The following is a 57671-nucleotide window of genomic DNA, read 5'->3' as shown; positions in this document are numbered from 1 at the left end:
CTCCCCGTCGCGGCAGGCATGGCCATCACCGGCCTCCAGCGCCTGGCCCAGCGCCCGGTCATGCACGACCCCGCCACCCTCGAACGAGTCTCCGACATCTCCCTCACGCAGGGCCTGTGGCTGGACCTCCTTCCCCTGGTCCGCCACCTCGACCTCGACCAACAGCGCTGCATCGCGAAACGCGTACTCGCCGAGGACGACAACTCACTCCGCGAGCTGATCATCCTGGCCAGCCCCGAAGCCCCCACCATGCTCCCGCTCGCCCTCGCGGTCGACGGCGAACCCCGAGCCCGCGTCCTGACCCTCCTCGACGGTATGACCGAACTCGGCTCCCTCGTCGACCTCCTCGGCAGCGGCGACCACACCGCCTGGGAAACCCTGGTCGCCATCACCGACGAACTCCCCGACCGCGTCCGCAAACTCCTCGTCGTCCAGGCCCGCACCTGCGGCCTCGACGAGGTCGCGTCGGCGTTGTCGAGCGAGACCTAGACGTTCTCCTGTAGTCGAGCCGCTGCTGCCGGAATTCAGCCGGCGGCAGCACGCTCGGGTCGTTGTCCGAGCCCGAGACAGGCCCGTTTCAACCAAACCGCTACTCCGGGTCAGCGTTCAACGCCGCCAACGTGACGAAGATCGGCACGTCCGGCGCGGCCTCCACACCACGCCCCCGCAAAAACGCGTCGATCATCCCCCACACCAACTCTCCGACCCTCCGGACGAATTCACTCGATTCCGGTTCGGGGTCAGTCAGCCATAGATCGGTGAGCGCGATCATCACCCCGACGATCGCCCGCGCCAGATATTCGATCCCCTCGGCGTCGAGCGAAATCGAATCCGCCACCGCCCGCGCCCTTTTCGTGAACCGATCCGCGACCGCGCTACTGAGGTCGTACTGCCCGGTCACACCGTCCCCGATCGTCCCGGCATGCGCCTGCGCCAGGAACCGGAACACATTCGGGTGGTCGAGAATACCCACGGCGTAGTCGCCGAGCGCCCGCGCGATCGCCTCACGCGGCGGCTGGAGCAGCAACGTCAGATCGGTGCCGGTCGCGGCGAAGGCCGCATCGGCGAAGCGGTTGCCGATGGCCGTATAGAGGTCACTCTTGCCGGTGAACTGGCGATACAGGCGCGGCTTGGTGATGCCCGCCTCGGCGGCGAAGGCGTCCATGCTGACCCGCGGCCCATCCCGGTCGAGCACCCGGATCGCGGCGTCGACGATGGCATCCCGGGTCACCGGCGGGGGACGGCGGCTCGGTCTCTTCACCCCTGACACCGTACACGTACCACAAGTACGAATCCTCACACCAACCAATCAGCGTTCTTTACATTCCCGCGCTGGACCGGCAGTATCGCAAAACGTACCGGCAGTACGTTCTGCCGAACGCCGCATCGAAGGAGACGGTCCGTGCCGGATGCCCTGGCCCAACTCACCGCGACGCTCGGCGCCCCGCCGCCGCCGGAGTTCGCCGAGCTCACTCCCGACGAGCTGACCCGCCTCGACGCCTACGTCCGCGCCGCGCTCGACAACCGCCGCGCCGCCCTCGACGAGGCCGTCAACTCCGGCATGCGCCTGATCCCCCGCCTCGCCCGCCCCGCCGTGAAGAAGGTGCTCGGACTGTGACCACGCCCCACCACAGCACCGCCGAGATCGCCAAACTCGCCCGCGTCCTCGACCGCCGAGACCCCGCCGATCTCGTCTTCCTGGCCGACCTCCCACCCACGGCCCTCCGCCAGTTCCGCGACCAGATCACCGACACCATCGCCGACCGCGAATCCCGCCGCATGCACCGCATCGGCGCCGCCGCCAAACTCATCCCCGCCCCGATCGCCGCCAAAATCACCGAAGCCGCCTTCGGCCCCATCCTGGCCGCCGCGATCGCCGGCTCGGTAGACCCCTCTCGCGCCGTCGCCATCGCCAGCGCTCTCTCCCCTACCTTCCTCGCCGACGCCACCGTCACCCTCGACCCGCGCCGCGCCACCGAACTCATCGCCGAGGTCCCCGACCGCATGGCCGCAGCCACCGCCCGCGAATTGATCGCTCGTGGCGACTATCTGACAATGGGCCGCCTCGCCGGCTCGGTCCCCGACCGAGTCCTGCGCGCCGCCCTCCCCCACGCCGCCGACATCGACCTCCTCCACGTCGGCTACTACCTCGAGGAAACCGACGCCGCCGACCGCCTCCTGTCCATCGTCACCGACCGCGTCCCCGGCATGCTCCGCGCGACCGCCGCCGAAAACAAGTGGTCCGAAGCGATCACCCTCCTCGACCTCCTCGGCCCCACCGAACGCTCCCGCCTGGGCAACGTCGTCGCCGCCCAAGACCCCGAAATCCTCGACGCCCTCCTCACCGCCGTCACCGACCTCGACGCCTGGGACACCCTCCTCCCCGTAGCCGCAGGCATGGAACCCACAGCCCTGCAACGCCTCGTCGAACGCCCGATCATGCAGGACCCCGCCGTCCTCACCACCATCGCCGACCTCGCCCTCACCCAAAACCTCTGGCTCGACCTGCTCCCCCTAGCCGAGCACCTGACCCCCACCCAGCTCCACACCGTCGCCGCCCGCATCTCCGCGGAGCCCGACGACGCACTCACCGCCCTCATCGAACAGGCCCACACCGCCAACCACTGGGACATCCTCATCCCCGTAGCCCTGGCCCTCGACGCCCCCGCCCGCCGCCGCTTCGCCGCCCTCCCCGTCATGCACCGCCCAGACACCCTGTCCGCCGCCGTCACAACGGCCGCCGCCCACAACCTCTGGCCCGCGGCCCTCCCCCTCGTCGACGTCCTCCCACCCCACACCCACGACCTCCTCGCCACCACCATCACCACCCTCTCCACCCCCAACTTCCACGCCGCCCTCACCGCGGCCCCCGCCACCGGCTCCACCACCACCCTGATCCGCATAGTCCTCCGCCAAGCCCCCACCGCCCGAGCCCACTCCCTGACCCTCCTCGCCGAATCCGACGCCCTCGAGTCCCTGGTCACCTCCTTCACCACCACCGACCCAGAAATCTGGAAGTCCGTGGCGGCCATCAACTCCGACCTCCCACCCCGCCTCCGCCCCCTCCTCGCCGCCCAGGCAGCCCGCTGCGGACACAGCGACATCGCCGAGGTCCTGTCGACCTGACCCACCGACGAACCGCTCCCGGCGGCCGGGAAGCCAAAACGAGGCCGTGCTCGCGCATCAGTCCACCCACCTCGTCCGCACGTTCACACCTACCTTCGATCGAACGCGCACCATTCGTCTCCCGTCGTCGCATTCTTTCAACTATGTTGGGAGACAACGGTTTAGCGTCGGCAACGAACGCGCCGACCAGGGTTCGAGGGGGAAACCATGGCCAATATCCGACGTGAGCGCCGCCTGCGAGCGGCCGAAAAGGCACTCGCCGAACAGGCACACCTGAGTTCGCCGGAACGTCGCGTCCTCACGGGCATTCTCGCCACCGAGGGCTGGCACCTGCTGACCCGCCTGGGAACTCGTCGGCCCGGCCACCCGACCGCCTTCGCTATCGGTCCCACCGGCGTGTTCGCGGTCGTGTTCGCCGCCACCACGCCCCATGCCGCCGAATTCGGCGATCTGCGCAAGCACGCCGAAGAACCACTCGTGCGACTCGCCGCCGCCGACTTCCGATTCGTCCCGCACATGGTCGAGATCGTCGTCGTGCTCCCCGGTCGAATTCGTGCCGAATCCGATGGCCGCGTCCACGTCGTCGACGAAGCCGACTTGCTCGACACGCTGACCCGGCGCGAACGTCGGTTCAAGCCGGTCCGCGCGGCCCAACTCGCGGCCTCGAGCGTCGACAAATTCATCCGCCTGCACCTTGACCTGCCCACCCCCGACGAGCCCACCGATCTCGCAGGCCTTTTCACCGAAACCGACCTCAATGAAGCTGAACGCGCTGCCGCCCTCGCCCGCCCGTTCAGCGATTGGATGACTTTCCTCGACCCAGCCCAGCTCACGCTGGTGCAGACCACTTTCACCGGTCCCGCCCGCATCAGTGGGCCGGCCGGCACCGGCAAGTCCGTGGTGGCGTTGCACCGCATGGCACACTGGGCCAAACGCCACCCGGGCCGCCTGCTGTTCACCACCTTCGTCAAGACCCTTCCCACGTTCCATGAACGCGGCTTCGCCCGCTTGGCACCGCGGGCGGTGGATCGCGCGGTCTTCACTGGTTTGCACGCCTGGACCGTCAAGTTCCTCGGCGAGCGGGGCGTGTTGTTCAATCTCGACGAGAAGGCTGTCGACGCTGCGCTCGCCGATGCCTGGCGCGGCGTTCGCGACACCTTGGAAAAAGTCAAGGACACCGACTTCGGCTATTGGCACGACGAGATCGACCGTGTCATCAAGGGTCGCGGCCTGCCGAGCGTCGAAGCGTACAAGCAGGTGCGGCGCCGAGGCCGGGAGGGAATCAGCCTCCACGGCAAACGCCGGGAATTCGTCTGGGAACGCTGGTACGAGCCATACCAGCGCGGCCTCGTGACCCGCGGCGCCCACGACTACAACGACCTCATCTCGCTCGCCATCGAAGAACTCCGTGCGCGCCCACTCACCGAGCGTGAGAGTTTCGACCTGGTGGTCGTCGACGAAGTCCAGGACTTCACCCTCTGCCAACTCCAGCTCGTCTACGAAATCGCAGGCGCCAAAACGGATTCCCTACTCCTACTGGTAGGTGACGGCCAGCAGGAGGTCTACGCCGGCGGCTGCACACTCTCCGAGGCAGGCATTCCACTGGTCGGCGGCCGCGGCCGCGTCCTGCGCACCAACTACCGCAACCGAGCCGCGATCCTCGACTACGCCCGACGCATCGAAGCCTCCGACACCGTCGACGACCTCGACGGCGGCACCGGCGTCGTGCTGCGCGACAGCGACTCCACCCTCCCCGACGGCGAAGTCGTCGAGGAGCACCTCACCCGTTACCAAGCAGAGTCAGCCCTGCCCAAGGCAATCCAGGCAGCGAACCAGACCGACGCCGACATCGCCGTGATTGTCCCGTACCGCAGCTACATCAGCCGCTACCTGACCATCCTCCGCCGAGCAGGCTTCCCCGCCATCCCCTTGGAGCACTACGACGGCACCCAAACCACCGACATCAAAGTCGGCACCATCCACCGCGCCAAAGGCATGGACTTCACCGCCGTCTTCCTCCTCACCAAACAACCCCCTACCAACCTCACCGACCTCACCCCCGCTGCCCGCGACCAGGCCGAACTCCAAGCTCGCCAGCACCTGGTAGCCGCCAGCCGAGCCCGCGACTACCTGTGGGTGGGTTTACTCACCGATTGATGCACCCCGAATACGGACTCCATCAGCGCCCCCGAGAACGATCCGACTCAACTTTCGGAAACCCTGGCGAACGGGCCGTCTCACTGACCGCCGGGAGCAGCGGAACCACTCGCCGTGACCAGCGGCCCGATCAGAGCCATCAGATTCTCGGTCGGTCGATGATCCGAGACCCGATGCGCGGGTGCTGCGCCCGGAAACTGCCCATGCGCTCACGAATCGGTCGCCGCCGCAGCCCATCACGAGTCAGAGCGAACCGATCACGCAACACCGGATCCGCCTCGATACGGGCGACCGTGTCCGCGTCCGGCGCATACGGCCGAGCGCGCACAACCCACTCCCGATGCAACTCCGGAATACACACCTGGATCTCGTCGAACTCCCAGGTCTTCCGACCAGACCAATCCATCTGCTCGGGCTGATCCTGAAAACCGGTCGCATAGCCGAGATAGTCGTTCCACACCGCATACGAGGTCGCCAACGCCACCTCAGCAGGCACATCCAGCTTCAGCAACCACCGACCGTGCGCCCATTCATGATCACCGAGCAGCATGCTCGCCGACATCCGAACGGCCCCGCGCCGCCACGCCCGACCAGGCCAGCACCACACCGGCGGCGCCCCACCACCATCGATGCCACGCCGCCGCATCTCCGCCACCATCTCGGCATACGCACCACGCCAGTTACCGACAACCAGATCCCACTCGGCGCGATAGACACCGACCTGCCGCAACGCCGTCACCACTTCCGGCGCCTGCAGCGTCCAAAGCCTCATCCGCCTGGCCCTCACCCACAACCTCTGGCTAGACCTCCTCCCCCTGGCCGACCACCTAACCCCCACTCAGCTCCACAGCATCGCCGCCCGCGTCGCCGCCGAACCCGACGACTCCCTCACAGATCTCATCGAAACCGCCCACGCCGAATTCCACTGGCCCGCCCTCATCCCGATCGCCCTGGCCATGGACGCCGCCACCCGCGAACGCCTTACCACCCTCCTGGTCATGCACGATCCCGACACCTTCGGCGCGGTCATCACCACCGCCGCCACCCACAACCTCTGGCCCGAAGCACTGCCTTTGGTATCTCTCCTACCGGGCTCGACCCACCCCACCCTCGCCGCCAACCTGGCAGCCCTCTCCGACAGCGACTTCCACGCTGCGACCCAGGCCGCGCCTGCAGCCGGAGCCACCGCCACCCTGGTCCAGGTCATCCTCCATCAAGACACAGCCGGCCGCGCTCGCTCCCTATCGCTACTCGACCAGGCTCCCGACCTCGAGGCCCTGGTCGACTCCCTCACCACTACCAACCCGACCGTCTGGGAGAGGTTGTCCGAAATCCGCGCGGAGATACCCGAGCGCCTCCGAACCGTACTGGCCGCCCAAGCAATCCGCTGCGGGCACACGCTAGGGTCAAGCGGATCCTGTTGAGCTGAACCGAGCGCCACCGCCTGTGCTGTTACTACCATTCACCAATCCCTCAATAAACTCCTGGACAGCAGGGTCAACAGCATGGATGACAACGCCACGCATCGCGCGAGTCAACAGCACACGATAGGTGTTGCGGATCAGACGGTCGACATCATCGTCGAATACCGGTGAGTTCGTCTTCCCAGCGAGGTCGCCGTCCTTGTTGTTTTCTCGAACGACCACCAGATAATCGTCTTTCAGACCGATGTCCGGGCCCAATATGACGCCACCCCAGTCATATTCAAAACCTTGTGCGGTATATATACAGCCGATCTGACCGAAGCCGCGCGGATCGGAGGCCCAGAGACTAGACGGTGGCGACTCACCGGTTATCTTATCGCCCGACCGGTTCCAAGGCCTGGCCCAATCGTCGATGGTGACGTCTGCAACCAGTGATCCGTCCTTCCGCGGCTTGCTCCAGGGCCAGCAGATTCCCGCAGCCATCCGGGCAGTGTCGCCGGCAGCGATCCGATCAGCCAACATCGATTCCATTTGATGGGGAGACGATGCCACTGTGATCGAGAAGTCTTTACCCTTCCATGGATAGGGGTAACCGCCTGGTCGAAGACCGACCAGGTTCAGCACCCATTCGTCGTAGGCAGCGCTTCCTCCGCACCGGAACTGCCCGTCGAGCCGGACGTGGAAGACTGGAAATCCCGCTCTCGCTGCATGATCTCTTATGAGGTCGACAGTGCCGACCTCATCGGGACGCACGACCTGGTTCTCATCGAGGAAGAATACGGGGACACGTGCCACCGCCATCAGTTCATCAATCTGCGGTCGTCGGTTCCTCTGCTCCCTGGGCGTGTACTGAAAGGTCGATGTTCGACGAATCCGATGCGCCTCGTCACAAATCAGCACGTCGAGGCTATTCTGCGGTTGACCCGACAGATTCCTATAGTAGGTGAAAAGCTGATTCGCTGGTGCACCTCGCAATCCAGAGAGCCTGCGCAGTGTCTTCGTCAGCGCAGCAGATCCAGTGGCGTACGCAGCCGAATGACCACGCCGCCGAAGTTCCGCCAACGCAGCCATAGCCACGATACTTTTACCGCTACCCGGCCCGCCGGTGACGAGCACCACACACTTGCCATTCGCACGCCTTGAACGTTCGATCCGGTTCCATACGGCCTCGTAGGCGAGTTGCTGATTATCGAGGAGCGCGTAGTCGGTTTGCTCTCGAAGCTCGGCAGCACTGAAGTCCAGAAAGGAACTCCGCCTGTCAACCGAACTCGCGAGCAGTCGATCGGCGGCACCTGGGTCGGGCGCCAGTCTGTCACGTAGGTAACTGATGAGTTGCTCACGGTCGTCGTCCGTAAACAGGCGCCCTAGCCGGTCCGGTGTCCGCTCGAACAGTTCACTGACCGATTCGCGAGTCGCGTTGTGTAGATATGCGATGCCATGGACCGCGTCCGGATTGTCGTGCAGTATCGAGACATAGTTCTGCAAATACTTGCAGTATCCTCGCACCTGGTCGATTGGGTGAAGCTTGTCACCCGGGGAATTGATAGACCAAACAATTTGGTCACTCCCCCATCCCAGTGCTGCCTGACTCCATTGCTTCAGCTCGACAACAACATAGACGTCAGCCCCGGTCTGGGGATCTACGCCCGCCAACACAACATCGGCCCGTCGGCTCGATGCAGGCATCGGGTACTCGATCAGCATGTCGACTTTTCCGAGGTCCGCCTCTTCGAGCAGGCGCGCCAGCAGAGGCAAGCTCACATCCCACGATCGATGTTCCGCCCGCCTAGAGGTTCGTAACCCGTGATCGATCAGGATGTCCGACAAGAGCTTCTGCACCGGGGAATCAGCCCGCCGACTCTTAGGCACGTACTTGGCGATTTCTGATGCAATCGCCCTATACGGTTGGGTCACATACCGAAGCTATCGCATCTCGAAATATACTGCAGCACAAGCCTTTTTAGTCGCCATGCGGACCTCGGGCGCCGAGGCGTGGCGGTGCGGCATGACACCGTGGGCGCGCGATCAGGTGGACTACGTCGAAGACGAAAGCCCGGGGACAGAGCCGAGCCGTTGCCGCAATGGCCGCAGCCGGGCTTACACCCGGCCAATGAAACCCGCCACCGCACGACCAGCGACCCGAAGTCCAGCATAGCTGCGGCCAATACCCCGCCAGGATCAGCCGATTCCTGCCAAAATCGAGTCCCGAAGTTCTCTCTCGACGGAGCAGTGCGTGACGAAGATTCGATCCGACCGGAAGCAGCAGGCAATTCGCGCGGTTCTCGGTGCCGGCCCCCGAACAACCGGGGAGCTCGTCGCGCAGCTCTCCGATCGAGGGATTCGGATCGATTCCACCGAACTGTTTCTGCTGTGCAGCGAATTCGGATTGGCAACCTTCGACGAGGTGACCAACACGTGGGCCGCGCCGGGTACGGCCCAACCGGTGGCGACTACACGGCCAGAACGCCGGGAGGCCGACCGGCAGGTCGGTATCCGCAGGCAGCCCGGTATCGAGATCACCCGGCGCGTCGAACTACAGAAGATGCGAGAGTCCCTCCTCGACGACGAAAACCCGGACACGCCTGTCGAATACCCGATCCATCCGAGCTGGCCCGCCATCGCCGCGCAGGTATCGGCGGCGCTGCGCGATGAATTGTCGACAGTCACACGGCAGCGGATCCAGCAAGAAATACCGCTGGTTGCAGGCGAACTCGTCGAGCGTGCACCCACCCGGATGATCGTCCGCTATGAGATCCAGAGCAGTGACAATGTCCGCGAGGGCCTCACCGCCACTCTCGTACCCGCCGAGAACGCCGGCGCTGCCGAGCCTGTAGAAGCCGAAGTCCTCACTCAGTTCGGCGCCGAGATCACGCTGAAACTTCCTGCCGACAGTGTCTTTCGGGAGACCGCGCGGCTGCGATGCGACCTGTCGTGGCTGGTGCATCGCCAGATTCAGACCTACGCTGAGTTCCGTGCCGATGGGGCACCCGGCTTCTGCTCGGAGGCCGCGCTGGCCACGATCAGCCCCGCCGGTCTCCTCGACACCGTTCCGCCGCTCGACCCGTGCACAGTCATCGGTCTGAACGATCGGCAGGCCGACGCCGTCGCTCATGGAATGCAACCACGAGTCACCTGGTTGTGGGGCCCACCGGGTACGGGCAAAACCACCACCCTTGCTGCGCTGCTCGCCGAGCTCCTCGATTCGGGAACGACCGTGCTACTCGCAGCTCCCACGAATGCTGCGGTAGACGTCGCGCTCAGTGCTCTGCTTGCCCGGCGGCCGACATTCCGCAACGGCGAGGTTGCCCGGATCGGGGTCACCGACAGCACGGCGCTCGTCGGCTTGTCGAGGCCGGTCGTGCTCGACGAGATCGCCGCCGCCGGGGAAAGGCCCGCCCGCCGGTTGGTGGAGATCCAGGCCGAGCTAGGCGAACTCCGCGACCGACTACAGGCAGCGACCGAGGCGAAATCTCCCGACCGCATCGCGCTGACCCGCAAGATCGCCGACCTCACCGAATTCCAGCGCGAGCTCGGCACGCTGCTGCGGGACGTCCGCGACCAGGTCATCCGGAAGGCGAAGCTGGTCGCCTGCACGACGCACCAGGTGATGCTGAAGAGCCTGTACGCCAAGCACTTCGATACCGTCGTCATCGATGAGGCAAGCATGGTCTCGTCGGCGATGGCGATGCTCGTCGCCGGTGCCGGTAAAGGCCACACCATCATCGCCGGCGACTTCCGTCAGCTTTCACCGATCGTCCAGGCCGAGTCACCCGGCTCTCAGGAGTGGCTCGGCCGCAGCGCTTTCGAGAAGTCGGGTGTCGCCGATGCGGTCCGCCGCGGCCGTCCACCTGCCAATCTGATCGCACTGAACCAGCAGCACCGCATGCGCCGGCAGATCGGCGACGCGATCGGCACGGCCTTCTATCCCGAGGTGAACCTGCGCACCGCGCCGTCGGTCCACACTCGACCCACCCGGACTGTCCACACAGACCAAGCTCAACTGGTCATTGTCGATACCGGCGACCTCGCCGCGCTTGTCGCCCGCCGTGGTGGCACCAGCTCCCGCTATAACCTGGCCAACGCCCAGCTCGCGGCGAATGTCGTGCACGTCCCGCTCACCACGGCAACCAATCCGGGTTCGGTCGGCCTGATCAGCCCGTTTGTACCGCAAGCCCGCCTGTTGCAAGCCCTCACAACCGGCAGGCAACCCGCGGCAGTGGCGTCTACCGTCCACCGATTCCAAGGCGGCGAAACCGATATCGTGCTCTACGACGCCGTCGAGTCGACCGGCAGTCGATTCGACCCGCATGCCTGGTTCACCAAGACCCACATGGGTAGCGAGGGCGCCCGGCTATTGAATGTCGCCATGAGCCGCGCCCGCGAACAAGCAATCCTGCTGGCCGACATGAGCTATCTCCGCACCATCTGCCCAGCAGGCACCCCGGTACGCCGATTCCTCTCACACATGAGCGAATACGCCGAGCTCCGCTCCTGGTCGGCGGTCGCCAACAGCCCAGGCCCGACACGGCGCGAGCAAACCCTCACCCAGGTGCTCGACGACATCGCCGCCGCGACCAGCATCATCGACATCTTCACCGGTGCCACCGACGGGCCGCTCACCCGCGAGATATCCGAGGCCATTGCCGCCCTCCCCGACACCGTGAAGGTGTCGATCTGGTACCGCGCCGAGGACCCAACCAGCTTGCGGTGCGTGGAAGACCCGCTTCGCCACCACCACACGATGCTGCACCCACTGCGCCCGGTCTACGAGTCATGCATCGTCGCCGACTCCGTCATCTGGTCGGCAACCGGCCCGATCCTGGGCGGCCGTCCCGGCACCCTGCTCCGCACAGACCACGCCAACCTGGCTGACGCCTTGCGACGCCAATTCCTGCGCCGCACGATCGGTGACGCACCCGGCACCGGCGAACACGCGGTGCGCTGCGGGTGCGGTTCGCTGCGTGTCCGGGAAGAAGCCAGCGGCGGGCCCAGGAAGGGCGCTTATAGCGTCTGCCGGTCCTGCTGCGATTAGAGCTACACAGCCGGTCCGATCACCAGCGGCCTCGTATGCCGAGCAGGCCGAACGCACCCCATGAACCAGATCCGATCAACCCGGCGGCGGTTCCATGGCCGTCAACTGGTCAAGCGCATCCAGAGCAGCACGGGTGATCGCGTCGTCGGTACCACGCACAAGGAGCAGATCGTCATAGACTTCGTTCAGTACGGCAGCGGCTTCGAGTCGCTCCCCAACCAGGGTCAGCAGCCGACCGAGACTCAGGCGCAGTTCCAACGCGAGTTGACTTCCGTCGCCTTGACTTCTACGCACCTGCGCCAGCAGCATCCTGGTCTCCGCCACGGCGGCAGCCAGCTCACCCAGCTCGGCCCGACAGGTCACCGCGGACTTCCGGCACTGCAGAGCCAGCTCGTCATCGGGGCCGGCAAGCAGTGCGTAGCCATCGGCAAGCTGGTCGAATGCTGTTCCAGCCCTGCGGAACTCACCGCCGGACAAGAGCGCTTGGGCAATCTTCCGCCGCAGTTCGAGAGTCCGCTCGCTATCAGGGACGGCTTCCGGAACCACCCCGGCGAGCACATCGGCAGCTTGCGCGAAACGACCTTCGTCGACCAGCTGCTGATACTCGGCCACTCCCGCCGCAATCTGCTCGTCGAGTTCAGAACTGGCCGCGAGCACGACATCGCGTCCGAGAAGCGGAGTCGAGGCCCGACGTAAACCAGGTTGCCTCGGCGCATTCGGCCGCCGGAAGATCTCGACAGGGTCCGGGAATCCACTTGGCGGCAACTCCGACCACAGCGGTGTGGCCGGAGATTGCAGCAGCACCAGCAGCCGGTCGAAGACCGCTTTCGCGTCGACCGGCCGGCGCTCGGGTGACTTCGCCAGCAGGTCGAGCACCAACAGATTCAGGTCCGGCGGAATATCCGCACGAAGCGAGGCAGGCGGGACCGGGTCCGTAAAGGCATGGTGGTGAGCGACGATGGGTGCACTGCCGATGAAGACCGGTCGCCCGCAGAGCATTTCGTACAGGATGCACCCCAGTGCATACAGATCGCTGCGCGGCGTGGGCTTGACCCCGATACCCTGCTCGGGCGACATATAGGCGACGGTGCCGAGCATCATGCCGGTCATCGTCAGTTTCGGAGTGCCGGAGGCCAACAGGGCGGCGAGTCCGAAGTCGATGATCTTCACCGTGCCATCGGCCGCCAGCAGGATGTTGTCCGGTTTGAGGTCGCGGTGCACCACGGGAAGTGCGTGTGCGTAGGCGAGCGTGGTGGCGATCTGCGCGGCAACCGCCACAGCCCAACCGACCTGCAGCTCGATCTCCTGGCTCAGGTAGCTCTGCAGGGTGTACGCATCGGCGACGTACTCCATCACCAGGCACACTTCGGCGAGATCGGCGTCGAGGATGGCGTCGAATACTTGTGGTACACCGTGGTGCCGAATCCGCGCGGTGACCCTGGCTTCCCGACGGAACCGTTCGGCGAGTTCGGCAACCTCGGCACTGGATCGGGCCTGATTCACCCGAATGAGTTTCACCGCGACCTCACGGTCGAGCACGGTGTCGTAGCCGCGCCACACCGATCCCATCGCGCCTGAGCCGATCTCGTCGATCAGCTCGTACCGCGTGCCGATGCGCGTTCGCACCGTCCATCACCTACCGTTCCTTCGAGCCCCACGATGTCGTCGCCCCGGCGGGATCATCCGGAAATCCACAGCCGGTCAGTCGGTCCGGACATTTCTGATCTGTGCGGCCAGTTCGATGACCCGGCGGTCCTGCTCACCGTACCGAACGGCCATCCGTGTATGGAGCTGCTGCAGCCGCTGCACAGCACCGCGAGCGTCGCCTGCTCCGACGTCACAGCGTGCCAGTTGCCGTTGGCAGTACGTCACCTGGTCGTCGTAGGGCCCCCAGACCTCGGTCAGCTCATCGATCAGGGATCGGTACAGGTCGGCCGCTTCGCGGTATTCACCGGTCTCGAGGTGGAGGTCGGCGAGCCTGGTCCGTGCTTCGACCACCTCGCGATCGTGGGCACCGAGAATCGGGGCGACGGCCTCGACCACGGTCTTCAGCTTGCTCGCCGTATCCGCGGGTCGCACCGCGCCGTCGGGTTCGCGAGTGCGTTCGATCGCCTGTCGCAAGCCGCTTCTTTCGGTGTCGACCACGGCGGTCGATGCGCTGTCGGGCTCGTCCTCTGGCTCGGACCTGGCGCTTTTCGAGGCACCAACGGCCAGCGCATACATCAGCGCGGGCCCGTCGAGCCCGGTCACCTCCGACAGCGAACCCAACCCGGCCGCGTACCGGAGTAGACCGGCGTGCACCACGGCAGCGTCGGGTGGTCGCTGTGCCGGCGACTTGGCGAGCATGCACATCACCAGCTCCGCCATGTCCGCCGGAATCCCTGGACATGCGGTCCCAATCTCGGGCGCGGGCCGATGGATCTGATTCTGCCACACGACAAATGGCGTCCCGCCGGTCATCACCCGTTTTCCGGTGAGCAGTTCGTGCAGCACCAGTCCGAGCGCGTACAGATCGGTCTGCGGCACAACAGCTTTGGCTTCGACCTGCTCCGGCGCCATGAAGGCGGGGGTACCGAGCGTGGCTCCAGTCGTGGTGTAGCGAGTCACGTCACCGTCGAGGACTACGGCGAGCCCGAAATCGAGGACCTTCACCGTCCCATCGGGACACAACATGAGGTTCGACGGCTTGAGGTCGCGATGGAAGATCCGGTGACGATGCGCGGCGGTCAGTACCGCGGCCGTTTGTGCCCCGAGCGCGGCCACGACACCGACCGGCAGCGATCCGTGGTTGGCCAGCAAATCGTCGAAGGTGATGCCCTCGACGAATTCCATCACCAGATAAGGCCGTTCGGGGCTCCCTGGCAGGAGGCCCGCGTCGTAGATTGCGGGCAATCCCGGGTGGCTCAGTCGCGCCATCACCTCGGCCTCGCGCAAGAAGCGCTTGGTCCAGCCCGGATCGTTGTCCAGGCTCGGCTGGGTGAACTTCACCGCGATCCGTCGCTTGAGATTGCGGTCGAATCCCTCGTAGACCCGCCCCATCCCACCGGACCCGATCTGCTCGAGGAGCTCATACCGACCCCCGACAACCTGCGGTTGCACGGCAACTACCTCCGTCAGTCCGACCACGATGCCACGGCGAGCAGCCTGCACACCTCCCCCATCTTCCCATCTCGCCTGCCGATCTGTTCGCCATAGCTCAACCCGAACATCAACTTTGTCGATTGACAATGCTTTCAGTTGCAGATATGGTTTACATTGCTCAGCGAGAAACTTCTGTAGAGCAACGTCACCAGAGCGCAGCCCGATTCATCCCGGCCGCACGCTCAGCCCACCGCCACACCACCGAGGACCAGCCATGCGTACCCGCCCCACCCTCTCGGCCCTGCTCGCCATCGGCGCAGCCACGCTCACCCTCACCGCCGTCGCGCCCAGCGCTGTCGCCGCCCCGAACACCGGCTCCGCCGGCGGTTCCTCGAGCAGTGGTTGCGGCCCACGCAGCAACGCCGACCGGCTGTTCCTGCGCGAGTCCTACTTCGACCGCGAAGACTGTGACACGCAGGACGCAGGCATTCGCCTCGCGCAGGCGGAATGCCGCTGGCTCGACGCCCATGGCAACTCCGCGGCCAACCGGATCGAGCTCGCCGAGAGCACGGAAGACACCCTGGAATACCCCTTCACCTTCCTGGATGCCGCTATCCAGGCGTACTGCCCGCAATATCGGGACTGACATCGGCTCAGTGCTGCGGACTCACGGTTCGCCGTCGATGCTTCGAGCAAGCATTCCGACGGCTACTGTGGTCTTCGCGGCGGCGGGGCCGGGCGATGTAGGACAACGAGAACAGGACGCGCGAGTATGGACGAGGGTCGGTGGACAACGGTCACCGAGTCGAGTTTCGAGCACGAGCGCCGGGGGCTGGAAGCTATCCGGACACAGTTGCCGAATGTCGATCCGTGGTTTGCCTGGTCGAACTTCACCTTTACCGCCGACACCGGCCACGTGCGTGAGGTCGATCTGCTGGTGATCGCCCCGAACGGGGTGCACATGATCGAGCTCAAGGATTGGAGCGGTCGCCTGTCCTCGGAGGGCGGCGATTGGGTTCAGACGAACAAGCGTGGCGACCGCAGGCTGTTCCGGAGCCCGCTACATCTGGTGAACCAGAAGAGCAAGGAACTGGCGAGCCTGCTGGGCTCCAACGGAACTCGCGTCTTCGTCAGCTCGGCGGTCTGCCTCACCAACCAGGGGTTGCGGTTCGAGTTGCCCGCGGGCGACCGTGCCAACACGCACACGATCAAAGAGTTGCTGGACCGGCTCAATGCCCCGGTCACCGACGTCAGGCGCCGCATCGACGCCCAGCAGGCCAAGCGGATCAAGAAAGCGTTCGAAGACGCGGGCGTCCGCCGCAGCGACGCCGAGTTCACCGTCGGCCCGTATCTGTTGCAGCGCAAGCCGATCGACGCGGGTCCGACGTGGCAGGACTACCTCGCCGTCCACGCCGAGCTGCGGGAGCCGGTTCGCGTGCGCGTTTACCTGCGCGAACGTGGCGCCGACGAGGATTCCCGCAAATCGGTGGACGCCGCAGCACGTCGAGAAGCGGCGGTGCTGCGCCGATTCCGGCACCAGGGCGCGGTGCAGCTCGAGCATTTCGATTCCTCGGGCCACTCCGCGGGCCCCGCACTCATCTTCCGGTACCACCCCGACACCCTGCATCTGGACGAATACCTCGCCCGCTACGGCGAATCGTTGGACATCGGCGATCGCATCGGTTTGGTTCGCCAGCTGGCGGAGACACTGCGCTCTGCGCATTCCTCACGCTTGTACCACCGCGCGCTCGCCGCCCGGTCGATTCACGTGATTCCCCAACGTGGTCCGGCCGAAACCCAACGGTGGCGCGCGCCACTGCTGCAGATCTCCGACTGGCAGGTGGCGACGCAACGCTCGGCGGGCACCGCCCTGTCCATGACCCGGCACGCACCGACACTGCTGTCGGCGCAACATCTGTCGACAGGGTCGGACGCCTACCTCGCCCCCGAGGTCGCCGCGACGTCGCCCGATCCCATCGCGATGGATGTCTACGGCCTCGGCATGCTCACCTATCTGCTCGTGACGGGTAAAGCACCGGCCACGGCGCAAGCAGAACTCTTGGCCCGCTTCGAGGCGGGTGAGGATCTGCGGCCCAGCGCTGTGGTCGATGATCTGCCTCAGGACGTCGATCTCCTGGTCGCAGCGGCCACGGACTATCGACCCACGCGGCGGCTCACATCGATCGCCGAGTTCATCGAGTTGCTGGAGGATGTCGAGAACGCGCTGACCGCTCCCGACGAGGAAGAGCTCAGCGCACCGGACAAAGACCCCCTGGAAGCGGTCCGCGACGACGTGCTGGCAGGTCGTTGGTTGGTGCGTCGCCGCCTGGGCACCGGGTCGACGAGCCGCGCCCTCCTCGTCCGCGATCTGGCGGCCGACTCCGACAATCGCAAGAACCATGTGGTGCTCAAGGTCGCGCTCTCCGACGACCGCGGCGAAGTGCTGACCCGCGAGGCGGGCGTACTGCGCGGTCTGCGGCGCCACTCGGGCATCATCGACCTGGTCGATCCCGGGGTGCTGACCCTCGCTGACCGCACGGCGTTGGTTCTCGAATATGTCGGCGACGAACAGGGATTGGAGCAGGAGTCCAAGCACCGCACCGAGGAGACGGTCGCCCGCGAGCTGCGTGACAACGGTCGCCTGCAGGTCGGTCGCCTGGAAACCTACAGCGACTACCTGTTCGGTGCCCTCGACTTCCTCGAAGGCGAAGGCGTCTGGCATCGCGACCTGAAGCCGGACAACATCGCTATTCGCGTGCGCCCCAACCGGACTCGCGAACTGGTCCTCATCGACTTCTCGCTGGCCGGTTACCCGGTGCAGAACACCGAAGCAGGCACCGAAGGCTATCTCGACCCGTTCATCACCACGTTGACCCGTGGCGTCTACGACGCCCACGCCGAACGCTATGCGCTGGCGGTCACCCTGCACGAGATGGCCTCGGGCGAGCTGCCGCGCTGGGGCGATGGCAGTGTGCTGCCGCGCCAACTCGATGCCGCGGAATTCCCGTATCCCGAGGTCGCCGCGGACGCGTTCGACCCGTCGGTGCGCGACGGCCTGGTGGAGTTCTTCCGCAAGGCCCTGCATCGCGATGTCGCCCAACGCTTTTCGGATCTGAAGCCGATGCGCGACGCGTGGCGCAAGATCTTCCTGGATATGAGCCGCTCGGTTCCGTCGCGGCCGTTGAGCGCACATCCGGCACCGCCGGTCGATGTGGACGAGGTGTCGCCGGAGGACCAGCGGCGCCAGATCGCCGAACAGGCGACCGTCGAGACCCACCTGTCCCAGGCCGGGATGACGGCGGCCACTGAGCAGTTCCTCTACGGACTCGGCGTCAACACCGTCGGCGAGCTGCTCGACTACGGCCGCGGCAAGCTGATCAACGCACCCGGCCTTGGCGCTCGCGCCCGCCGCGAGATCCAGGACCGGATCAAAGAGTGGGGCAGGCGCCTGGGCAAAGAGGAGCCGGCGCCGCTCACTTCGGAGGCAAGAAAGGAAGCGAAGGCCGAGCTCACCGCGGCCAGCGCCGATCTCAGCGCCGGACTGCTGCGCACGCTCAGCCTGGACACGCTCGCCGCGGGTTTCGTCCCCGAGCGCAAGAACAACGGCGCCGGTGGCAACGCAACCAAGGTGGATGCGGTTGCTCGCTTGCTCCGCATTCCCGGAGCCGGTGATCTGCCCGAACTCGATGCGTGGCCGACCCAGTCGGCGGTGGCCGACACCCTGGGCTTGACCTCGGGCCGAGTCGCACAGTTGCTGAAAGCTCAACGCACGCAGTGGAAGAAGGATCCTGCGGTACAGGCGCTGCGCGAGCAGGTGCTGGAACTGCTGGACAGCTTCGGACGTGTCGCAGCGGCGACCGAACTCGCGGATGCGCTGATCGCCCGGCGCGGCACGCGCCTGCACGAGCGCGCACAACGTCGGGCCTTGGGCTTGGCCGCGCTGCGGGTGGTCGTGGAAGTAGAGCAGCTCGCGCCGGACGAGGCCGCGTTCTACGTCGCCCAGAAGCGTGATTCCGGAGCGAACCCGGTGGTTGTGCTGGCGCTGGAAGCCGCCGAGGACGCTTCGTTCGACACACCGGCCGCACCCGCCTTGGCCCAGTACGCCTTGCGCCTGGGCAAAACCGCCGACGCGCTGGCCGACCAGGAAACCTTGCCGACCGCCGCGACGGTCCTCGACCGGCTCGGCGCGATCGAGCCGCCGGAGGGCGCCTTCACCTTGGACGAGCGCCGCCTTGTCCAGGTGGCAGTCAGCGCGTCCCGCAAGGCCGCCGTCACGCCGCGTCTGGAGATCTACCCGCGCGACCTGCCCTTGGTGCGAGCCGTCAGATTGACCCAGGCCGGCTTGGTCACTCTCACCCCGGGCATGCCGCTACCGCAGCAGCCCGGTCTGCTGGCGCAGACGGTGTTCGATCGGATCCTGGCGCGGTTCCCTGAGCTGTCCATTGTGGGCAGCGACGAGGACCTGCCGACCCTGGAGCTCACAAAAGCACTGCGGGAGGCCGGTTTCGGCCTGGTAGTCGCGACGCACCCGGTGTCCCGGGTCCAGCGCTACATCCCCGAACAGGGCGATGAGACCTCCAGCTTCACCGAGCACGCCCCCCGCTGGACAACAGCCGTCAACTCGCACGCATTGGGCCGCTACTCCGACGACCCGAACCTGGCCAAGGCCGCCCGCGCCGAAGAACTTCTCCTCGGTGCAGCGCCGCGGGACGGCTTCCGGGTACTCACCGCGCCGATCATGCGCCACGACGACAAGGACCGCCCCAACGCCGCCGCCGAACTGCGGGACCGTTTCGCGGCCCGCCCGATGTCGGCGACAGCGTTGTTCCTGGCCACCATGCACGACCTGGTCCCCCCGAACACGAAGCCCACCTGGGAAACGATCCTGCGCGCGGACGTCGCGCCGCCCGGCTCCCGACCCGCCATGAAGTTCTCCGAATACGCACGCACCGCGTGGAGCCGCATCGAAGCCGAGATCGCCGACAACATCGCCGGTAACGGGCCACTGCTGCTCACCGACACCCTGGTGTTCGCCCGCTACGACGCCATGGGCGTGCTCGGCCGCCTGGCCGAGCAGGCCCGCCGCGGAAAGGGCGGTCTGTGGCTGCTGTGCCCGCAGTCCGACCCGATGCGTCCGCCGCACCTCGGCGCCGTTGCGGTGCCGTACCAGTCCGCTCTCAACGAGTGGATCCAACTACCTGCCTCGTGGATCAACAACATCCACCGCGCCAGCCCCTCGACCGATTCAGGAGTCTCCGCATGATCGACCGCGCCGCACTGCTCTCCGACCTGAAGAAGCAGGTCACCGCGGCAGAGGACGACCTGAACAAGCAGCTACGCGTCCTGCCCGAGGTCGAAGCACGCCTGGCCGACGAGTGGGCCCACGCCCGCAAACTCAACCGCACCGCAGCCACGAAGACCTCCTGGCTCGACGAACGCATCACCCAGGTTGCCGTCGCCTGGGTCCTCGGCACCGTCTTCGTCCGCTTCTGCGAAGACAACCGCCTGATCGCCGAGCCCTACCTCACCGGCCCCACCGACGACCGCCGCGAACTCGCCCACGCCCGCTACGACGCCTACGTCGAATCCGACCCAGACCCCACCTACCGCGGCTGGCTCACCACCGCCTTCGCCGAACTCGGCGCAGGCCAAGCAGGAAAACTCCTCTTCGACCCCTCCCACAACGCCCTCTACCAAATCCCACTCTCCCACGACGGCGCCCGCGACCTCATCGAATTCTGGCGCACCCGCGACGAACACGGCGTCCTCGTCCACAACTTCACCGACCCCCTCGACGAAGACGGCATCAACGGCTGGGACACCCGCTTCCTCGGCGACCTCTACCAAGACCTCTCCGAAGACATCCGCAAAAACTACGCCCTCCTCCAAACCCCCGAATTCGTCGAAGAATTCATCCTCGACCGAACACTCGAACCCGCCATCCGCGAATTTGGTTACGCGGAAATCAAACTCATCGACCCGACTTGCGGGTCAGGGCACTTCGTGCTGGGCGCGTTCAAGCGATTGAACGAACGCTGGGCAGTAGATCAGCCAACCACGGACCGACATGAACGAGTCCAAGCTGCACTGAACTCCGTCCACGGCGTGGATCTCAATCCCTTTGCAATCGCCATCGCTCGGTTCCGTCTGCTCGTAGCTGCTATGGCCGCCGCAAACGTACGTAACCTTGCCGAAGCTGCGCGCTACGAGTGGCCGATTAAGCTCGCTGTCGGCGACTCTCTGATCAAGGCTCGTCAGTTGGAACTCAGCCTCGACGAAGACAGCGGCGATCCGCTTGCCGAATTCTCCTACGCCACCGAGGACGTCCACGAATACCCGGGAATTCTGGATTCAGGACGCTATCATGTAGTTGTGGGAAATCCTCCCTATATAACAGTAAAAGACAAGAACCTTAACGAGCTGTACCGCGGACTATATGACGCGTGCGCCGGAACATACTCACTCTCAGTACCTTTCGCTCAACGCTTCTTTGAATTAGCCAGGCTCGGCTCTTCAAATAGCAACGGGTTTGGGCACGTAGGACAGATTACTGCAGCGTCATTTATGAAGCGAGAGTTTGGCACGAAGCTAATTGAGAATTTTTTTGCACACTCCGTAGAGTTGACGGAAGTTATCGATACTTCGGGTGCCTACATTCCAGGCCACGGCACACCGACCGTGATTCTCATCGGCACAAGACGCTCTGGCGCCAAACGTGGAGCTACCATCCGCACTGTTCGCAGCGTTCGAGGAGAGCCTCAAGCGCCGGAGAATCCCGCGGACGGGCTAGTTTGGCGAGCAATCCTCGATCAGATTGATCGCACCCCCAGTGCAGGGAATTGGGTTTCGGTAGGCGATCTTGATCGCGCTCGCTACTTCGCTAAACAACCGTGGATTCTTACTGATGGCGGCCAGGAGCTAATTGATCATGTGAATGCGAGCGCGGCAGCAACATTATCCAGCGAAGTTGCCGACATCGGGAGAACCACTACCAGTGGCGCCGACGATGCATACTTCGCCGGCGACCTTGAAACGGTGCGCCGCCTAGGAATGAGCGGAAGCTTTCGGGAGGTCGTGCTTGGCGAAAACGTCCGCGATTTTAAGATTTCGGACACCGTTCAGATGGCAAATCCATACACCGACCACACCAACACTACCCCTGTAGAAAGCAGTCATCCGCTCGTTACGCGTTTTCTGTGGCGGACTAGAACCACGCTATCTAGTCGAATCATTTTCGGAAAGAGGATCACGGAGCGAAATCCGTGGTACGTTCACCTTGAGAACTACTATCAGAGACTGCAGACACCGCTCTCAATCACCTTTGCTTTCGTGGCGACACACAACCATTTCGCGCTGGACCGGGGTGGCAAGGTATTCAACCGCTCAGCGCCCGTAGTCAAACTGCATGCAGCAGCAAGCCAGGAAGAGCATTTGCGACTGCTCGGACTACTGAACAGCTCCACTGCATGCTTCTGGCTCAAAATGGTGAGCCACAATATGGGAAGCACAGTTGACACGAAGGGCGCACGACAGTCACGGGCACCATTCGACGACTTCTACCAGTTCAATGGTTCGAAGCTAGAACATTTCCCGCTCCCGAGGCACTATCCAACCGAACTGGCGACCGCGTTAGATGACCTCGCTCAGCAGTTCATTGCCGCTACGCCTGCGTCGGCGGTAGCCGCGCAGGTCCCAACTGGACCGACCATGCGCGAGGCGCAAAAACAGTGGCAGAAAGTTCGAGCGCAAATGATCGCGACACAGGAAGAACTGGACTGGCAGGTCTACTCGGCCTATGGCCTGCACAAGGAGCCTTTAGTTGCTCCCAATGGACAGTTCCCTCCCATCTCCTTCGGCGAACGTGCATTCGAAATAGTGCTGGCCCGTCAAGTCGCACGTGGCGAAGCGTCTGACGATTGGTTCATCCGCCACAATGCGACGCCAATCACAAATCTCCCCGATAGCTGGCCAAATTCATACAAGCGCCTGGTAGAAAGTCGCATTGCGGTGATCGAATCGAACCGCGCGATTGGCATGATTGAGCGCCCAGAATACAAACGGCGCTGGGCTACCGAAGGTTGGGATGCACTGCAAGAGAATGCATTGCACGCCTGGCTTCTCGATCGCATGGAATCGCGTGACATCTGGTTCAGTGACAGTAACCAACCGCAGCTCCTCACCCTACCCAGACTCACCGACCATCTCGCTAGTGACGCCGACTTCGTTTCAGTCGCAGCGCTTTACGCACCTCGCACCGACCTCGCAAAATTGGTCGCGGACCTGATCACCCACCAACACGTTCCGTTCGTATCTGCTTTGTGCTACAAGCCTTCCGGACTCAAGAAGCGCCAGGACTGGGAAGGCGTCTGGAACATGCAACGTGAAGAAGACGCCATGCCCGACGGCTATGACAAGAACGAATTCCGCAAGAAGATCCCGGTCCCTCCCAAATACAATTCCGCCGACTTCCTGCGCACCTCGTTCTGGCAGGCCCGTGGCAAACTCGACGTACCCAAGGAACGCTTCATCTCCTATGGCTCCACCAACACCGCCACCCCAGAGCTTTACGGCTGGGCAGGCTGGGACCATCGCGAACAAGCCATGGCCATCGCCATCTATCTCGCCGAACACAGCCTCTCCACCGAGGAGATCACGCCGTTCCTAGCGGGCCTGCTCGAACTCCAGCCTTGGCTTGACCAGTGGCACAACGAGATCGACCCGGACTTCGGCATCGCCCCGTCGACCTTCCTCGCAGGCGACCGCCACGACAGGCAGGGCGAGCATGGGCTGACCGACGACGACTTGCGTAACTGGCGCCCACAACCCGCCACCCGCGCCCGCCGCACAACAACGAAGCGCACCACCAAGAAGACTGAAGCAGCACAGGGGGATAACTGATGGACCAGCACCCACTTCTGCGCGACCTTATCGATATCAAGGAGCACATCGCCGGCTCGGACTATGTGCTCACCCTGGCAGATGCGGTCACTGAGGAAGGCTCCACCAAGGCGGTCGAGGACTATGTGCTCACTGAGCGCCTCCTCGGCAACTTCGATGAAGCCCTCGCGCTCATCAAGTCGGCTCTAGACGGCAACACCTCGAAGCCAGCCTTCCTGCATGGTTCGTTCGGTGCCGGTAAGTCGCACTTCATGGCGGTGCTTTACGCTCTGCTCTCCGGCAATCCAATCGCACGCTCCCGCAGCGAATTCGACTCGCTGCTCACCAAGCACGAGTGGCTGTTGTCGGACGGCAAGAAGTTCCTGATGGTGCCGTATCACATGATCGACGCCAAGGCGATGGAGCAGCGGGTGCTCGGCGGCTACGTCGATTTCGTCCGCAAGCGGCACCCCGAAGCGATCATCCCGCCGGTGTACCGCACCGATGCGCTGTTCACTGACCTGCGCTCATTGCGCATCAGGATGGGTGAGGAGTCGTTCCTCGCTGCCCTCAACAGCGACCACGTTGACGAAGGTGACGACGAATGGGGTGAGCCGACCGCCTTCTGGACCACGCAGAAGGTCGACACCGCACTCGCCGCGTCCGAGGCCCACGACGGCAGCGGACTGAATCTCGTCAATCCGTCCACCCCGCCGGAGCTGCGCGCCAAGCTTGTCCACGATGCAGGCACCACCCTGCTACCCGGCTTCACTCAGCGTGCCGCCGAGGACGAGACCGGCTTCATCTCCCTCGACGCAGGCCTCAGTGTCATTGCCTCCCATGCGAAATCGCTCGGTTATGACGGCATCATCCTGTTCCTGGACGAGCTGATCCTATGGCTGGCCAGCCTCATCCACGACGAGAAGCGGGTCGCCCGCGAAGCCAGCAAGATCACCAACTTCCGTGAAGGCGGCGACGCTCGTCGCGATATCCCGATCATCTCGTTTATCGCCCGCCAGCGGGATCTGCGTGAGTTGGTCGGCGAAGAACTCGCGGGCGCCGCGGAATCGGCGATTCAGGATGCGCTCAACCACGCCTCGGGCCGCTTCGATCTGATCAGCCTCGAAGACCGCAACCTGCCGCAAATCGCGCACGCCCGACTGCTCAAGCCACGCGACGACGACGCAATAGCCCAATTCGACGCGGCATTCGAACGGACCAGGAAACTCAGCCCGAAGGTGTGGGACACCCTCCTCGGGTCCGACGAGTCCACCACCGGCGCCGACGAGGCGTCGTTCCGGTTGAGCTACCCGTTCTCCCCCGCCTTCCTCGACACCCTCGTCCACATCTCGGCCGCCCTGCAGCGCTCTCGCACCGGCCTGAAGCTGATGGGCCAGCTCCTCGCCGACCACCGCAATGAACTGCGCCTCGGCGACCTCGTCCCCCTGGGTGACCTCTACGAACAGCTCACCCGCGGTGGCGACCGCCCGTTCGTCGCTGACAAGAAGGTGCTCTTCGACGCTGCCGACAAGCTGTACCGGGCGCGGCTGCGGCCGTACCTGCTCAGCACGTGCGAGGTCACCGAGGACGATATAGACGCCTACGTTAACCGGCGCGACACCATCACCGATGCCAAACTCCTCGGCAACTGCAAGAAATTCGTCGGCCAGAACCGTCTGGCTTGCACCGTGCTGCTCGCGTCCTTGGCACCCAGCGTTCCCGCCCTGAAGGACTTGACGATTCGCCGTCTCGGCGCCCTCAACTACGGCTCGATCACCACCATGATCCCCGGTCGGGAAGAGGGCGTGATCAAGGACATGATCGGCGAATGGGCCGGTCGCTTCCCCGAGATCAAGCCCACCGGCACCGACGCCAATCCCGGTGTGCGCCTGGAACTGTCCGGTGTCGACGTCGAGTCGGTGATCGCCAACGCGCAGGTCAACGACAATCCGGCCAACCGGCTCGCCCTCGCGCGCGACCTGCTCGCCGAGGAATTCGGGCTCGATCGGGCCAACGGTCGTTTCGATGCCGATGAGCTGCGCTTCGTCTGGCGTGGATCCAACCGTACCGCGGAAGTGGTGTTCGGCAATGTCAGCGACGACGACGCGCTGCCCAATCATGATCTGCAGCCCACCATCGAGGGGCGCTGGCGCATCGTCATCGACCTGCCTTACGACGAAGGCACCCACACCCCGATCGAAGACGCCGACCGGATTCGGCGACTCAAAGAAGAGCAGGGCACCAACCACCCCAACACCGTTGCGTGGCTGCCCACCCACCTGACCAAGCCCCGATGGGAGGACTTCCGGCGGCTGCTGGTCATCACGAAGGCGCTCGCCGATCCGTATCGGTTCGACACGCAGTACGCCCAGCACCTCAACCCGGACAATCGGGCCAGTGCCAAGCAGCTGCTCGAATCGCAGCGCGAGGTCCTGCGGCAGCGCGTCCTCGCGACCTTCAAGCAGGCTTACGGCCTGGCCGAACGTAAACCCGAGGACGTCACCAACGACCTGGGCGAGTTGTTCCACCCGCTGCCCGATATCGATGGACTGACCGTCTCGATCGGCCAGCCACTGCACGACGCCATCCGCAACCTCGCAGGCAAGCTCCTCGCCCACCAGTTCCCCGAGCACCCAAACCTCGACCCGGACGGGACCGGCGTAGCCGTCAAGGCGACCGATGCGAAAGTCGTGCTCGCGCAGGTGAAAGGCGCTGCCGAAGCTCGCGACGGGCGTTTCGAAGTACCTGCCAAAGAGCGCGCGCTCATGCGCCGGATCGCGGAACCGCTCGGTCTGGGCCAGCAAAAGGAGGCCTACTTCGAGCTGTCCAAACGATGGGCCGATCACTTCCGGCGTGCCGCCCAGAACAACGGCAGCACCGGCGACCTGACGGTCATCTCGCTCGGCGATTGGATCGACCTGCCGCAGCCGCGCGGGCTGGAACCCCACATCGCCAACCTGGTGATCGCGTCGTTCGCCGAAATGGACGACCGGATCTGGGTCCGGGGCGGTGTGCCCATCGACACCCCTGAACTCACCAAGATCCACAACGGCGACGCATTGCGCACCCAGCCGCTGCCGAGCGAATCGGACTTCGACACCGCCCGCAATCGGTTCGAGGTGATCTTCGGCGAGAAAGCTCCGACGCTCCTTCGCGGTGGGCCGGTGCAGCAGTTCGCGCGTCAGATCAACGGTGCCGCCACCAGGTACCAGGACTCCGCGGCTCGCCTTGTCGAACAGCTGGAGAAGCACGCCGATTTCCTCAAGCTCGACGACAGCGATGCCGGTGAGCGGCTTGCGCTGGCTAGACGCTCGCTCGAGCTGCTGTCATCCCTCGTCGCGGTCGGGACGGGCGGGTCCGCCGGTGCGAAGAAAGCTGTCGAAACGCTGGCTCGGTTCGATCTGGCCGAGGTCAATGCGGACCGGTATGCGACCTCGATCAAGTCGGCCGATCAGGTCACCTCTGCCCTGACCCACGCTGCCTGGCGCAACCTCGAGCAGGCCACCCTGCTTGGCCCGGCAGGCACGTCCCTGCTCGACTCACTGCGCACCACAGCACGCGCCGACCAGCGCTCGGCCGATCTGGCAGAAGCACTGCGCACCATCGACCGGCAGGTCACCGAGCTGACGACGCGCAAGCTGCGCGAGGGTGCCCTTCGCCAGCAGCAGAGGGACACGCCGGCGACGCCTGTCGAACCCGCGCCGGTGATTGCCCCACCCACACCCACTCCCGACGAAATCGACCTGAGCACCAAAACCAGCACGCCACCGATCGACCCCACCAAGCCCCACGCGGGACCCCGGACCGGCATCTACACCACCACCGCACGTGACGCCGTCGCCAGCTTCTCCGAACAACTGGCTGAGCTGGCGGAGCTCGAGCCGACTGCGCACATCGAAATCACGTGGCGGGTAGTCGAATGACCAGCACTACGGACACGACTGCCTTACGCATGTCGAGAGCCACTGTGGCCCAATATCTTTCAGCACACAAGAAGCTCCAGGCGGAGCTGGCCACGCCAGGCGAACCTGTCACCCTGCTGCTGCGCGGCGAACCGGAGTGGGAGGGTGACCCTGTCCTCTCGCTCGCCGAAGGCCGTCGGGCCCAGGTATCGGTGGCTGCGTCGCCGCTGGCGGTGCACGAAACCGTCCTTGCCCACGTCCGCGAGATCGGTCCCGACCCGCGGGTTCTCGTACTGCTCACCGATATCGAGGAACACGATCTCGACCCTGCGATCCTCGCGCGCGCACACCGCGGGCGGGTACACGCAATCGATCGCTGGGACATCGTCCGAGAGTCGTTCGGCGCCATATCCATTGATCCCCGGCTCAAACGGGACGGCTGGGCCTGCGAAGCCCTGCTCGACGCTGCCGGTGCCCCCGGGTGGCCCACCGCGATGGCAGGCCGCGTCCTCTCCCGCGTCGCAGCACTCACCGCGCTGACCGGGCGTCGGCTGCGCATCCAGTCGGGGACCGACCGCATCGACCCCGTCACCCTGCTCGAGTGGACACAACGTCCGGGCGCGTCCCAACAGCTACTCGATCTCCGGGCACCTGAGCGCGACGGCCTCATCGAATTCCTCAGCGAGTCAGAACAATGCGGTGCTACCGGCACCGCGGTAGCCGCGCTGACCATGGCCGGACACGGCTCGGAAGCACTCGCCTACGGGCTCGTTTGCGCTGCCCTGTGGCAGCACGCCGCCCCTGGCAACGCCGTCTATCAGGCGCGTGGGCGCGTCGAGCGCTGGCTCGGTGATCGCCCCCCGGTGCAGGGCGAAGCACTCGACCGCCTGCTAGCGACCTACGGCCGCACCTGCGAGGACTACGTTCGCGATCTGCTGGTAAAAGCACGCGCCGCCACCGACCTCGACGACGAAGCCGACGACGCCGCTATGGCTGCGCACAAGGTCGCGAAGACCGTGCTGGCCCAGGCTGATCTGCTGGTACGCCAGTTCGGCGCAGGCGAAGCCGCAGCACAGAGCCCGCTGCTCACCGCCGGACTCGAGGCCAGGTTCACCGCTGCCGGACAAGCGCTCGGCCGGGGCAAACCGGAGGAGATCGACCAGGCCGTCGCCGCCCTGCGCGACCACGACCTCGCCGCAGATCACCGCGTGCGCACCACCCGAGTTCGCATGGCCCAACGCCTCACCCGGTGGCTGCACACCGAGCCCGACCCCACCATCGACGGCAGCGTTGCGGCTGCGTTGAACCGTCAGATGCACAGCACGGCCTGGGCCGACCGCGCACTCGACTACCTCGACGCCGGTGGTGACGACGATCCGGCCCTGCGCGTCGCGTACGACACCATCGCCAACCGTGCCCGCGCCGTCCGCCGCGAATTCGACCGTGAGTTCGCGAAAAACCTTGCGGTGTGGACGGAATCGGGGACGTCACCGGGAACCATGCTCACCGTGGAGACCTTCCTCCATCGAGTGGTCCGTCCCCTGGCAGCCGAGCACCGCGTGCTACTGATCGTGGTCGACGGAATGAGCGCCTCCATCGCCACCGAACTGGCAGGTGAACTACGCGCCACCTTCGCCGAACACGACCCGCTCTCCGACGGAGACGTTCGCCGGCGCTGTATGGCCGCGGCCCTGCCGAGCTTGACTGCAGTCTCGCGCACGTCGCTGTTCGCGGGAAAGCTCATGAAGGGCGACCAGAAGACCGAGCAGCGACTATTTCACGCGCACTCGTTCTGGGGAGCCAAGCGTGCCGCTGTCTTCCACAAGAATGACCTGCGGAGCAAGCCAGGCGATCGATTCGGCGCCGATCTCAACAACGCGATCAACGATCAGGACTGCCACGTCGCGGTAGTCCTCAACACGATCGACGACCGCCTCGCCAAGGAAGCCAAACTCGACGACTCCGGCTGGGAAGCCCGCGAGATCGGTGACCTGCGGGCACTCGCCTCGGCAGCGACAGCCCAAGGCATGGTCGTCCTGATCACCAGCGACCATGGTCACGTCATCGACCGACATGGCAAGACCGTCGACGCCCCCAACATCGAATCGGCTCGACACCGCCTGCCCGCCGAGTTCGACAGCCGTTCCGAAACCGAGATTGCGCTGCAGGGTCCGCGCGTCGTCTGGCCAGAGCCCGGCGCATCAATCGTTGCATTGTGGGACAACGACTCCCGCTACACCGCGCAAAAGGCCGGCTATCACGGTGGTGCTTCGCTGGCCGAGATCACCATTCCGGTCCTGGCTTTCCTCCCCTACGGCGCCGAGCGCCCCGCCGGCTGGCGCGAGCTGGGCGACCAGCGCCCGTCCTGGTGGCGCGACGATGCTGATGCGCTACCCGAACCCGAAGCCCCCGTGGCCATCAAGAAGGCCACCAAGCGGGTTACCAACCGAATCGCGGAACATGCCACCGCACAGATCACTCTCGATATACCGCTGCCGAGCCATGAACCGCTGTCACAACCGGCGAATCCGGCCCAAGACCTGGTCACCCGGCTCCTCGCGTCGGACGTGTTCGCGGCACAGTTGGAACAACTCGCACGCAAGCCGAGTAGTTCCAAGCTGGAGAAGGCCATTCGCGCTCTGCTCGACGGTCCCCAATCCACCACAGCCCTCGCCCAGCGGGTCGGTGATCCGCCGATCAGAGCAAACGGATTCGCGGCGGTTCTCGGGCAGCTCCTGAATGTAGATGGCATCCAGGTGCTGGAGATCCTGGCCGACGGCCGCACGTTGCGACTCAATATCGGGCTGCTACGCGCGCAGTTCGGCATCCGTTGACGAGTCCGGCCGCCGCACTGTGCAGCATTGTCCAGGCTCACCTCATGGAAAGATTGCCCTGGTGACTAGCGTTCCTTCCCCGGTCAGCGCCGTCCGCCGCCGTGACGTCATCGACGCGCTGCGGCGCGGCGCGGTGCCGGGCAACGGACTCGACCTGCTGGCAACCGGCCTCGACCGGTTCGAGGCAGCGCTCGATACCGAACTGGACACCGTCGCCTCCGGTGGTGCGGTGTTCAAGGCGGTGCGTGGCGAGTACGGATCGGGCAAGACGTTCTTCTCGCGGTGGCTGGGCGAGCGCGCTAGAGCGAAGCGGTTCGCTGTCGCGGAGATCCAGATTTCGGAGACCGAGACGCCGTTGCACAAGCTCGAGACCGTCTATCGACGGGTCACCGAGCAACTGACCACGACGAGCTTTCCGCCCAGTGCGTTGCGACCGGTTGTCGACGCCTGGTTCTACGCGCTCGAGGAAGACGCGCTGGCCGCCGGCGCGGACGAAGAAGGCCTACCGGACGCGGTCGGCGAACTGATGGCCGCACGACTGGCCGAGGTATCGCGACACGCCCCGTCGTTCGCCACGGCGCTACGCGGCTACCACCGCGCGCTACTCGACAACGACGAAGCCACGGCGTCCGCGATCATCGCCTGGCTGGGTGGCCAGCCCAACGTTGCGGCGGCCGCGCGCCGGGCCGCCGGTGTCCGCGGCGAGCTCGACCATTTCGGCGCACTCGGTTTCCTGCAGGGACTGCTGACGGTGCTGCGCGACAGTGGTCACCGTGGCCTGCTCCTCGTCCTGGACGAGGTCGAGACTCTGCAGCGAGTGCGTTCGGATGCGCGAGACAAGGCGCTCAACGCCCTGCGCCAGCTCATCGACGAAGTCCATTCGGGTCGCTTCCCCGGCCTGTACCTGCTGATCACCGGCACGCCCGCGTTCTACGACGGGCAGCAAGGCGTGCAGCGATTGGCACCACTGGCCCAGCGCCTCGCCACCGACTTCACGACCGACCCGCGATTCGACAACCCGCGTGCTGTTCAGCTGCGATTGCCCGGATTCACGATGGAATCCCTTGTAGCGCTAGGCAGCACGATCCGCGATCTCTATGCCGACGGCAGCGCCGAGCCGGACCGCATCCGCCGCGTCGCCGACGACGCCTACATCGCCGACCTGGCCACCGCGGTGAGCGGCACACTCGGCGGCAAGGTCGGCATCGCACCCCGGGTATACCTCAAGAAGCTTGTCGGCGACGTACTCGATCGCGTCGACCAATTCCCCGACTTCAACCCCCGTGAGCACTACACACTGACTGTCGGCGTCACCGAACTCACCGATGCCGAACGCAATCTCGTCAGCGCCGACGACATCGACCTCGACGTGTGACCGGTCAGCAACCACCAACCGCCCCGGCGTCGTAGACTCGCTCGTTGTCAAAGTAGTTGGTACACAAGCGGATCATGATGGTCGACCGGAAAGTGGGCCGGTCGGCGCTGGAGGGGTAGCGCATGGCACTGGACAATCCGAACCTGAAGGACGTGCTGGGGCGGATCCACAGCGGCCAACTACAGCTGCCCGATTTCCAGCGTGATTGGAAGTGGGGCGACCAGGGTATCCGTGAACTGATCGCTACGGTCACGCTGAACTACCCGCTCGGCGTCGTGATGACTCTGCGGACCGGTGGCGAAACCAGTTTCCGCGCACGGCCGTTGGCAGGTGTCGACGGAGTTGACGACGTCGAACCCGAATCATTGTTGCTCGACGGCCAGCAGCGCCTGACCTCGCTCTATCAGTCGCTCTACCTGAACAAACCCGTCGAGACCGAGGACGCACGGAAGAATCCGATCAGGGTCTGGTACTACGTCGACATCGCGAAGGCCATCGGTCCGGCCGCCGACCGTGACGACGCCATCGTCTCGGTCCGCGATCACAACAGGAAGGTGCGGGTTCCGTACGGACCCGACGTGGACCTCAGCGATACCGCGGGCGAGGTAGCCGCAGGGCACTTCCCGCTCCACATCGTGTTCGACATCGAGCGGGTACACGACTGGCAACGCGCCTTCACCGAACACGATCCCGCGCACGCGTGGCCGTTGTGGACGGCGTTCGAAACCAAAGTGCTGCACAATATTCGAACGTTCCTGGTGCCGATGATCAACCTCGGCGCCGACACGACGCCCGACGCAGTGTGCTCGGTTTTCGAACGAGTCAACACGGGCGGAGTGCCGCTGAATGTGTTCGAGCTGTTGACCGCCACCTATGCCGGGGACCGCCAGTACGAACATGAGCACCACGGCAACCGATACGACCTGCGGAAGACCTGGGCCGAGTTGAAGTCCGCCTTGGTACTCGGACAGGCAGTCTTCGGCGACCCGGACTCCGGCGTCGACGACGGCATGACGAGCACCGACCTGCTGCAAGCAGTGGCACTGGTGCGCACCTGGGAGCTCAAGCAGGTCCGTCCCTCCGCGGCGGTGTCGTGCAAACGCCGGGACTTGCTCAACCTGCCGCTGCACGACTTCGACCGCTTGGCACCTCTCGTACGAGACGCTTTCATCTGGGTCGGCGAGTTCCTGGCAGATCAGTGCATCGTGACTGCCGCCGACCTGCCCTACCGTTCCCAGCTCATCCCCCTCGCCGCGGTGCGCACCATCCTCGGCGACCGGACAGACGAGCCGGGCATGCGGGAGAGAATCACCCGCTGGTACTGGTGCGGTGTGCTCGGCGAGATGTACAGCGGCTCGACAGAGACCCGTTTCGCCCGCGATGTCGAGCAGCTGGTCACCTGGACAGACCCGTCGGCTCCGACACCTGACACCGTCAGCGAATCGGTCTTTGCACGCAACCGTCTCGACAGCCTCAGCACACGAAACAGTGCTGCATACAAGGGGATCGTCGCCCTGTTGGTGAAGCACGAAGCCACCGATTGGTACTTCACCGCTGATCCGCTGACTGCGGCCACCCTCGTGCAGCATGCGGTCGACATCCGTCAGATCTTCCCCAAGAAGTGGCTCCAGAGCCGCAACAAGGAATGGGTGACGCCGGGCAACTCGATCGTCAACAAGACCCCGTTGTCCGAGCGCGCCGCGAAGAACATCGTCGGTGCACCCAGCCGCTACCTCCCGGTACTGGCCAGCGAATCAGGCACCCTCGATCAGTGGTTCGACGACGTTGTTGCCACTCATCTGATCGACCCGGCGCTACTGCGTAACGACGACTTCGAAGCGTTCTACGCCGACCGGCGATCACAACTGCTGGCATTGGTCGAGTCGGCCATGGGCCAGGGGGCCTTCCTCCGCGACGCAACGGAGGATTGAGATGCGCACGCAACACCCCACCGAGGAACAGCTCCACGCGCTGCGGGGCGTCACGATGCCGGTGAAAGATCTGGTCCAGCGATTCGGATTCCCGATGCGCACCTACGAGACCGTCCCCCTCATCACGAAGGCATTGAACGACGCCGGCCTGACCACAAAACCTGATTTCGCGAGGTGCCGTCGAGAAATCGCGGTCACGATCGTCGACCTCGACGACAAGGATCCGGAACCAATCGTCGAGCCGGCTGAAGGATTTCAGCCTACAGTCGGCTTGCAGCGCCAATTCTTGATCGGCGATCTTCCGTCTGCCCGCGGAAAACTGGAGTTCGTCGGCCCCGACGCATCCCTCGCTGCAGCGGTACACATCATGCGGACGGGCAACTACTCACAGGTACCGGTCATCGCTGGAACATCGGATCTGCGTGGAGTCGTCACCTGGAAGTCGGTGGCTCGACTGCTCCATATGCCGAAACCAGCAGCCAGTTTGTCGGACGTGATGGAAACCAGTGTGGAAGTCGCGGAGACCCATCAGCAACTTTTCCCCCGCCTACCCCTGATCAACACGAAAGGTTTCCTGCTCGTCCGCGAACGTGATGGCGTGTTCAGCGGAATCATTACGACCGCCGACATCGCCGACTGGTTTCACCAGGGAGCCCTACCGTTCTTCCTGGTCGGCGAGATCGAAGAGAAGTTGCGCAGGGTCCTCGCTCCGATTCCGTCGGAATCCATTGCACTCCTGCAGCCGAAGAATCGAAAGACAGGCAATATCGAGGACATGATGTTCGGCCAGTACATCATACTCTTGGACCCAGATGGTCGAAAACCGGAACATGCGAAACACGCAAATCAAAACTGGAGCCTGCTCGGTTGGTCGACAACAGATCGCGTGAACTTCGTGCGTCAGCTCAATCTGGTCCGTGAAATCCGCAACCGGATTGCGCATTTCAACGCGAAACCGCTCTCCGAAGCAGATCTCGACACTCTGAAACGTTTCGTCCGGATACTCGACGACCACCTGCCGTAACGGGCGATCGAGTCGGCGACTCCGACTGCATGGCAAGATCGGCACCGTGACCGACGAGGTATGGGATCGACTCGATCCGGTGGTGGTGCACCACATCGTCAACACGCTCGGCTGGCCCGGCCTGCGACCACTGCAGCAGGAGGCGATCGAGCCGCTGCTTGCGGGCGAGGACGTCGTGTTGCTCGCGCCCACCGCGGGCGGCAAGACCGAGGCAGCCTGCTTCCCGCTGCTCAGTGCGATGACGCAGCAACACTGGACCGGGACCTCGGTGCTGTACCTGTGTCCGCTCAAAGCGTTGCTGAACAACCTGGCGCCCCGGGTCGACGGTTACGCCCAGTGGCTCGGCCGCCGCGCCGCGCTGTGGCACGGCGACGTGTCGAACGCCAAGCGCGACCGGATCCGCCAGGAACATCCCGACATCCTGCTGACCACGCCCGAATCGCTCGAGGCAATGCTGATCGGCACGAAAACCGATCACAACCAGCTCCTGGGAAACATCCGCGCCGTCGTCATCGACGAAGTCCACGCCTTCGCCAGGGATGACCGCGGCTGGCACCTACTCGCCGTCCTCGAACGACTTCACCGTGTCACCGGCCGCCCGATCCAGCGCGTCGGCCTCTCCGCCACGGTCGGCAACCCCGACGAACTCCTCACCTGGCTGCAAGGATCAGGGGCCGGCACCCGACCGGGGCAGGTCGTTGCCCCCGGCGTCACCTTGCCTGCGTCCGGCCGGACAACGGCTCCGCCGCCGGGCGATGTCGAGCTCGACTACGTCGGGTCCTTGGAGAACGCGGCAAAGGTCATCGCCGCACTCCACCGTGGTGAGAAACGGCTGGTGTTCTGCGATTCCCGCCGCCAGGTCGAAGAGCTCGGGTCGGCTCTGCGCACCCGCGGGGTGACGGTGTTCCTCTCCCATGCTTCGCTATCCGTGGACGAACGTGCCAGGGCCGAACAAGCTTTCGCGGAAGCACGCGACTGTGTGATCGTGTCCACGTCGACACTGGAACTCGGCATCGACGTCGGCGACCTCGACCGCGTGATCCAAATCGATTCGCCGACAACAGTCGCCTCGTTCCTGCAGCGCATCGGCCGCACCGGGCGCCGAGCGGGCACGACACGCAACTGCTTGTTTCTGTCGACCACCGATGACGCCCTCGTCCAAGCCGCGGCCCTGATCCTGCTGTGGAGCCGCGGCTGGGTCGAACCGATCGTCGCGCCACCGGAACCTCGTCACCTGGTTGCACAGCAACTGCTGGCCGTTACGCTGCAACAGCACTCCATCGGCGACCGTATCTGGGCTCAGGAATGGAATGGGTTGGCGCCCTTCGACATCAGTGGCGCGCCGATCCTGCGCCACCTCGTCGCGGAGGGGCATCTCGACGACGACGGCGGTCTGCTCCACATCGGCCCCTCCGCGGAAAAGCGTTTCGGCAAACGCCACTTCCTCGATTTGACCGCCGCCTTCACCGCACCCCCACAATTCACGGTGCTGGCCGGTCGCCAGGAAATCGGCCACACCGATCCCTCGGTCCTGACGGATGACCGGCCAGGACCGCGCCTGCTGCTACTCGCCGGTCGCAGCTGGCGAGTGACCTATATCGACTGGTCCCGTCGCCGTGCGTTCGTCGAGCCGGCTGAAAGTGGCGGTGTCGCGAAGTGGTCGAACGTCGGGTTGCGCGGACTCTCCTTCGAGCTCGCGCGCGCCATTCGTGACGTGCTGCTCGGTGCCGACCCCCCGGTCACCCTCACCCGGCGAGCAAAGAATGAGCTCGCCGACATCCGAGCCACGAAGTCGGTGAACAGCGTCGACGACAACGCCACGGTGATCGACCGAGCAGGAGATGCATTGCGCTGGTGGACCTTCGCGGGCTTTCGCGCCAACGCCACCCTCGCGGCAACCCTGGCCGCGGTGGTCGATCCCACCCAACGCCCCAACGACTTCAGCATCCGTCTCCGACCGGATATGACGGCCGAAATGTGGCGAGATGCGGTAGCCGAACTACGCAAACCCGACTCGGTGTTGGTATTTCCGGTGGCCGACGAGAGAGCTGTTCGTGGGCTGAAGTTCTCAGACGTTCTGCCCGACAACTTGGCTGCGGCAACGGCTTCCGCACGCTTGGCCGACATCGAAGGCGCTCGACAGGTATTGATCGGACGTACAAGCTTGCACTTGTCGTGACGAGAACGCAGTGGCTCAGCGGACGATCTCGAAGGGGCCACTGTAAGTCCCAGGACGCGTCGCCGCGTCTTGGAGTAGGACTTCTTTGTCCCATGGGATGTTGATACGGGTGGTACTGCCGGGCAGCTCCAGTTCGATCGCAGTGACATCCAGGTTGGCAGAGCCTCCGCGGCCGTTGAGGTAAGTGATCGAGACTTGCGCTGTGCCGCTCGGCGGCATCGCTACTTCAGGTGCATCTCGAACGGCGTTTTGCAGCGGCCAGCGATATTGTTCGGTGATGGTGCCCGTCGTTGTGTTGCGACCGGTCCCGACCAGGGTGAGGTCGGGGAACCCTGCGAGAATGCAAGCTGTGGTCGAGACGTTTGTCAGAGTAATCTGTTGAACTGCTTGCCCGCTCGTACTCGTCGGGTGCGGCGCCAGTTGCGCCTGCAGGGATGAGCTTGCGCAGGGCTGGCTCGTCGACACAGGCGACGTCATATCGCCAATCGTGGTCGTTGCAGTCGAAGAAGCTTGCGCTGGGACCGTGCTAGTGCTGTCAGTACTACATGCACTCCCAGCTCCGACGGCTACAGCGAGTGCCGCAGCACCGATCGCCCAGTGAGTTGCGGTCCGCATCTGTCTCCTTACCGGCGTCGCCATCGCGATCAAATCCTACGGCGTCCCAAACAGATTCGCCTCGTCCTGGCGGCGTCTAGCCAGTCCATCGAGCTTGTTCCCCTTCGAGTCGTAAACGAACTTTCCGAATGCGTCCTGCGCACCGGCATTGTCGCCTGCGTTGAGCCTCGTCAGCACATCAGAATTCTCCAGCCCGCCTGAACCCACGTTATAGGTAAAGCTCACCAGCGCATCGAACTGATTTTGGGTGATCGGAACTTTGACCAGTCGGCGCACCGCTTCTTCGGATGCTGCCAGGTCCTGTTGAAGATAGGTCTCGGCCTGAGCCTGGGAAATCTGGTCGCCGGGTTTCACACCGTCCGTATGCCCGTAGCCGATTGTCCACACTCCACCGGTGTCTTGATAGGCCTCGAGCTCGACACCTTCATGACTCTTCACCAAGGCCGTCCCCGCCGGGCTGACGTTGTACTTCGACGCATCACCGGGCGACGGCGGTTCGGCGGCAGGATCACTCGGCTTCGAGGATGAGATCTCTCGCTTCTCGTCCTCCGAGACATCCATGTTCAGGCAGGCCAGCGCGGGTGCCAACATCCCGATGTCGGCTGCTGCGTCCCGAATCTTGGGGATACGCGCGTCGAAAGCGGTCGCGATGCTGCGGGCATGCGCTTGCAGAGTCAGCTCGTCGTTACGACCACGATCATCGCTCTCACCCGCACCAGTTCTCACGTCCCATTGCTCCGAAACCGAGTATCCATCGTACATCAGCGCAAAAATCAGGGTCGATATTTGTCCGACGGGATATTCGATATCTGAGTGCAGGCCGACGCACTCATCGGCTAGACGACCATAGGCGTACGCGACATTCTTGGTCTGCGTGTAGTCCCGGTCAGCGCTGGATGCGGCAGCAGCCTGCGCTTCCCCCGACCAGTCGAGATCGTAAATCTTCCGCCTGACACGATCGGCGATGTCGTTCAAGGCATTCTCGATCGACTCGGCACGCTGACCATAGCTCTTTATTTCCGCAATGGTCCACGACATCACTTGCCCTGGAGTTATCGATATAGATTCCGCCACATCACTCCCCAGACATCGGACCGAAAACGTTGATGCTTCCCATGCTGTTCAGGTTGTCCGCAAGTTCGACATCGGTGTCGTGAAAGGTGCGCGCCGTGGTGTACAGCAGATGACTCATCCATATGTACCGCTTGCGTAAGGTACTCTGCGCGGTCCGACTGCTCGCATCAGCATCCTTGACCGCGTCAGGGAGCGGCGAGAACTTCATCGCCTTCACCAGGTCGTCAGTACCCAAAGGGGGAACTTTCGCCGGGTTCTCAAATTCGTCGGCTATTCCGAGTATTTCCCGTGCAGAATCCTTGAGTGATTCCGGAGTGATCTTCATTGCGGAGCGCTCATCCTGGTCATACCCTCAGCTCTTACCGATCCCCGGCGTAACCAACTTCAGCAAGTCGAGCAGCTCTCGGGCACGAGCGAGCTGCTGCGGTTCGTCCTCGGGTGCATCGATGTTCCAGTGCGCGATCTCGTTACGGTAGGTTGCGACATCACGCAGGCGTTCGACGATTCGATCCTTCTCGAACGGCCAGCCGAGCCACTTCCACGCCCCTGGCTGGTTGAGCAGGTAGGGGTAGTTCCCCAGCGTGAGATCCTCGGCCTTCTCCGCCTTCTTCTTACCGCCTGAGCGCAACAGCTCTCGCGGCATCTCTCGAATCGCCTGCCGCAACCGGCGTTCGAGCTCTTCGAGCACCATGAACGGTGTGACTCGAGCTTCGAGTTCATCTGCGAGGTCTGCCGCCGTCACGATTCCGGTGACGACGTTCTCGGAGTCGACGATCACCACGAATCCGAACTTGCGGATGTCATCCATCCGGCTGAACAGTTCTTGCTCACTGTGTGCGGCAGGCGGGTACTGTGCTGCCCTCGCACCCCACAGCTCGACCTGGGTACCGGTCAGTGATTTGTGAGCAATGCTTTCCCATGTCACGACCCCGACCAGCCGGTGATGCTCATCGACGATCGGCAACTGGGACAACCGCTTTGTCACCATCAGCTCGATCGCTTTGTGCAACGAGTCGGTCCGATGGACAGCAACCACCGCCATCTGCTGCCGAACATTGCCGACCCGCCAGGTGAAGTCGTGCTTGTCGGCTTCGGCGAGATCACTCCCCTCGACCGCTGACACACTCTCGCCGTTCTCGGGGTCGGCAGAATCCGCCGAAAGCACGGTCACGATGCTGTCCAATTGCACAGTCGTGAAGTCTGGGCGGACGACCAGCCCATTGTGCTGCAATGCCGAGGTCACAACCTCCAGTGCATCGCCGGTGCGCCGACCGAACTTCCAGATTCCGAGCAGATCTCGCACCGACAACTGACGCGAACCTGCCGCCTCCACGTCCGCGATCAATGTGTCGACGTCTACGGGTGGTGCGATCGCCCCGGAATAGCCAGGGTCGACCCCGTTCTCAGCGAGAGCCTGAACACGCTCTGCGGCGTCACGGCGGCTGAGTTCGCTGACCGTCAGCAGGGTACCCATGCTGTCGCGAAGGTCTCCGGAGATTGCGGCCCTTTCCACCACATTCAGCCACTCGACGGGCCGGATATGGCGGTACCCGGCAGGTTGGTCGACACGATAGATGTAATCGCCGGTGACGCGCCCGATAGCTACCACATCCCGGTACTTTCGAGGCATAACGACGTAGTCACCGACCGCGATCTCGTGGAGAAATCGCCAGATCTGGTGTGCCCAGTTGTCCCGGGTGCGCTGGCTTTCATCCGAGTAGCACCGGGTGAGCAGCTCACGCAGCTCGTCGAAGCTCGTGAGCTCGGAAAGATCGTGACGAATCTCTGTCCACCCGGCGATCGCCGCCCCGATTTCGAGTGCCGTGTCCTCCCGACGGCCATCCCATCCGCCACGAACTGTCCACGCCCGCACCATGTTTCCCCTCGCTCCGCTACGCCGGATCCCCTATCCATTCCATCACATGATGGTGATGCCGGTGCGCCGGGTCGCCCGACGGCGGTACCGCTGTCACCTTCGTCATGCCACCGGCGTCGTCGAACCCCTCGCCCGGCTGGTACCGCCTTCCGGTGCCGTCATCACCAAGAATCGTGCTCGGCGCGGGGTCATCCGACCGAAGCGGACTGCAGCTAACGACGACAACTCGATATCCGATCTCACATGCATGCCCGTTCACGGCTTTCGTGGCGAAACGAACCGGGCGGCATTCGGCAGAAAGGCGTGCTGATGACTATCACTGCTAGCCGACTCACAGTCGGGCTGCTCGCCGCGGCCGTGGTGGCGCTGGCGGGGTGCGACGGAGACGCACCGTCGACTACGCACACTTCCACCGGGTCGGTGTCGCAGAGCTCGCCCGCGGTAGAGCCTCCGCCTGTTACTCCTTCTACACCGGCGCCGCCCGCCGAAATGACGCCGACTACCACAGCATCACAGGCGACATCACCTGCGAGCCTGCCGGCCGAGCCAACCTTCCTGTACTGCGAGAACGGCACCGCGATCTACAGTGGCCAGGCGTACGTAGTCGGAGACCCGCGCTGTCCACAACCCACGCCTGCCAACGACCCTTACGGTCGGGACTACCAGTGCGACGCGCAGGGGACCAACTGCACCTACCCCGACGGCTCACCGGTTCCTGGCTATCAGCGGTGCGGCACCCGGTGTGGCGAAGCACCGACTTCCGGTGAGGTGCAACGCAAATGGATCGAATGCATCGCAGTGAAGTCGGAGGAGCAGTGTCGAGCGGAGCGATGAGATTACGGGCGTAGGGTCGCCCGCTACTCGCGGCTCGGAGCAAGCACCCCCGCGGTCAGCCCCGTCCCGATCAGCTCGGCAGCACTGAGGGCGGCATCCGCGGTCCGGGCAGCCGCCACTCGCAGCAGATGCAATCTTCGGAAAGCCTCCGCATACGGCTTCTGCTCGGCGAGGCGCAGGATCGGGATTCGCAATCGGGACGGGTCGAGACGGATCGTGGTCGAGCCGAACATCGCCGCCGAGTTGTCGGGGCTGCCGATGAAGCCCGCGAAGAACCAAGGATCCATCCTGGTCGGGTCGGTCCGGAAGACGATCACGCCAGAGCCGGGGACCGCACCGATATCGGCGCCCTCGGCGACTCGGGCGCCTTGGGCGGCGCCGTGGTCGTCGCGGAATCGGGACACCAGGACGTCGCCGTCGCGAATCAATTCGGCGGACACCGCAACACCTGGTCCGGTGAGGCCGGACGGACCTTGTCCGGCGAGGAGATCGCGGCCGGACAGTACGGGACGCTGAGGTGCGTCGGGGTCTGCGGCTGCGGGGGTCGTCGGTACGAGTCGAACCGCCCCACCTCGTTCGAGATCACCGACGGTGGCGGTGCGCAGCGCGGTGTCGCCGCGGGTTGACCATTCCTTCACCGTCTCCGCGACGCTGCGAAGTTCGGCGAGTTGCTCGCCGAGCAGGGCGATGGCGGCGTGCGCGGAGGCCGCCACATTGCTGGGGTCGATGGCGGCGCGGACTCGGCGGGCGGGCGTCAGGTCGACGTCGTCGTCGAGGATGTCCATCGTTCGGACAACCGCGGAGAGGTCCGCGACGGTGGCGGCGCCGACGTCACCGTGGTCGAAGGCGCGCCACGAGTCGAGGACTCGCTCGGCGAGAACTTGCCAATCCGATCGGGCGTCACCGTGGCTGGGCAGTCGTGCCGAGTCGGTGAACAGCACTGATTCAGCGGGTTCCGCGCCGGGACGACGCAGCACCCAGATCTGTAGCCCGACCTGGCGTGGCGTCGACGCCCCCTGCGGCAGCGCGATCACCGCACGCAAGGCACCGCCACGGAGGAGCTCCATGCGGATTCGACGACCAGATGTTCGGGAGGCGACGGCCGGAGGAAGAAGAACGACGGCAGTCCCTCCGACACGCAGGTGCGCGAGAATGTGCTGCACCCAGGCGAGTTCGGATTCACCGCGCGGCGGCACCGAGTACTCCCAGCGGAGGTCGACCGCCAACGACTCCGCACCCCAATCACGTTGCGCATAAGGAGGGTTGGCTAGCAGCGCGTCGAACTTCTCACCGGGGAAGGCGTCATCGAGCAGGCTGTCACCGGTACGGATGTCGACCGTGGCGGCCGGGACCCTCGCATGCAGCAGCGCGGCGGTGCGGGCTGCCTGAACGGGGAGCACGTCCTGGCCGGACAGCGCGGTGACACCGATCCGGGTGGCTTCGAGAAGAAGAGTGCCACTGCCGCAGGCGGGATCGAGCAGGCTGCGTGGCGGTGGAGAAGCTGCGGCCGCGAGGATGTCGGCCATAAGCGCGGCGACGGGCGGGTCGGTCGGGTAGACACCCGTGCTTGGCACCGCGTCCAGGCCGCGCTCGGCAAGCACATCCAGGACCTGCTTGATGTCGGTCGCGGCGACGGCGTCGCGAAGGGCTGCGTGCAGTGGCGTATCCGGCGCCGCCGTGAGATCACCTACCAGCTCCATCAGAGTCGGCACGGTGGCCGGGTCGACGCCGGACCGCAGCACGGTGCGCAATTGCTGCAGCGGTGAGTCGGCGGCCTGCACCCCGTGGCCGCGGAGCCATTGCTGCACTTCGCCGAGATCGAACAGCGGTCGAGCCTCGGAGCCGCCGGTCACCGGGACCGGGAAATCGGCGTGCCTACGGCGCCAATTGCTGACGGTGGCGCGGGTGACACCGGCCATCCGGGCGATCTCCGCTGCGGCGACTGTGGCGGTTGAGTCCGACATATGCCTCCCTTTCGACCTGCGAGGGTCGTCAACCGCAAGGTTACACCGCATGAGATTGACGATGTTTTCAGCACAGACCGCAGCTCGCAGCCTATGTTCACCCTACGCGCGCATGAAAACATTGTTAATCATTTGACGGCGGGGTGACGAGGCTGCTACGTTTCTTCCACCGGCAACGCACCTTCCCGCCGACCGCAGAGCAGACCGAAGTTGTTGCTCCGCAATAGATCCCGACCACGATCCCGCCGTCACAGGGCCGTACTTCGTCGTGCCATCCATCACCCGAGAGGAGAGCGTATGTCCACCCACCGACGAGCTCGGCACCGACGACACCGGTCGGGAAACCCTCGTGCGCTGACTCTCCGGAATGGTGACGACCTGCGCAAACAGTGACTGCGAACCCCGGTGAAGCGCTGCTTCCACGGCAAACGGCGGTTCTTCACCCGCGCTGATGCCGAGCTCGTCCTCGGTGGCATCGACACCCGCGACCCCCGACGTCGCGAGGTGCGGTCCTACCAGTGCCCGGCATGCCACGGCTGGCATCTCACCAGCCAGACGATCGAGCAGTACGCCGCAAGCACCTCACCAACTGCACCCGGCCGGGCGCCGATCAAGCTGGACGTTCCTATCAGCAGCAGCCCGGTGCCGACCCCGGCCCAACTGGCAGCCCGACTCGGGGTTCGGCCGACAGCCTCACCCGCGCCGCATCCTGCCTCGACGACCACCCGGCTGCGCGCGCTGTTCGACCGAATTCGACGACAGCTCACCCAGCGCCGCAGGCGCTGACATACCCCTCGAATTCTCGCCGGGCAGGTACTGCCACGGCGCGACCCCGCACGCCCTTGATCGGGTGTTGCCGATCCACGGAGTTGACATGACAACGACTTTCGCGCCATCGCTGGTGGTGCTCGACACCACCGATCAGGAGCTCGTGGTCTGGCAAGTGAACATCAGTCCGGAGCCGATGGTCTCGCGATTGACCGGTGCCTGGGTCGTCTCGCACAGCCGAACCACGACGATTCAGCACCTCGTACACGGATTTCCGTCGGTGCGGCACAGGCCGATTGATCTCCCCGCCGGGGTTAACAGCTCGGCCGTGATCGACATGCACGCCACCGCCGACGCGGTGCGACGCGAAATCGCCTCGGCCGACGCTGCATTCACCGCCGAAATCGCCGACGGACGGAACCGCGAACGTCCGCGATGGCCGGTGCTGCCGGACGTCACACCGGTCAACGTCCTCGCCTTGGCCACTGCCCTTGCCGACATCGCCCATGACTGGGCCGAATTCGAAGCACCCCGCCTCTCGCGGCCCTACCTCGTCCAGTGCGGTGGCCCGCGTGTTCGCCCCCTTCCCCTGGAGGAATCCCGATGACTCTGTCGTTCGCCGCTTTCGACGTCGAAACCGCCAACCCTGCCCGCGGCAGTATCTGTTCGATCGGCATTGCAGTCGTCCGCGACGGTGTGCGGGTGCGGACTCACTCGCTGCTGTGCAGGCCGCCCGCCGCTGTCGGCAGTTTCGCGCCGTTCAATGTGCGCGTCCACAAGATCACGCCGGCGACGGTCGCGGGCCAGCCCACCTTCGCCGAACGGCTGCCCGAGGTGCGAGCCCTGGTTGGTGACCTGCCGGTTATTGCCCACAACGCGACGTTCGACATGAACAACATGATGCGAGCCTGCGAATTCAGCGGCGCTCCGCTCCCCCGGTGGACGTACGGATGTTCGTTGTCGTGGTCGAAACGGCAACTGCAGCTGCCGAATTACAAGCTCAGCACCGTATCGGCCGCACTCGGAGTTTCGCTCGAGCAGCACCACGAAGCGGGAGCCGACGCCGCCGCGGCTGCAGACATCACCCTCGTCTTGGCCCGCCTTGCGGGCGCCGCATCGATCGACGAACTGGCCCGCCTCAACAGCTCGCGGCTCAGCGTGCTCGGCGGGGTCTACGGCTGACCGCAGCCGGTCCCGACAACTGAATACCAGTTCCCTTCTCTCCCCAGGAGTCACGATGACCAACCCCCAGTACCCCGCCCAACCCGGCTACCCGCAGGGACCCCACTACCCGCAGCCGCCGCGGAAGAAGAAGGTGTGGCCGTGGATGGTCGGTGGAATCCTCGCCGTCATCCTGCTGATGTTCGGCGGTTGCGTCGCGCTGATCGGTGGGGCGGCGAACGAGGTCGCCAAGGCCGAGGAGAAGCGCAACACCGCCGCGCCGGCCGGATCGGAAGTCCGCGACGGGAAGTTCTCGTTCTTGGTCACGGGCGTGGAAGAACCGGTGACGGTGATCGGCACCAACGACATTCTGAAGGAGCAGGCGCAGGGTGAATTCATCCAGGTCCACGTCGACGTGACCAACGTCGGTAACGAGGCGCAGCACTACTTCGGGTCGAATCAGAAGCTGATCGACGATCAGGGGCGCGAGTTCGCCAACGACACGGGCGCCGAGATCAACGTCAACGACCATCTCACCGAGGAGATCAATCCTGGCAACAAGGTGTCGATCACCCTCGTGTTCGACGTGCCCCGGGGCACCGTGCCCACCGCGATCGAGTTCCACGACTCGGCGTTCTCCGCCGGCGCGCGAGTCGCACTCAAGTAGCCGACTTCGGCGCCGGGACAGGTAGTCCCGGCGCCCTCGGACCAAGGAACCACGATGACGAACCCGCCTGGCTATCCCTCCCAACCGCCCTACAACCTGCCGCGCCCATACCCCCCCGGATTCCGGCCGCCACCCAAGAACAACAATGCGCTGATCCTGTGGATCGCGGGCAGCTGCGTCGGCGTGTGCCTGCTCGGTATATTCGCTATCGGCGCAGACACATCGGACTCGTCAAACCGTTCGAGCGCCACCACCAGTCGCTCGGTCCATGGCGCGGGTGTCCCGACCGGTACTCCTGCGCCGACCACGGTCGCTCCGAAGCCGGCCAAGAACCAGCCGGCGCCCGCCGGAACCGCGGTGCGCGACGACAAATTCGAGTTCCTGGTGACCGGCATCGACCAGGGCGACACAGTCCTCGGCGGTGGATTCTGGTCCGAGCGGGCAACCGGGGAGTTCGTCGTGGTCCGGGTCCAGGTCACCAATATCGGCAACGAAGCCCGGACCTTCTACGGCACCAACCAGTACCTCTACGACGAGCACAACCGGAAGTTCGACAGCAGCTTCGGAGCCAATGCGGCATTGTCTGACGACTTCGGCAGCATCGAGCTCAATCCGGGTCTGAGTGTGGCCACGGCCATCGTGTTCGATGTGCCGCCAGGGACTGTACCCGCGGTGCTGCAGTTCCATGACTCGATGTTCTCGGGCGGAGTCAAGGTCCGGGCCGGTTAGCGCGAAATCGTCCGCTACCCGTGTTCTCACTCACCCAGGAGAAGTCCCATTGATTTGCGCTCTGAGCACCCACACGGCTTCCACGATGTTCGCTCAGACTGGCTCTGGATCGCTACAGAGATGTGTCTGTGCATTGAAGTCGAGATCGCGATAGTCATACCGCTGCTCGCCGTCGCGTTCAGTCGGCTGCGGGGTCATGTTTTTAGAGCGCATCAGCCCGACGCAGAAGACGACGTGTCCTGGTCGCGAAGGCATGGGCGCGAGGTCCCCTGGGTCCAGCGGCTGGTATGGATGAATCGTTGTCAGGGGTAGGGAAACGGTGAATTCCTCGGCGAAGGTGGCGCCAGGGTCGATCCGCAGCAGATCCGGCTCCGGCGGTGCCTGGTACCGCAGCTTCGGGCAATCGACCGAACGGAACAATCGTTTGCTGATTTCCACGATGCCATCGCTACGCGGAACGACATAGTGCCCCTGCGCGCCTCCCTTACCATCGGCATCCGGGACGCGGGCGACTACGTACACCGCTTCGGATCGATGGTTCGTCAGGCGATAGCCGACAACGATTCGATTGCCGGTCGAGTCGAATGTCGTGTCGAGCTCGATGGATGGGTCATCGGCCGCGACGGGCCGCGCTTCACACAGATACGGGTCGGTCCGCGGGGCATCGGCCACAGTCGACTCTGTTCGATCACTCGGACCTGGCGCGCCGCACGCGTTGACGAGGCCGACAAGGGCGGCGGCCAATGTGATTCGGATACGCCGGGCGTACATCGCCCTTGTCATCGTGTCGTCGGACGGTAGTGTTGGCGAGCCGGGAGGCCGAGTTCTGCTCGCAGCGCGTTTTCCGTGATCTGTGATGGGTGCTCACTGTCGGACACGCGCTGCTCCGGGGTCTGCGGGTTGTCGTCATGATCAATCGGCAGGCCGACCGCGACTCGTTCTCCCTCCTGGATTCCATGATCGACAGCATCATCACCGCTGTAGACGATGGGATTGCTGCTGTTCCACCGGATCGTTCCGTGGGTGATGTCGTAGGCGTGGGCGGCTTCATGTTGGAGGATGACCGACGGTGGCGTGTTGTTGTAGGGCTCATTCGCGTACTGTCCGCCGAACTGCACCATTGTCGGATCGTAGGTGATCGTCGAGTCGGAGCCGACATTCGGTTTCCCCGACGGATCGATCGTCGCCCGGCTCCAGTCACCATTCGCCGAATTTTGGCCGTCTGTGCCCTCTTTGATCGTGACCGTGTGCTCGGTGTTGCTGAGTCCCTCCAGCGTCTGCTGACCGGTCGGCGAAGACCGGTAGAACTCGAGATCGGCATTCACCCGTTCCTTGAACTCGTCGCTGCCTTCGACCTTGATCTTGTCGGGGTCGATATTCGTGAGGACGACGTCGACCACGGTGTTGGTTCCCCCGTTGCCCGCCTCCATCGTGGTGTCCTCGCCGCGCTGCACGTAGTAGGTGTCATTGCCGCCGAAGCTGTCACCGACGTCGTCGTTGCCTGCTCCTGCGTACAGTTTGTCGTCGCCGACGCCACCCCGCAGGATGTCGTCGCCGAGGCCACCGGAAAGGATGTCGTTGCCGTCGCCGCCGATCACGAAATCACCGCCTTGGCCGCCGTCGAGGTAGTCGTTGCCGCCCTCGCCCTGTATCTGGTCGGCGTCGTCGCCACCGTAGATGACGTCGTCGCCATCGCCGCCCTTGATGAGGTCTTGGCCGGTGGACCCGTTGATGTAGTCGCGGCCGCTACCACCGGCAAGGGAGTCGCTGCCCTTGCCGCCCTCGATCTTGTTGTCGCCGTCGCCGGCCGTGATCGTGTCATCGCCGTCGCCGCCGGAGATCGTGTCGTTGCCTGCGCCGCCGCGGATCGTGTCGCGGCCGTCGCCTCCTTCGATCTTCACGCCGACCCGGGTTCCTGGCGAGACAGTGATCGTGTCGTTGCCCGCGTCGGTTTTGATCGTGATGTTCTTCGATTGATCCGCCGTCAGCGGGGGTTCGACCGGCTTCCCGTTCACCGTGACGGTGGCGATGTGGGTGTTCGGGTCCTCGGTCACTTCGACGGTGTCGTCGCCGGCGCCGGTTTCGATGACGATCCCAGTGTTATCCCGCGAGATGTTGGGTTGATTGCCCGGCGCTTCAACAACCACGTCGCCTGCTGCTCGGTTCAGCGCAGCAGCGTTCTCGTCATCCAACGCGCGCGCGTCGGTGATGATCTTGGCAGCGTCGACTTCCAGTTGCGCCGCGACCCGCGTGCGGCGCGCCTTCTCGTCGTCGGACAGGCCCTCTGTGCGGCCGGTTTCGGCCCAGAGATCATGCAGCTTCCCCTCGGCCGACACGGTAAATCCTTCGGTTCCTGCGAGGCCTTCGATCTCCACCGCCTTGTTGCGCAAGTCCTCCATCGTGGTGATGGTGTTCAGCGCCAGCGAATTCAACGGTTCGACTTGGCCAGCCAGGCGATCCAGCTCCGCGGCGAACGAGGTGATCTTCTGCTGGGCCGCATCATCGGCGGCGCCCGTCCACCCCTCGATATCGGCCGACCGCCGCACCACGGACTCGAGCAGGCGGATCGATGCAGCGCGCTGCGAGTATGCCCGTGCCATCGCCTCGAGACTGTCGCCGTTCCAGTCCTTCACGTCGTTCCACGCCAACGTCATCACGCCACCATCCCGGGCACCTGCCGATCCGCCCAGTCGAAACTCACCCGATACCTATAGAGACGCGGCTCAACCCGAAACGGTTCCATTCAATCCTCCAAAACCCGAATCTTCTCCAAACGCCCGGAATACAGGCAGTTTGATGGTGACCGCCGGGTGCCACGAGCCACACGATGGCGACTGCGGAGCATGACGATGAGTCATACTGCGATGAGCAGCACGGCGCTCGTACGGCCACACTCCCAGCACAACCCGGGATCGTGCGGCACGGGCTGAGGATGAGCTCCGCAGAAGTTGAGGATCCAATGGGCGTTAGCGAGAACGTGTCGGTGGCCATCACGGCCTTACAGCAGACGGCAACCCGGCTGCGTGACGAGGTGACGACCTCCGGGATGGACCTCACGTCGTGCTCCAGGCAGATGGCTGACCAGCATCAGGGGTGGGGTCCTGCCGCCGAGACCGCAAGCACCGCGTTGCAAGCCGCCTGGGACCAGGCCGACCAGGCCTTGCTGGGCAAGCTCAACGCTATATCCGATGACTTGGATGCGTGCGCGCGCGCCTACACCGCGGTCGACTCGGCAACAGCCGGCGCGCTGTCACAAACCCAGACCTGAGTTCGGAGACCCGGTCCAGCACGTCGCCTCACAGTGCCTCGAAATAGTCTTCGTCGAGTTCCACTACAGAGAGACCGCGCGCTGCTGAACGCCGACCGCGTACCTGATCATCAGTTTCGTCAACGGACTGGGCGAGCTGGCCTGACGTAGCACAGCGGGCAGCCGAAACCCGTTGTGTGTCTTAGTACCTGGAGATCGGCAGCCCGCACTGATGTGCTGACCCCATGATGATTCACACCACACGCCTCAGCCCACTCGACGATCTCAACACCGCACTCCGCACCATCTCCGAGTTCAATCGCGTCATCCTCGCCGCGGACACCAAAGCGGGCCTGCTGTTGACCGCCAACGGATTCGCACTGACCGGGCTGGTCACCACCGCGCGCACCTCCATGAACACCGTACTTGTCGTGATGGCGATCGGACTCGCGGTGAGCCTGATCGTCTGTATGGGCTACCTCGCCGCGACGCTGCGACCTAGACTCAGCGGTTCCGGAACCGGCAACTGGTTCTGCTTTCCGAGTTTTCCCGTCGAAGCGGACGACCGACCGCGGACCCCGGTGCTGGCCGATCAGGCATGGTGGCAAGCCGGCGCTCTGGCCGACATCGCCCAGCACAAGTACCACCGGTTCGCGGTGGCCCTGCGCTGGACGGCGATCAGCCTCGTCGTCTTCCTTGCTTGGTTCACTGTGGCGCTACTCGGCGCGCCCGCGTGATCGACGCATCCGGAGCTATCCGTTCCAGTGCTGCACCGGAGACACACACGGTTGGCTATCGGCCACGCAGGACCCGCTGTTCCACGAGAGGAATGCCAGGACGAGCAGGATGCCCGCGATCGCTCGCCGAAATTTGCCGACCGATCCGAGAATCCGCAGTACAACAGCCAGAGCGGCCCGCAACCAGTCCACCAAGACCAGCACGCTCTCACCGTAGCCGTACACGAAGGCTCCCGGCTTTCGCCCGGCTTTGACCAGGAGCTTGGTTACCAGCCACTCCGGCGCCAACAACACCACCGGGACCGGCGCGGTGAGCCGCTCTTCGTGCCCGACCAATTTGCCGCTTACCCATGGCACCAGCTTGCCAACGACAACCGTCAGCACGGTGAACGCCACCGCCGCGGTGGTCAGAAACTCCACCGTCTCGGCCCATTTCGCGGTGAAACCCAGGTCGAGCAGGACTTTGTCCAGCTGCGCGATCAGTCCTCCGAACACGGGCAGCTCGATCAACGGATTTCCCGCGACAAGGGGGTCAGACATCGTCGTCATCATCATCGGACCGGTCGAGCACCTCGGCCTCTTGGACGAGTGCCGACATCGGTGACGCGGCCAGCTCGGGCTTCGGTGGTACCTCCGGGCCAGGTCCCAATGCCGCTGGACTCAAATGGTCGGCGATGACCGCCGTCGCACGCGCCATGATGTCTTGGACATCGCGCTTGTTGACCAGGCTTTGGTCCAGCAGCGCGTTCAGCATGCCGTGCGCAGCATCGAAGTCAATCTGCTTCTGACGCATCATCAACGCGATGACCTCGTTGACATCGTCACGGTTGGACGCCAGCCGATACGCGAGCACGCTCAACTCACCACCTTGCAGTGCCTCCGCATAGAAGCTCATCCGCTGTTGCTCCAACTCGAGGTCGCGTCGCTGGGCGAGCTTGACGAGCTCGTAGTCCTGGTGGGAGGTCTGCAGTCTCAGACCGTGTTGGGATTCGTTCTCGCTCAGTTGCAGTTGCGCGGTGTGCAGACGCGCGTCGTGCTCGGCGGCACGACGTTGCGCCTTTCTGTGGTCGAACGTGGCTTCCTGGATGTAGGCGTGCGTGCTCGATTCCGGAGCCAGCTTCACCGAACAGCTCAATAGCGTAATCCCGCAGCCCAACTCGAACACTCGGCCGGCGAAGTGCTCGTTGATGTCACGCTCGGCCACCGCGAAACCTTCGACCTTATATTCGCGGCTCAACCGACGCAGTTCCCGTTCGAGGAACGGCCGGTACACCTGCTCGCCGCTGGCGGGGTGGTCCTTGACCGCTTTCACCGGGTCAGTCACCTGCCACGCTGTGTCGACCTCGGCGGTGAAGGTGAACACTCCCTCAGCCGCAGGTAGATCGAACTTGCACGGTTCGTGATGTACTGCGACATCCACCCAGTGGACGCCGACAGGAGGGCGGAAGAACACCTCACCCGCCGACGGCCGACGAGTCATCAGCAGCAACTCGCCTGCACGATCCACCGACACTGCCGCGTGTCCATCGGTCGGCGGACGAAATGTCCGCCACGCGGCCCGCTCCACCGCGGCGTAGCGGATCAGCGGGCGCGCCCCGTCGATTGTCATGTCAATTCATCCTTTTCGGATCGATCATTGTCAGTAGTTCGGCAACGGCCACAGCCGGACCGTTGTGCTCGTCAGCCCATTCACGGAGGTAGTACGGAACGACTCCGTTGTTCTGATCCGCCTTCTCCAGGTCGGCCAGCAGTCGCCCCAGCGGCCCACGTAATTGAGTGTCGTGCTCGGCGATATATACCCATCGCCGTATCTCGTCGTAGGCAGCCGGCAGAAAGTATGGTGCTTGCATCAGGCGGGCGAAGAGCACGACGATATCGTCGCGATGCTCGCTGGATCGATCGGCTAGCCAGACCAGGACCGGCCACGGATGCACACCCTCCGCGGTATCGACCGACAGATCGAAGCTCAGTTGCAGGACGCATAAGAATCCGGTGGCACGCAGGCCTTTCCGTTGCGACGCGGTCCATCTTCGCAGCTCACGCAGGACGCGACCTGTCTGCTCTCGAACGTTGAAGAGCTCGATCATGCTGTAACACACAGCATTTCGCAGTTCAGGGTCGGCGCTGCGAGCTGTTTGGCGCAACAGCCCGATGGCACGATGCGGCATGAGTTGCCCCACTGCGCTACCCAGCGCAGCCGTCGCCGTGACTCGCCGCGCCGGTGGCTGTCCCGGCCGCGACCATGCCGCGAGCATCCGCGCAACCAGCGGCGCGAGTTCGGGCTGCAGACCGGGGAACTGCAACGCGCCGATCGCGGCATACTGGTCGTTGCGCCGGCCGCTGTCGGCCCACGGTTCGATCACCAATTGTCTGGCGTGTTCGAACTCGAATGTAGACAACAGGCCCACAGCGACGCCGGCCCGCGTACTCACCCTGAGGTCGCCGACCCCGCCGAGTTCGCGCAACCAGTCACGAACCAGCTCGTGCGCAGCGGGGTACTCCTGCCAAACGTATTCGAGCAGTCGCCGGGGAATTCGATCGTCCGCGAATCGCACCATGTCGACCGGGATTCGGCCGTATTCACTGTCCTCGTGGGACCGATACGACTGCGCCCTGGCCCTGTTCAGCAGCTCGGCGCTCCGCACGCCGAACACCGACTGAGCTGGCGCGCCATCCTCGTCGACGGCCTCCGCTACCGCAATCAGCCTCGCCAGTGTCCGGCCCGCCACGGATACGATGTGCAGCGGCATATTGTTGAACACCGCCAAGGCGATCACGAACGGGCGAGTATCGGCGTCAAGATCGTCGAACCACTGCCGGAACCGATTGTCGTCGGACGCTGAATACCGACCGACGACCTCGGCGATATCGATTCGCCCCCGGGCAACGTCGACAAGCTGCGCGGCCAGTTGGGTCAGTTCGCGGGCTGGCGGGCGATGCTCGGAAACGAGGCTCAGCAACTGCGTCACCTCGGCCCGATCGAGCAGGCCGAGCTCATCGGCGGAAAGCTGATTGACCAGGTAGTTGTTCACCGTCGCCGAAACATCGGCGGGCTCACCGCCGTCGAGCACGAATGGGTAGATATCGGCGCCCAGCTCGGCTCGTTCGTCCACGATGACGACCAATCGGCATTCGTGCTCGACCAACCGTCGCCCGAGTTGCTCGAGATGGAACTCGCTCAGGAACCGCAGCTGTTCGCTCTCGGGAGAATCGAGCAGATAGCCGGTCCGCTGATCGAACTCGATATCCAACGACCGTAGTGCCACATCGGGATTGAGCTTGTGCACACCGCCTGAGCACTGGCGACTCAGCGCCCGCAATGCGGTCGCAGTCTTTCCCCACCCCGCAGGGGCGCGCAGAAGCAACACCGGCTCCGACTTCAGGCGGTCGCACATCTGCTCGAATCTCGGCGGCGGTTCGAACATCTGCGCGAGATCATCGAGCCGACCGGCTGACACCGGCCCGCTCGGCACGAACACCGCGCCGGATATGCCCGCGTAATTGTCGCGCCCGACCAGGGTGCCGACCTGTGTGTCACCGATGATCACCGTGTTGGCACTGAGCGACAGCCCGAGCGCGCCGACCGCGTCGGTCAGCGCGGTCACCGCGGCGCGCGCCTCACGTTTGCGTTCCGCATCGGTGGCTCGCCGGCGGATACCGGCCGCCTCCGCCTCGGCGTCCTCGACAAGCTCCGGCCGCGTGGTCTCCTCAGCGACCGGCGCCTCGGAATCGGTCACGCCGGCACCGTCCCGCCGACGTTGTCACCACCGATGATGGTGCGAGCTCGCACATCACCGACGATCATGTTGTTGGCCCTGATCGAACCGGATTCGTCGGTCAGGACGGCCTTCTTCCGAGCTCCGCCAGGCTCGGAGGCAACGGCGGGAAGCGGAGGCTCAGGGTAGCCCGGGACCCGAAGCCACGCCCGTACCTTGCCTTCCTTGGTCGTGATCTCGGCATCGCGGTACTCGGCGGGACTCACCCTCGGCCGGTAGTTATGACGAACGACACCCTGATACACGAGATCCGAGACGGCGATGACCCCGACAGCCCTGGCTGCGATCTTCAGCGTGTCTTTGACAACGGCGGCATCGTTGAGCCGGAACGTGGCGGTCAGCGCGTCACTGGACCAACCTTGCTCGTCCTTGTGCACATAGCCCTCGTGCACGGCGATACGGACACGCATCCAATCGAGTGGGCCGACTGTGTGGTTGTGGACACGCACGCCCTCCACCACGGACTCGGCAACCTTGTCCAGGACGTCCAGCACGGGTAGGTCGAGTACGAACAGGCAGCCGTCGCCCCGATCATCGCCCACGACAACCGATCCGGTGCGATCGGTTACCTCGCCGAGAATCCCGTATAGCGTCGAGCGCATCGCCGCGAGTTCAGCATTGCCCAGCTGACTCGAGTTCTCGACGTCGACGACGAGAAAGCTGCGGTGCAGCGGTTCGTTCATGGTTGCCTCCGTTTGGTGTGGATCGCCTCATGTCTATCGGGGGTCGGTGGGCATGTCTGCGTCCAAATGCACACTCGGCAGCCCTTCCACGATGTCGGCGAGAAGATCTGGCCGCAGTAGCTCCACCCGTCGCCGACCGGTCCGCACCGCATCGAGCTCACGCAACCGTTTCAGGGCCTTGGACACCGCTTCTCGCGACGCGCCCGCCGCGTGCGCCAACTCGTCCTGTGACAACGGCAAAGTGATGATCACCCCATCGTCTCCCCGCTCGCCGTAGCGTCGGGCGTAGTCGAGCAGCAAGCGCGCGATTCGCTCGGTAACGCTGTACGCACCGAATTCGAGGCGCTGAACATCGGCTTCACGCAGGCGGCTCACCACTATCCGCAACAGCGTGAACGCGACCTTGCCGTCGCCGATGAGCAAGTCGCGAAACGCCGATCCCGAGAGCACGGTCGCGGTCACCGAGGACAGGGCTGTCACCGTGGCCGAGCGAGCCCTGCCGTCGATCGCGGAGAACTCGCCGAGCAGATCGCCCGGCCCACGTATCGCCAGCAGCGCTTGTTTGCCACTGACTGCCGCTGAAGCCACCTTGACACGCCCGGCCTCGATGACCACAACATGCTCAGATTGCTCGCCTTCGCGCATCAGCACCGACCCGGCGGACCATTGACGCCGTATACCGGCATCCAGTAGGGACTTTCGACTGAGCTGCCACGCCTCGTCGAGGTTCAGATCTCCCCCTAGGCAAAGTCACTGCCGACGCGTGGCAGTGATCTTGTCTAATTATTAAGTGCAACAACGCACTTCGGGCCATTGCCCCGGCTGAAAATCTACTCAACACCCTCCCCCGACCGCAACACGATTACCTCACCACACGAACCGAACATCGGCCGTTGCCGCCCGGAGTAGGCGACTACCTCACGACCTCGTAGTCCCTGCTCAACCAGAAGTTGTGCCGCCGTCGCCGACAACTGTTCCGCCCGGAGTCGTCGTGCTGAGGTCGGACGGTGGCACAGCCAAGCCGCAAAACAGGCGCCCAACGGGATCGGTACGGATTCGGGTTGAGCAGGTGCAGCCGCAGTCATCCCACTGTGAACGAGTGCAGGGCCGCGGCCAGCAGTGTCTGCTCGGCGTCGAACTGCTCGAAGGTGCTGACCGTGCGGAAACCCAGGCGGACCGCGAGTCTGAGTGAGCGCTGGTTGGCTGTCTGGGTGACGACCAGGACCGGCTGATCGGGGAGTTCGTCTGCGGCTGCTCGCAATACGGCGGTGGCGGCCTCGGACGCCAGTCCCGCGCCCCAGGCGTCGCGCCTCATCAGATAGCCCAATTCCAGCTCCTCGCCGCCTTCGATGACTCGACCGGGCTGGTCCGGTGCCCGGCATTTGATCTCGAATGTTCCGATGAGCTCATCGGTCGCTTTGTCGGCGATGACGAAGGTACCGGGCGCGTCGGTCGCGTTGGCCGCACCCCCGATCGCGTCGAGGTATCGCTCGATATCCTCCCGGAGACGTGGACCACCGATATAGGCCGCAACCTCCGCGTCGGTTCGTAGCTCGACAAGCCGCGCCCGATCGGCGTCACGTGCCTTGCGCAGCAGGACCCGCTCCGCGACGATTTCCACAACAGACAGCATCGGCAACAGACTCATACGGCTCCCCCTTCGCTGATCCCGGGGCCACCGGCATCACCCTCGATACTAAGCGTCGCCTGCTGCCTGTTCAGAACGGCGGCTGACGCCTACCGTCGGCGGGGTTGCCTAGATCGCCGATGACCGCCGCACCGAGGCGCCGGCACCTCGAGCTTGGGTTGGTGTCGACACGATCGGCGTCGATGGCATGGGACGATTGGCGCCATGGCGGAGATCGCGACGATTGTTCCTGTCGAGGGAGGTTGGCGGGTCCACAGTGGCCGTGAGCGAGAGGTGGTCGTCGAGGACATACGTCAGGCGGCATTCGGCATCGCCAGATTGATCGATCCAGATCGCTGGTACGAGGTAGCGCGCAGCCTTGTTCTCGTCGACACGAGCGGCGCACAGGTGCACGCTTTCACGGTGTTCTTCGACTGGAACAACGATGAGGCGCGTGTCCGCGCGATTGCCGACAAGGTGCCGCCGGAGGGCTGCCGGTGGTATCTCGAAGGTCCGGGTGTGCATTGCCTGCGCCCTGGTGGGACCCGGCTGGAGGCGATAGCCGCGCTCGCTGCGGAACTTCGCGAAAACTATGGATTCACAGTCGACTTCGGATACGACAAGGACGAGTGGGACGGCGAGCCGGACCGCATCGCGCATCTGCTGCTGAATGCCGTCAACCGGGCAGCGTCGAGCGGCGTCGACGAACACCAGTTGATGCGGTTCGTCACCACGGCGCTCGGGGGAACTGTCACCATGACAGAGGGTTCGGACGAAATGTTCGAGAGCTACGTGCTGTAACGAGACCCGCCCCTGAGAGACCTTGTCCGGGAACGCAAAAAGGCCCTCCAACAATGCTGGAGGGCCTTTCGCAATGATGTTCCGGCGGTGTCCTACTCTCCCACACCCTGTCGAGTGCAGTACCATCGGCGCAGGTGGCCTTAGCTTCCGGGTTCGGAATGGGACCGGGC

The 57671-nt window shown here is 64.5% G+C and carries 42 protein-coding genes and 1 rRNA gene (1 of these 43 running past the window's edge); 23 read left to right on the top strand and 20 right to left on the bottom strand.

Annotated elements, in window-relative coordinates:
* Positions 1-489: the final stretch of a hypothetical protein gene (locus tag ACFWF2_RS11940; protein ID WP_379307217.1), read on the top strand. The gene continues 762 nt to the left of window position 1, outside the view; only the last 489 of its 1251 coding nucleotides appear in the window; its start codon lies beyond the left edge, outside the window; the stop codon is at positions 487-489.
* 100 nt (positions 490-589) lie between these two features.
* Here the strand turns inward: ACFWF2_RS11940 and ACFWF2_RS11935 are convergent, their stop codons facing one another.
* Positions 590-1231: a TetR/AcrR family transcriptional regulator gene (locus ACFWF2_RS11935; RefSeq protein WP_379307259.1), complete on the bottom strand. Its 642-nt coding sequence runs from the start codon at positions 1229-1231 to the stop codon at positions 590-592.
* 171 nt (positions 1232-1402) lie between these two features.
* Here ACFWF2_RS11935 and ACFWF2_RS11930 point away from each other — a divergent pair, with 171 nt between their 5' ends.
* The 3 genes from ACFWF2_RS11930 to ACFWF2_RS11920 all read left to right on the top strand — a co-directional run bounded on the left by ACFWF2_RS11930 (position 1403) and on the right by ACFWF2_RS11920 (position 5283).
* Positions 1403-1618: a hypothetical protein gene (locus tag ACFWF2_RS11930; protein ID WP_379307215.1), complete on the top strand. Its 216-nt coding sequence runs from the start codon at positions 1403-1405 to the stop codon at positions 1616-1618.
* The gene (locus tag ACFWF2_RS11925; protein ID WP_379307213.1) at positions 1615-3126 is read left to right on the top strand and encodes a hypothetical protein; all 1512 of its coding nucleotides are present in this window, start codon (positions 1615-1617) and stop codon (positions 3124-3126) included. The genes ACFWF2_RS11930 and ACFWF2_RS11925 overlap by 4 nt, the downstream gene beginning before the upstream one ends.
* Before the next feature lie 207 nt (positions 3127-3333).
* The gene (locus ACFWF2_RS11920) at positions 3334-5283 is read left to right on the top strand and encodes a UvrD-helicase domain-containing protein (protein ID WP_379307211.1); all 1950 of its coding nucleotides are present in this window, start codon (positions 3334-3336) and stop codon (positions 5281-5283) included.
* Between the two features lie 139 nt (positions 5284-5422).
* On the opposite strand, the gene ACFWF2_RS11915 is transcribed toward ACFWF2_RS11920, so the two are convergent.
* A complete protein-coding gene (locus tag ACFWF2_RS11915; RefSeq protein ID WP_379307209.1) occupies positions 5423-5794 on the bottom strand; it encodes a hypothetical protein in 372 nt (123 codons plus the stop codon).
* 316 nt (positions 5795-6110) lie between these two features.
* Complete coding sequence (locus ACFWF2_RS11910; RefSeq protein ID WP_379307207.1) at positions 6111-6287, bottom strand: hypothetical protein; 177 nt, start codon at positions 6285-6287, stop codon at positions 6111-6113.
* On the opposite strand from ACFWF2_RS11910, the gene ACFWF2_RS11905 reads away from it, so the two are divergent.
* The gene (locus ACFWF2_RS11905; RefSeq protein WP_379307205.1) at positions 6282-6707 is read left to right on the top strand and encodes a hypothetical protein; all 426 of its coding nucleotides are present in this window, start codon (positions 6282-6284) and stop codon (positions 6705-6707) included. The genes ACFWF2_RS11910 and ACFWF2_RS11905 overlap by 6 nt on opposite strands.
* On the opposite strand, the gene ACFWF2_RS11900 is transcribed toward ACFWF2_RS11905, so the two are convergent.
* A complete protein-coding gene (locus ACFWF2_RS11900; protein ID WP_379307203.1) occupies positions 6690-8546 on the bottom strand; it encodes a DNA/RNA helicase domain-containing protein in 1857 nt (618 codons plus the stop codon). The two genes, ACFWF2_RS11905 and ACFWF2_RS11900, sit on opposite strands and share 18 nt — an antisense overlap.
* 394 nt (positions 8547-8940) lie before the next feature.
* Here ACFWF2_RS11900 and ACFWF2_RS11895 point away from each other — a divergent pair, with 394 nt between their 5' ends.
* Complete coding sequence (locus ACFWF2_RS11895; protein ID WP_379307201.1) at positions 8941-11739, top strand: DEAD/DEAH box helicase; 2799 nt, start codon at positions 8941-8943, stop codon at positions 11737-11739.
* Positions 11740-11814: 75 nt separating this feature from the next.
* On the opposite strand, the gene ACFWF2_RS11890 is transcribed toward ACFWF2_RS11895, so the two are convergent.
* Both ACFWF2_RS11890 and ACFWF2_RS11885 read right to left on the bottom strand, forming a co-directional pair.
* Positions 11815-13365, bottom strand: a complete 1551-nt coding sequence (locus ACFWF2_RS11890) for a protein kinase (protein WP_379307199.1) — start codon at positions 13363-13365, stop codon at positions 11815-11817.
* A 75-nt stretch (positions 13366-13440) separates the two neighbouring features.
* Complete coding sequence (locus ACFWF2_RS11885) at positions 13441-14838, bottom strand: serine/threonine-protein kinase (RefSeq protein WP_379307197.1); 1398 nt, start codon at positions 14836-14838, stop codon at positions 13441-13443.
* 256 nt (positions 14839-15094) lie between these two features.
* Between ACFWF2_RS11885 and ACFWF2_RS11880 the strand changes: the two genes are divergently transcribed.
* The 9 genes from ACFWF2_RS11880 to ACFWF2_RS11840 all read left to right on the top strand — a co-directional run bounded on the left by ACFWF2_RS11880 (position 15095) and on the right by ACFWF2_RS11840 (position 36942).
* Entirely contained in the window at positions 15095-15466 is a 372-nt protein-coding gene (locus ACFWF2_RS11880; protein ID WP_379307187.1) for a DUF732 domain-containing protein, read from the top strand.
* 126 nt (positions 15467-15592) lie between these two features.
* A complete protein-coding gene (pglW, locus tag ACFWF2_RS11875; protein ID WP_379307185.1) occupies positions 15593-20083 on the top strand; it encodes a BREX system serine/threonine kinase PglW in 4491 nt (1496 codons plus the stop codon).
* Entirely contained in the window at positions 20080-23718 is a 3639-nt protein-coding gene (pglX, locus tag ACFWF2_RS11870; protein ID WP_379307183.1) for a BREX-2 system adenine-specific DNA-methyltransferase PglX, read from the top strand. Before pglW ends, pglX begins: the two co-directional genes overlap by 4 nt.
* The gene (locus ACFWF2_RS11865) at positions 23718-27620 is read left to right on the top strand and encodes a phage resistance protein (RefSeq protein ID WP_379307181.1); all 3903 of its coding nucleotides are present in this window, start codon (positions 23718-23720) and stop codon (positions 27618-27620) included. The genes pglX and ACFWF2_RS11865 overlap by 1 nt, the downstream gene beginning before the upstream one ends.
* A gap of 29 nt (positions 27621-27649) precedes the next feature.
* Positions 27650-30433 (top strand): BREX-2 system phosphatase PglZ, encoded by a 2784-nt coding sequence (gene pglZ, locus ACFWF2_RS11860; RefSeq protein ID WP_379307179.1) that lies wholly within the window; start codon positions 27650-27652, stop codon positions 30431-30433.
* A 61-nt stretch (positions 30434-30494) separates the two neighbouring features.
* Positions 30495-31808 (top strand): BREX system ATP-binding protein BrxD, encoded by a 1314-nt coding sequence (brxD, locus tag ACFWF2_RS11855; RefSeq protein ID WP_379307177.1) that lies wholly within the window; start codon positions 30495-30497, stop codon positions 31806-31808.
* A 122-nt stretch (positions 31809-31930) separates the two neighbouring features.
* Entirely contained in the window at positions 31931-33739 is a 1809-nt protein-coding gene (locus tag ACFWF2_RS11850) for a DUF262 domain-containing protein (protein WP_379307175.1), read from the top strand.
* Position 33740: 1 nt separating this feature from the next.
* Positions 33741-34763, top strand: a complete 1023-nt coding sequence (locus ACFWF2_RS11845) for a CBS domain-containing protein (protein WP_379307173.1) — start codon at positions 33741-33743, stop codon at positions 34761-34763.
* Positions 34764-34809: 46 nt separating this feature from the next.
* A complete protein-coding gene (locus ACFWF2_RS11840) occupies positions 34810-36942 on the top strand; it encodes a DEAD/DEAH box helicase (RefSeq protein ID WP_379307171.1) in 2133 nt (710 codons plus the stop codon).
* Positions 36943-36957: 15 nt separating this feature from the next.
* On the opposite strand, the gene ACFWF2_RS11835 is transcribed toward ACFWF2_RS11840, so the two are convergent.
* The 5 genes from ACFWF2_RS11835 to ACFWF2_RS11815 form a co-directional block, all read right to left on the bottom strand.
* Positions 36958-37419, bottom strand: a complete 462-nt coding sequence (locus ACFWF2_RS11835; protein WP_379307169.1) for a DUF4232 domain-containing protein — start codon at positions 37417-37419, stop codon at positions 36958-36960.
* A 174-nt stretch (positions 37420-37593) separates the two neighbouring features.
* Positions 37594-38595, bottom strand: coding sequence for a lysozyme (locus ACFWF2_RS11830; protein ID WP_379307167.1), 1002 nt, complete (start codon positions 38593-38595; stop codon positions 37594-37596).
* Between the two features lie 37 nt (positions 38596-38632).
* The gene (locus ACFWF2_RS11825) at positions 38633-38956 is read right to left on the bottom strand and encodes a type VII secretion target (protein ID WP_379307165.1); all 324 of its coding nucleotides are present in this window, start codon (positions 38954-38956) and stop codon (positions 38633-38635) included.
* 27 nt (positions 38957-38983) lie between these two features.
* Positions 38984-40507, bottom strand: a complete 1524-nt coding sequence (locus ACFWF2_RS11820; RefSeq protein ID WP_379307163.1) for a CBS domain-containing protein — start codon at positions 40505-40507, stop codon at positions 38984-38986.
* 857 nt (positions 40508-41364) lie between these two features.
* Positions 41365-43305, bottom strand: a complete 1941-nt coding sequence (locus ACFWF2_RS11815; RefSeq protein ID WP_379307161.1) for an N-6 DNA methylase — start codon at positions 43303-43305, stop codon at positions 41365-41367.
* Between the two features lie 405 nt (positions 43306-43710).
* Between ACFWF2_RS11815 and ACFWF2_RS11810 the strand changes: the two genes are divergently transcribed.
* The 5 genes from ACFWF2_RS11810 to ACFWF2_RS11790 all read left to right on the top strand — a co-directional run bounded on the left by ACFWF2_RS11810 (position 43711) and on the right by ACFWF2_RS11790 (position 46630).
* A complete protein-coding gene (locus ACFWF2_RS11810; RefSeq protein ID WP_379307160.1) occupies positions 43711-44091 on the top strand; it encodes a hypothetical protein in 381 nt (126 codons plus the stop codon).
* A gap of 118 nt (positions 44092-44209) precedes the next feature.
* Positions 44210-44680, top strand: coding sequence for a hypothetical protein (locus ACFWF2_RS11805; protein WP_379307158.1), 471 nt, complete (start codon positions 44210-44212; stop codon positions 44678-44680).
* Positions 44677-45255, top strand: a complete 579-nt coding sequence (locus ACFWF2_RS11800) for a 3'-5' exonuclease (protein ID WP_379307156.1) — start codon at positions 44677-44679, stop codon at positions 45253-45255. Before ACFWF2_RS11805 ends, ACFWF2_RS11800 begins: the two co-directional genes overlap by 4 nt.
* A gap of 55 nt (positions 45256-45310) precedes the next feature.
* The gene (locus ACFWF2_RS11795) at positions 45311-45901 is read left to right on the top strand and encodes a DUF4352 domain-containing protein (protein ID WP_379307154.1); all 591 of its coding nucleotides are present in this window, start codon (positions 45311-45313) and stop codon (positions 45899-45901) included.
* A gap of 54 nt (positions 45902-45955) precedes the next feature.
* Positions 45956-46630 carry a DUF4352 domain-containing protein gene (locus ACFWF2_RS11790; protein ID WP_379307152.1) on the top strand — a complete coding sequence of 225 codons (675 nt, stop codon included), beginning with the start codon at positions 45956-45958 and terminating at the stop codon, positions 46628-46630.
* Positions 46631-46723: 93 nt separating this feature from the next.
* On the opposite strand, the gene ACFWF2_RS11785 is transcribed toward ACFWF2_RS11790, so the two are convergent.
* Positions 46724-47302, bottom strand: coding sequence for a hypothetical protein (locus ACFWF2_RS11785; RefSeq protein ID WP_379307150.1), 579 nt, complete (start codon positions 47300-47302; stop codon positions 46724-46726).
* A 107-nt stretch (positions 47303-47409) separates the two neighbouring features.
* Positions 47410-49284: a M91 family zinc metallopeptidase gene (locus ACFWF2_RS11780; RefSeq protein WP_379307148.1), complete on the bottom strand. Its 1875-nt coding sequence runs from the start codon at positions 49282-49284 to the stop codon at positions 47410-47412.
* Between the two features lie 305 nt (positions 49285-49589).
* Here ACFWF2_RS11780 and ACFWF2_RS11775 point away from each other — a divergent pair, with 305 nt between their 5' ends.
* Together ACFWF2_RS11775 and ACFWF2_RS11770 are read left to right on the top strand one after the other, a co-directional pair.
* On the top strand, positions 49590-49898 hold the full coding sequence (locus ACFWF2_RS11775; protein ID WP_379307146.1) for a WXG100 family type VII secretion target: 309 nt from the start codon (positions 49590-49592) through the stop codon (positions 49896-49898).
* A gap of 224 nt (positions 49899-50122) precedes the next feature.
* Complete coding sequence (locus tag ACFWF2_RS11770) at positions 50123-50614, top strand: hypothetical protein (protein ID WP_379307144.1); 492 nt, start codon at positions 50123-50125, stop codon at positions 50612-50614.
* 15 nt (positions 50615-50629) lie between these two features.
* Here ACFWF2_RS11770 and ACFWF2_RS11765 read toward each other — a convergent pair whose 3' ends face one another.
* The 6 genes from ACFWF2_RS11765 to ACFWF2_RS11740 form a co-directional block, all read right to left on the bottom strand.
* Positions 50630-51169, bottom strand: coding sequence for a hypothetical protein (locus tag ACFWF2_RS11765; protein ID WP_379307143.1), 540 nt, complete (start codon positions 51167-51169; stop codon positions 50630-50632).
* On the bottom strand, positions 51147-52223 hold the full coding sequence (locus tag ACFWF2_RS11760; protein WP_379307141.1) for a hypothetical protein: 1077 nt from the start codon (positions 52221-52223) through the stop codon (positions 51147-51149). The genes ACFWF2_RS11765 and ACFWF2_RS11760 overlap by 23 nt, the downstream gene beginning before the upstream one ends.
* A gap of 1 nt (position 52224) precedes the next feature.
* Positions 52225-53739: a hypothetical protein gene (locus tag ACFWF2_RS11755; protein ID WP_379307139.1), complete on the bottom strand. Its 1515-nt coding sequence runs from the start codon at positions 53737-53739 to the stop codon at positions 52225-52227.
* Positions 53740-54347: 608 nt separating this feature from the next.
* Positions 54348-55073 (bottom strand): hypothetical protein, encoded by a 726-nt coding sequence (locus tag ACFWF2_RS11750; protein WP_379307137.1) that lies wholly within the window; start codon positions 55071-55073, stop codon positions 54348-54350.
* 33 nt (positions 55074-55106) lie between these two features.
* A complete protein-coding gene (locus tag ACFWF2_RS11745; protein ID WP_379307257.1) occupies positions 55107-55751 on the bottom strand; it encodes a Crp/Fnr family transcriptional regulator in 645 nt (214 codons plus the stop codon).
* Positions 55752-56154: 403 nt separating this feature from the next.
* On the bottom strand, positions 56155-56721 hold the full coding sequence (locus tag ACFWF2_RS11740; RefSeq protein WP_379307135.1) for a GNAT family N-acetyltransferase: 567 nt from the start codon (positions 56719-56721) through the stop codon (positions 56155-56157).
* 204 nt (positions 56722-56925) lie between these two features.
* On the opposite strand from ACFWF2_RS11740, the gene ACFWF2_RS11735 reads away from it, so the two are divergent.
* Positions 56926-57501 (top strand): hypothetical protein, encoded by a 576-nt coding sequence (locus ACFWF2_RS11735; RefSeq protein WP_379307133.1) that lies wholly within the window; start codon positions 56926-56928, stop codon positions 57499-57501.
* Positions 57502-57580: 79 nt separating this feature from the next.
* Here the strand turns inward: ACFWF2_RS11735 and rrf are convergent.
* Positions 57581-57671, bottom strand: a 5S ribosomal RNA gene (rrf, locus tag ACFWF2_RS11730); the annotation flags it as partial.

This window comes from Nocardia sp. NPDC060259 (assembly GCF_042728775.1).
Classification (GTDB): domain Bacteria; phylum Actinomycetota; class Actinomycetes; order Mycobacteriales; family Mycobacteriaceae; genus Nocardia.
Note: the sequence above shows the minus strand (reverse complement) of the source record. Positions and strands in the feature narration are given on the sequence as shown.

Excerpts from the sequence above, each read along its gene's own strand:
- ACFWF2_RS11850 (WP_379307175.1), top strand. The coding sequence starts at position 31,931 with ATGGCACTGGACAATCCGAACCTGAAGGACGTGCTGGGGCGGATCCAC.
- ACFWF2_RS11735 (WP_379307133.1), top strand. The coding sequence starts at position 56,926 with ATGGCGGAGATCGCGACGATTGTTCCTGTCGAGGGAGGTTGGCGGGTC.
- ACFWF2_RS11760 (WP_379307141.1), bottom strand. The coding sequence starts at position 52,223 with ATGACAATCGACGGGGCGCGCCCGCTGATCCGCTACGCCGCGGTGGAG.
- ACFWF2_RS11795 (WP_379307154.1), top strand. The coding sequence starts at position 45,311 with ATGACCAACCCCCAGTACCCCGCCCAACCCGGCTACCCGCAGGGACCC.
- ACFWF2_RS11830 (WP_379307167.1), bottom strand. The coding sequence starts at position 38,595 with ATGTCGTGGACCATTGCGGAAATAAAGAGCTATGGTCAGCGTGCCGAG.
- ACFWF2_RS11775 (WP_379307146.1), top strand. The coding sequence starts at position 49,590 with ATGGGCGTTAGCGAGAACGTGTCGGTGGCCATCACGGCCTTACAGCAG.
- pglW (WP_379307185.1), top strand. The coding sequence starts at position 15,593 with ATGGACGAGGGTCGGTGGACAACGGTCACCGAGTCGAGTTTCGAGCAC.
- ACFWF2_RS11880 (WP_379307187.1), top strand. The coding sequence starts at position 15,095 with ATGCGTACCCGCCCCACCCTCTCGGCCCTGCTCGCCATCGGCGCAGCC.
- ACFWF2_RS11905 (WP_379307205.1), top strand. The coding sequence starts at position 6,282 with ATGCACGATCCCGACACCTTCGGCGCGGTCATCACCACCGCCGCCACC.
- ACFWF2_RS11740 (WP_379307135.1), bottom strand. The coding sequence starts at position 56,721 with ATGAGTCTGTTGCCGATGCTGTCTGTTGTGGAAATCGTCGCGGAGCGG.
- ACFWF2_RS11920 (WP_379307211.1), top strand. The coding sequence starts at position 3,334 with ATGGCCAATATCCGACGTGAGCGCCGCCTGCGAGCGGCCGAAAAGGCA.
- ACFWF2_RS11790 (WP_379307152.1), top strand. The coding sequence starts at position 45,956 with ATGACGAACCCGCCTGGCTATCCCTCCCAACCGCCCTACAACCTGCCG.
- ACFWF2_RS11825 (WP_379307165.1), bottom strand. The coding sequence starts at position 38,956 with ATGAAGATCACTCCGGAATCACTCAAGGATTCTGCACGGGAAATACTC.
- pglZ (WP_379307179.1), top strand. The coding sequence starts at position 27,650 with ATGTCGAGAGCCACTGTGGCCCAATATCTTTCAGCACACAAGAAGCTC.
- ACFWF2_RS11835 (WP_379307169.1), bottom strand. The coding sequence starts at position 37,419 with ATGACGTCGCCTGTGTCGACGAGCCAGCCCTGCGCAAGCTCATCCCTG.
- ACFWF2_RS11750 (WP_379307137.1), bottom strand. The coding sequence starts at position 55,073 with ATGAACGAACCGCTGCACCGCAGCTTTCTCGTCGTCGACGTCGAGAAC.
- ACFWF2_RS11800 (WP_379307156.1), top strand. The coding sequence starts at position 44,677 with ATGACTCTGTCGTTCGCCGCTTTCGACGTCGAAACCGCCAACCCTGCC.
- ACFWF2_RS11820 (WP_379307163.1), bottom strand. The coding sequence starts at position 40,507 with ATGGTGCGGGCGTGGACAGTTCGTGGCGGATGGGATGGCCGTCGGGAG.
- pglX (WP_379307183.1), top strand. The coding sequence starts at position 20,080 with ATGATCGACCGCGCCGCACTGCTCTCCGACCTGAAGAAGCAGGTCACC.
- ACFWF2_RS11865 (WP_379307181.1), top strand. The coding sequence starts at position 23,718 with ATGGACCAGCACCCACTTCTGCGCGACCTTATCGATATCAAGGAGCAC.
- ACFWF2_RS11765 (WP_379307143.1), bottom strand. The coding sequence starts at position 51,169 with ATGATGATGACGACGATGTCTGACCCCCTTGTCGCGGGAAATCCGTTG.
- ACFWF2_RS11815 (WP_379307161.1), bottom strand. The coding sequence starts at position 43,305 with ATGTCGGACTCAACCGCCACAGTCGCCGCAGCGGAGATCGCCCGGATG.
- ACFWF2_RS11780 (WP_379307148.1), bottom strand. The coding sequence starts at position 49,284 with ATGACGTTGGCGTGGAACGACGTGAAGGACTGGAACGGCGACAGTCTC.
- ACFWF2_RS11770 (WP_379307144.1), top strand. The coding sequence starts at position 50,123 with ATGATGATTCACACCACACGCCTCAGCCCACTCGACGATCTCAACACC.
- ACFWF2_RS11845 (WP_379307173.1), top strand. The coding sequence starts at position 33,741 with ATGCGCACGCAACACCCCACCGAGGAACAGCTCCACGCGCTGCGGGGC.